Annotated in this window: 45 protein-coding genes (2 of these 45 cut by a window edge); 22 read left to right on the top strand and 23 right to left on the bottom strand. The window is 58.4% G+C overall.

Features of this window, described 5'->3' with window-relative positions:
- Both WA922_RS09000 and pabB read right to left on the bottom strand, forming a co-directional pair.
- Window positions 1-559: the 5' portion of an RluA family pseudouridine synthase gene (locus WA922_RS09000; protein WP_424771363.1), read on the bottom strand. Its footprint begins 146 nt before the window's first position; 559 of the gene's 705 nt are visible here — the first part of the coding sequence; the start codon lies at window positions 557-559; its stop codon lies beyond the left edge, outside the window.
- A complete protein-coding gene (gene pabB, locus WA922_RS08995; RefSeq protein ID WP_424771362.1) occupies window positions 556-2,376 on the bottom strand; it encodes an aminodeoxychorismate synthase component I in 1,821 nt (606 codons plus the stop codon). Before pabB ends, WA922_RS09000 begins: the two co-directional genes overlap by 4 nt.
- A gap of 150 nt (window positions 2,377-2,526) precedes the next feature.
- Here pabB and WA922_RS08990 point away from each other — a divergent pair, with 150 nt between their 5' ends.
- A complete protein-coding gene (locus WA922_RS08990; protein WP_424771361.1) occupies window positions 2,527-4,101 on the top strand; it encodes a helicase HerA-like domain-containing protein in 1,575 nt (524 codons plus the stop codon).
- Window positions 4,102-4,110: 9 nt separating this feature from the next.
- Here the strand turns inward: WA922_RS08990 and WA922_RS08985 are convergent, their stop codons facing one another.
- The 4 genes from WA922_RS08985 to WA922_RS08970 form a co-directional block, all read right to left on the bottom strand.
- The gene (locus WA922_RS08985; RefSeq protein WP_424771360.1) at window positions 4,111-5,535 is read right to left on the bottom strand and encodes a sensor histidine kinase; all 1,425 of its coding nucleotides are present in this window, start codon (window positions 5,533-5,535) and stop codon (window positions 4,111-4,113) included.
- 1 nt (window position 5,536) lies between these two features.
- Entirely contained in the window at window positions 5,537-6,268 is a 732-nt protein-coding gene (locus tag WA922_RS08980; protein ID WP_424771359.1) for a response regulator, read from the bottom strand.
- 49 nt (window positions 6,269-6,317) lie between these two features.
- Entirely contained in the window at window positions 6,318-7,019 is a 702-nt protein-coding gene (locus WA922_RS08975; protein WP_424771358.1) for a hypothetical protein, read from the bottom strand.
- Between the two features lie 268 nt (window positions 7,020-7,287).
- Window positions 7,288-9,105, bottom strand: a complete 1,818-nt coding sequence (locus WA922_RS08970) for an aminopeptidase P family protein (RefSeq protein WP_424771357.1) — start codon at window positions 9,103-9,105, stop codon at window positions 7,288-7,290.
- Between the two features lie 109 nt (window positions 9,106-9,214).
- Between WA922_RS08970 and WA922_RS08965 the strand changes: the two genes are divergently transcribed.
- From WA922_RS08965 to WA922_RS08955, 3 genes are read left to right on the top strand one after another with little or no spacing between them, the layout of a single operon-like run.
- Window positions 9,215-11,428, top strand: a complete 2,214-nt coding sequence (locus WA922_RS08965; protein ID WP_424771356.1) for a S9 family peptidase — start codon at window positions 9,215-9,217, stop codon at window positions 11,426-11,428.
- Window positions 11,421-11,855: an acyl-CoA thioesterase gene (locus tag WA922_RS08960; protein ID WP_424771355.1), complete on the top strand. Its 435-nt coding sequence runs from the start codon at window positions 11,421-11,423 to the stop codon at window positions 11,853-11,855. The genes WA922_RS08965 and WA922_RS08960 overlap by 8 nt, the downstream gene beginning before the upstream one ends.
- 4 nt (window positions 11,856-11,859) lie before the next feature.
- The gene (locus tag WA922_RS08955; RefSeq protein WP_424771354.1) at window positions 11,860-13,128 is read left to right on the top strand and encodes an NADH:flavin oxidoreductase/NADH oxidase family protein; all 1,269 of its coding nucleotides are present in this window, start codon (window positions 11,860-11,862) and stop codon (window positions 13,126-13,128) included.
- Window positions 13,129-13,136: 8 nt separating this feature from the next.
- Here WA922_RS08955 and ald read toward each other — a convergent pair whose 3' ends face one another.
- The gene (gene ald / locus WA922_RS08950) at window positions 13,137-14,252 is read right to left on the bottom strand and encodes an alanine dehydrogenase (protein WP_424771353.1); all 1,116 of its coding nucleotides are present in this window, start codon (window positions 14,250-14,252) and stop codon (window positions 13,137-13,139) included.
- Window positions 14,253-14,467: 215 nt separating this feature from the next.
- On the opposite strand from ald, the gene WA922_RS08945 reads away from it, so the two are divergent.
- The gene (locus WA922_RS08945; RefSeq protein WP_424771352.1) at window positions 14,468-15,826 is read left to right on the top strand and encodes a porin; all 1,359 of its coding nucleotides are present in this window, start codon (window positions 14,468-14,470) and stop codon (window positions 15,824-15,826) included.
- Between the two features lie 134 nt (window positions 15,827-15,960).
- Window positions 15,961-17,001, top strand: a complete 1,041-nt coding sequence (locus WA922_RS08940; protein WP_424771351.1) for a substrate-binding domain-containing protein — start codon at window positions 15,961-15,963, stop codon at window positions 16,999-17,001.
- A gap of 84 nt (window positions 17,002-17,085) precedes the next feature.
- Here the strand turns inward: WA922_RS08940 and WA922_RS08935 are convergent, their stop codons facing one another.
- Complete coding sequence (locus WA922_RS08935) at window positions 17,086-19,431, bottom strand: DNA translocase FtsK 4TM domain-containing protein (RefSeq protein ID WP_424771350.1); 2,346 nt, start codon at window positions 19,429-19,431, stop codon at window positions 17,086-17,088.
- 54 nt (window positions 19,432-19,485) lie between these two features.
- A complete protein-coding gene (locus WA922_RS08930) occupies window positions 19,486-20,046 on the bottom strand; it encodes a thiamine phosphate synthase (protein WP_424771349.1) in 561 nt (186 codons plus the stop codon).
- A gap of 22 nt (window positions 20,047-20,068) precedes the next feature.
- On the opposite strand from WA922_RS08930, the gene WA922_RS08925 reads away from it, so the two are divergent.
- Window positions 20,069-20,770 carry a YggS family pyridoxal phosphate-dependent enzyme gene (locus tag WA922_RS08925; RefSeq protein WP_424771348.1) on the top strand — a complete coding sequence of 234 codons (702 nt, stop codon included), beginning with the start codon at window positions 20,069-20,071 and terminating at the stop codon, window positions 20,768-20,770.
- A 71-nt stretch (window positions 20,771-20,841) separates the two neighbouring features.
- Here the strand turns inward: WA922_RS08925 and WA922_RS08920 are convergent, their stop codons facing one another.
- From WA922_RS08920 to WA922_RS08910, 3 genes are all read right to left on the bottom strand, one after another.
- The gene (locus WA922_RS08920; RefSeq protein ID WP_424771347.1) at window positions 20,842-23,154 is read right to left on the bottom strand and encodes a TonB-dependent receptor; all 2,313 of its coding nucleotides are present in this window, start codon (window positions 23,152-23,154) and stop codon (window positions 20,842-20,844) included.
- An 82-nt stretch (window positions 23,155-23,236) separates the two neighbouring features.
- The gene (locus tag WA922_RS08915; RefSeq protein ID WP_424771346.1) at window positions 23,237-25,996 is read right to left on the bottom strand and encodes a [protein-PII] uridylyltransferase; all 2,760 of its coding nucleotides are present in this window, start codon (window positions 25,994-25,996) and stop codon (window positions 23,237-23,239) included.
- Window positions 25,997-26,026: 30 nt separating this feature from the next.
- Window positions 26,027-27,727 carry a class I adenylate-forming enzyme family protein gene (locus WA922_RS08910; RefSeq protein WP_424771345.1) on the bottom strand — a complete coding sequence of 567 codons (1,701 nt, stop codon included), beginning with the start codon at window positions 27,725-27,727 and terminating at the stop codon, window positions 26,027-26,029.
- A 183-nt stretch (window positions 27,728-27,910) separates the two neighbouring features.
- Between WA922_RS08910 and lgt the strand changes: the two genes are divergently transcribed.
- Together lgt and WA922_RS08900 are read left to right on the top strand one after the other, a co-directional pair.
- Complete coding sequence (lgt, locus tag WA922_RS08905; protein ID WP_424771344.1) at window positions 27,911-28,777, top strand: prolipoprotein diacylglyceryl transferase; 867 nt, start codon at window positions 27,911-27,913, stop codon at window positions 28,775-28,777.
- A gap of 21 nt (window positions 28,778-28,798) precedes the next feature.
- Window positions 28,799-29,908, top strand: coding sequence for a class I SAM-dependent methyltransferase (locus WA922_RS08900; protein ID WP_424771343.1), 1,110 nt, complete (start codon window positions 28,799-28,801; stop codon window positions 29,906-29,908).
- 19 nt (window positions 29,909-29,927) lie between these two features.
- On the opposite strand, the gene WA922_RS08895 is transcribed toward WA922_RS08900, so the two are convergent.
- The 3 genes from WA922_RS08895 to WA922_RS08885 form a co-directional block, all read right to left on the bottom strand.
- Window positions 29,928-31,463 carry an ABC transporter permease/substrate-binding protein gene (locus WA922_RS08895; RefSeq protein WP_424771342.1) on the bottom strand — a complete coding sequence of 512 codons (1,536 nt, stop codon included), beginning with the start codon at window positions 31,461-31,463 and terminating at the stop codon, window positions 29,928-29,930.
- Complete coding sequence (locus tag WA922_RS08890; protein ID WP_424771437.1) at window positions 31,460-32,170, bottom strand: ATP-binding cassette domain-containing protein; 711 nt, start codon at window positions 32,168-32,170, stop codon at window positions 31,460-31,462. Before WA922_RS08890 ends, WA922_RS08895 begins: the two co-directional genes overlap by 4 nt.
- A gap of 127 nt (window positions 32,171-32,297) precedes the next feature.
- Window positions 32,298-33,809, bottom strand: coding sequence for a PAS domain-containing protein (locus WA922_RS08885; protein ID WP_424771341.1), 1,512 nt, complete (start codon window positions 33,807-33,809; stop codon window positions 32,298-32,300).
- Between the two features lie 145 nt (window positions 33,810-33,954).
- Between WA922_RS08885 and WA922_RS08880 the strand changes: the two genes are divergently transcribed.
- From WA922_RS08880 to WA922_RS08860, 5 genes are all read left to right on the top strand, one after another.
- Window positions 33,955-35,121: an isovaleryl-CoA dehydrogenase gene (locus WA922_RS08880; RefSeq protein WP_424771340.1), complete on the top strand. Its 1,167-nt coding sequence runs from the start codon at window positions 33,955-33,957 to the stop codon at window positions 35,119-35,121.
- A gap of 25 nt (window positions 35,122-35,146) precedes the next feature.
- Window positions 35,147-35,566, top strand: coding sequence for a hypothetical protein (locus WA922_RS08875; protein WP_424771339.1), 420 nt, complete (start codon window positions 35,147-35,149; stop codon window positions 35,564-35,566).
- A 121-nt stretch (window positions 35,567-35,687) separates the two neighbouring features.
- Entirely contained in the window at window positions 35,688-37,292 is a 1,605-nt protein-coding gene (locus WA922_RS08870) for a carboxyl transferase domain-containing protein (RefSeq protein ID WP_424771338.1), read from the top strand.
- A gap of 102 nt (window positions 37,293-37,394) precedes the next feature.
- Complete coding sequence (locus WA922_RS08865; protein ID WP_424771337.1) at window positions 37,395-38,021, top strand: 1-acyl-sn-glycerol-3-phosphate acyltransferase; 627 nt, start codon at window positions 37,395-37,397, stop codon at window positions 38,019-38,021.
- On the top strand, window positions 38,018-38,815 hold the full coding sequence (locus WA922_RS08860) for a DUF1295 domain-containing protein (RefSeq protein ID WP_424771336.1): 798 nt from the start codon (window positions 38,018-38,020) through the stop codon (window positions 38,813-38,815). The genes WA922_RS08865 and WA922_RS08860 overlap by 4 nt, the downstream gene beginning before the upstream one ends.
- A 147-nt stretch (window positions 38,816-38,962) precedes the next feature.
- Here WA922_RS08860 and WA922_RS08855 read toward each other — a convergent pair whose 3' ends face one another.
- From WA922_RS08855 to gyrB, 4 genes are all read right to left on the bottom strand, one after another.
- The gene (locus WA922_RS08855) at window positions 38,963-40,729 is read right to left on the bottom strand and encodes a bifunctional metallophosphatase/5'-nucleotidase (RefSeq protein WP_424771335.1); all 1,767 of its coding nucleotides are present in this window, start codon (window positions 40,727-40,729) and stop codon (window positions 38,963-38,965) included.
- A 90-nt stretch (window positions 40,730-40,819) separates the two neighbouring features.
- A complete protein-coding gene (locus tag WA922_RS08850; RefSeq protein ID WP_424771334.1) occupies window positions 40,820-42,007 on the bottom strand; it encodes an NAD(P)/FAD-dependent oxidoreductase in 1,188 nt (395 codons plus the stop codon).
- 18 nt (window positions 42,008-42,025) lie between these two features.
- Window positions 42,026-42,778: a M50 family metallopeptidase gene (locus WA922_RS08845; protein WP_424771333.1), complete on the bottom strand. Its 753-nt coding sequence runs from the start codon at window positions 42,776-42,778 to the stop codon at window positions 42,026-42,028.
- 47 nt (window positions 42,779-42,825) lie between these two features.
- Window positions 42,826-45,369 (bottom strand): DNA topoisomerase (ATP-hydrolyzing) subunit B, encoded by a 2,544-nt coding sequence (gyrB, locus tag WA922_RS08840; RefSeq protein ID WP_424771332.1) that lies wholly within the window; start codon window positions 45,367-45,369, stop codon window positions 42,826-42,828.
- A gap of 122 nt (window positions 45,370-45,491) precedes the next feature.
- Between gyrB and WA922_RS08835 the strand changes: the two genes are divergently transcribed.
- From WA922_RS08835 to WA922_RS08805, 7 genes are all read left to right on the top strand, one after another.
- The gene (locus tag WA922_RS08835) at window positions 45,492-46,877 is read left to right on the top strand and encodes an L-serine ammonia-lyase (RefSeq protein WP_424771331.1); all 1,386 of its coding nucleotides are present in this window, start codon (window positions 45,492-45,494) and stop codon (window positions 46,875-46,877) included.
- 30 nt (window positions 46,878-46,907) lie between these two features.
- Window positions 46,908-48,461, top strand: coding sequence for a class I adenylate-forming enzyme family protein (locus WA922_RS08830; RefSeq protein ID WP_424771330.1), 1,554 nt, complete (start codon window positions 46,908-46,910; stop codon window positions 48,459-48,461).
- Window positions 48,462-48,647: 186 nt separating this feature from the next.
- Window positions 48,648-49,349 carry a hypothetical protein gene (locus WA922_RS08825; protein WP_424771329.1) on the top strand — a complete coding sequence of 234 codons (702 nt, stop codon included), beginning with the start codon at window positions 48,648-48,650 and terminating at the stop codon, window positions 49,347-49,349.
- 838 nt (window positions 49,350-50,187) lie between these two features.
- Complete coding sequence (gene guaA, locus WA922_RS08820) at window positions 50,188-51,792, top strand: glutamine-hydrolyzing GMP synthase (RefSeq protein WP_424771328.1); 1,605 nt, start codon at window positions 50,188-50,190, stop codon at window positions 51,790-51,792.
- Between the two features lie 4 nt (window positions 51,793-51,796).
- Window positions 51,797-52,000: a hypothetical protein gene (locus WA922_RS08815; RefSeq protein ID WP_424771327.1), complete on the top strand. Its 204-nt coding sequence runs from the start codon at window positions 51,797-51,799 to the stop codon at window positions 51,998-52,000.
- A 59-nt stretch (window positions 52,001-52,059) separates the two neighbouring features.
- Complete coding sequence (locus tag WA922_RS08810) at window positions 52,060-52,743, top strand: endonuclease III domain-containing protein (RefSeq protein WP_424771326.1); 684 nt, start codon at window positions 52,060-52,062, stop codon at window positions 52,741-52,743.
- Window positions 52,740-53,711 carry an NAD(P)H-dependent flavin oxidoreductase gene (locus WA922_RS08805; protein ID WP_424771325.1) on the top strand — a complete coding sequence of 324 codons (972 nt, stop codon included), beginning with the start codon at window positions 52,740-52,742 and terminating at the stop codon, window positions 53,709-53,711. Before WA922_RS08810 ends, WA922_RS08805 begins: the two co-directional genes overlap by 4 nt.
- A 114-nt stretch (window positions 53,712-53,825) precedes the next feature.
- Here WA922_RS08805 and WA922_RS08800 read toward each other — a convergent pair whose 3' ends face one another.
- The 4 genes from WA922_RS08800 to WA922_RS08785 form a co-directional block, all read right to left on the bottom strand.
- Window positions 53,826-54,257 (bottom strand): hypothetical protein, encoded by a 432-nt coding sequence (locus WA922_RS08800; protein WP_424771324.1) that lies wholly within the window; start codon window positions 54,255-54,257, stop codon window positions 53,826-53,828.
- Window positions 54,258-54,588: 331 nt separating this feature from the next.
- A complete protein-coding gene (tldD, locus tag WA922_RS08795) occupies window positions 54,589-56,013 on the bottom strand; it encodes a metalloprotease TldD (protein WP_424771323.1) in 1,425 nt (474 codons plus the stop codon).
- 125 nt (window positions 56,014-56,138) lie between these two features.
- Complete coding sequence (locus WA922_RS08790) at window positions 56,139-56,399, bottom strand: zinc-finger domain-containing protein (protein WP_424771436.1); 261 nt, start codon at window positions 56,397-56,399, stop codon at window positions 56,139-56,141.
- Window positions 56,400-56,501: 102 nt separating this feature from the next.
- Complete coding sequence (locus tag WA922_RS08785) at window positions 56,502-56,723, bottom strand: hypothetical protein (protein ID WP_424771322.1); 222 nt, start codon at window positions 56,721-56,723, stop codon at window positions 56,502-56,504.
- Between the two features lie 99 nt (window positions 56,724-56,822).
- Here WA922_RS08785 and WA922_RS08780 point away from each other — a divergent pair, with 99 nt between their 5' ends.
- Window positions 56,823-57,671 carry the 5' portion of an ABC transporter ATP-binding protein gene (locus WA922_RS08780; protein WP_424771321.1) on the top strand. It continues 96 nt past the right edge of the window, so the window shows 849 of its 945 coding nt (coding positions 1-849); its start codon is at window positions 56,823-56,825; its stop codon lies beyond the right edge, outside the window.

The raw sequence follows: 57,671 nt of genomic DNA, 5'->3' as shown, positions 1-57,671 counted from the left end.
GGCCGTATACCGGATCGCCCAGCAACGGCATGCCAAGGCCTGTTTCCGCGTGCACACGGATCTGGTGCGTTCGGCCCGTTTCCGGGCGAAATTCGACCAGACTATTGCCGTCTTTCACACTTACTATGCGCCAATGGGTCACAGAAGGTTTGCCGCCGGCATCGCGGACCATCCGCCACCCCTTTTCGGCGCTACTGATTTTGCCCAGCGGCAGGTCGATCGTGCCTTCGCTTTCGGGTAGCTCTCCGGCTATGATGCCAAGATAGATTTTGCCGACCAGCCGCTCCTGAAACGCCATCGCGAACCGCTTTACGGCCTTGGGATTACGCGCCAGCAAAAGGCAGCCCGACGTGTCGGCATCCAGCCGGTGCACCGCGATCGGCGGCCGCTTGAAACCCAGTTTAAGCGTATGAAAATAATCGGCGAGGCAGGTCCCGCCATTGCGCGGCGGGTCAACCGGCAGGCCGGCGGGTTTATCAATCACCAACGCCTCACCATCCTCGAACACAATCGGGATTTTGGCGGTGATCGGTGCTTTCATGGCGGTTTTGATAGTCATGGTTTCAGTTTTCCGGGCATCAGGCCGCGCACTGCGTTTCCGAGCAGGAAGCCATCGGTAAGATCGTTTAGTGTCAGTTCTGCCTCTGCCGTTCTGCCGCTATCTATCAGTGATTGCCGAAGAACTCCTGGTAACAGGCCCAGCGCCAGCGGCGGAGTGAGCAACATGCCACCCCGTTCAATAAAGACGCTGGTCCAGCAGCCTTCCGTGATCAAACCGTCATCGCGCACAAATATCGTCTCGTGACAGTTGGCCGAATGGGCGGCGCGTATGCCCTCCTCGTAAAATTGCCGGTGTGAGGTTTTATGGCGCAATCGCCAGTCGCTGCTATCAACCGGAATAGGCAGGGCAATGCATTCAAGATCGGCATGCGGTGTTGCGACGATAGGCTGGGTTTCCAGCGCAATTGCCCCGCTGCGGGCGCAGAGCAGCCGCACTTTTGCAGGGGCAGCCAAGTCAAAACACAGCGCGTGTATCTGGTTGCGCGCAGCATGCCGGTCAAAGCTGAAACCCAATGCGCCCGCGCTGCTTTTCATTCGCTCCAGATGCAATTCCAGCAAAGCGATCCCGGTTTCCGGATCAAACCGCATGCTTTCGATCAAATCAAAGGCGGCGGCTGTGTGATCGGGCGAGGATTGCTGCGCAAAACCGCCTTTAAGCAGTGTCTCACGCCATTCGGCCATCGGCTCGCTATCGGCGACGATTGCCGACCCAACGCCCAGAACGGCATCCCCCTGATCGTTTTCGATCGGGCTTAATCTCAGAGTTCGGATGGCGACATTGAAAGCGGCATCACCAGCCGGGCCGATCCGCCCGATAGCGCCGCAATAGGGTCCGCGCGGGTCGCGCTCGGTTTCGCCAATCAGCTCCATTGCGCGGATCTTTGGCGCTCCGGTGATTGAACCGCAGGGAAAGATTGCACGAATGAGATCGGCGCAATCTTTGCCGTCTTGCAAGCGCGCGGTCACGGTCGATACCATCTGATGAACGGTGGGATATGTCTCGACAGAAAACGGCGCGGCAGTGTTCACGCTGCCTGCCTCGGCAACGCGGGACAGATCGTTGCGCATCAGGTCGAGTATCATCAAATTCTCGGCCCTGTCTTTGGCGGAGCGTGACAAATCTGCAGCCAGCGCGGTATCTTCTGCCGGGTCCGCTGATCTTGGTCTGGTGCCTTTCATCGGCTTCACTTTCACCGCATCGTCTTTCAGGCTGAAAAACAATTCGGGCGAAAGGCTCAGCAGCCAGTGCGATCCGTCAAAAACCAGGCCTCCATAGCCGGCCGCCGCCGCCGGACGCAGTTTGTTATACAAAGCGACCGGATCACCGCGATAAGAGCCAGCCAATGGCAGCGTGAGATTGGCCTGATAAATATCACCGGCCTCAATCGCATCCTGCAAACGTGCAAAGGCAGCTCCATACCCGCCAACCGAGATTTGCGGGTCAAGCGGACCAAGCGATGCCTCGCCTGAGCTGTTTTGGCTATGACCAGACAGCCACGTGGGAACATCTGCCGCCGGAATGATACGCTCTTCGCGGAACAGGCCGAGCCAAACCAGCGGTCCTACGGCGCCGCTACGCGCGTGCGCGCTGGGGGCCAGTTTCTCTTCAAGCGCCAAACCGGCTTCATAGGCAATATATCCGGCAAGAGTGCCGCCGGTTTCGGTTCGCGCAGCATCTGCCTGCGCCAATATATCCGATACTTTTTCGGCCCGGTGAGCAACGAATATCTGGTCCGGATGTGTAAACAGATGTGCATTGGCCGCGCCATCCATGCGCGCATCATCGAGCAAAACAAAGGGAGTATAGCCAGACATGCCCTCGCTCATAAACTGCCGCAGACAATTTGTAACCCATGCGATCATATTGCGCCGGTGGGGGTAAAGGCAAAAGGATAGCGGCACTTGACCGCAGGCGCGGCTGTGCGCCAGAGCGCATCATCTGTTTTGCGATGGAGATGTATGACGATGGGCAGTATCTTTCTTGGTCTGGGCGGCAATGGCGAGAACCAGTCTCTCGATCTGGGCCGGGCCAATCGTCACGGCTTGATCGCAGGCGCGACCGGCACCGGTAAAACCGTGACTCTGCAAGGCATGGCGGAAAGCTTCTCTGCCAATGGCGTGCCAGTGTTCGTGGCCGATGTGAAAGGCGATCTTTCGGGTGTCTCGATGGCGGGTTCCCCTCAATTCAAACATGCCGATAAGCTGGAAAGCCGCGCCAAAGAGCTGGGCATGGATGATTATGCATATTCGGACAATCCGGCGATTTTCTGGGATCTGTTTGGCGAGCAAGGCCATCCGATCCGCACCACCATCAGCGAAATGGGGCCGCTGCTGCTCGCCCGGCTGCTGGATTTAAACGACACACAGGAAGGCGTGTTGCAAATCATTTTCAAATATGCGGATGACAACCGGCTGCTGCTGCTTGATTTCGACGATCTGCAATCCATCCTGCTATACGCATCGCAAAATGCCCAGGAACTGTCGTCGCTCTACGGCAATGTCAGCAAGCAGAGCGTCGGCGCGATCCAGCGGCAATTGCTAAGTTTCGAAGCGCAAGGGGCCAATCAATTCTTTGGCGAGCCTGCCCTGGAAATAGATGATTTTCTGAAAGTTGATGAGCAAGGGCGCGGCTATATCAACGTGCTGGCCGCAGACCAGTTGATGCGCAGCCCGAAGCTCTATGCGACGTTTCTGCTGTGGCTGCTGGCCGAACTGTTTGAAACTCTGCCCGAAGTCGGCGATCCTGAAAAACCGAAACTGGTATTCTTTTTTGATGAGGCGCATTTGCTGTTCGATGACGCTCCAAAAGCGTTGGAGGACAAGATCGAACAGGTTGTCCGGCTGATCCGGTCCAAGGGTGTGGGCGTATTTTTCGTGACGCAGAACCCGATCGATATTCCAGAAGACGTCGCTGGTCAGCTGGGCAACCGCGTCCAGCATGCGCTGCGTGCCTTCACCCCGCGCGACAAGAAAGCGATCAAGGCTGCCGCCGGCACATTCCGGATCAATGAAGAGCTGGATGTCGAGCAAGCCATTACCGAGCTGAAAGTGGGTGAGGCGCTGGTTTCGACCCTGATGGATGATGGCGCGCCTTCGGTGGTGCAGCGGACCTTAATCAAGCCGCCGCGCTCTCGCTTGGGGCCGATCACGCAGAAAGAACGGGCGATTATCGCATCCATCAGCCCGGTCGAGGGCAAATATGATACGCCGGTGGACCGCGAAAGCGCCGCCGAAGTGCTGGCTGCGAAGGCCGCAGATGCTGCCGAAACTGCCAGAGAAGTTGCTATGGATGGTGAAGCGGAGGTCGGCAAACGCTCTCGTAAAAGCAAAAATCTGTGGGAGAAAGCGTTTGATCGCGGCGCGAAAGTGGCGGCCGGGTCTGCCGCTGGCATGGCCGCCTCCGCAGTGCTGGGCAAAAAATCGCGCGCCAATCCGATGAAGTCGGGCGTGACATCGGTTGCAGGATCGATTGCGACTGATCTTGCGGGGCCAATGGCCGGGCGGTTCGTACGCAATTTGATCGGCGGATTGATGCGTTAAGCCGGTGCGTTAAGCGCGCGGCAATTGCAGTTCGGCGCGGAGCCCCCCTTCGGGGCGATTTTGCAGCAACAGGTCGCCGCCGTGCTGGCGTGCAATCGCACGAGAAATTGTCAGGCCAAGGCCTGCGCCGCCGGTCGCGCGGTTGCGTGATATCTCGCCGCGCTTGAACGGTTCCAGCATAGCGGCGATTTGATCATCCGCGATACCAGGGCCGTGATCATCAATACGCAGGATAATCGTGCTTTCCTCGGCGACCAGAGAAACCTCGGCGGTCCCGCCATACCGTACAGCATTGCTGATCAGATTGCGCACAGCGCGCTTGAGCCATGTCAGATAGACCGGATGTACGATCCGCTCGGCCTTGACCAAAGCGACCGGTTTGCCGCGATCCTGAAACTCCTCCACCACCGCCGCGAGCAGAGCCGATAGTTCTGCACGATCGGGCGGCTCTGGTGCCTTACCGACGCGGGCAAGCGTCAATATATCGTCGAGTGTCTGCGTAATATCCATGATACTGGCGGCCATTTTGCCGCGTTCCTGCTCATCTTCGACCGTTTCGATCCGCACACGCAGTGCGGCCAGAGGCGTTTTGAGATCGTGACCGATAGCGCCCAGCATAATATCCTTTTCCTTCAGCAATGCGCCAATCCGGGCTTCCATAGAATTATGCGCAGCCATCAAACGCCGGACATCATCGGGGCCGCTTGGTTCCAACGGATTGGTCATGGCATTGCCCTGGCCAAAACGCATGGTCCGGGCGGTCAGCGCGGCGAGCGGGCCGGTAATGCGCCGGAGCAGGAAAAACAGCAATCCGACCAGCACCGCATACAGAATAAGTGTCTGTGCGATAATCGCGGTGAGCCCGCCGCCCGCGCTGTCGGGCATCGGCACGCGCGCCACTTGCCACACGCTGCGCCCGGGCTGCTTCAGGCCCGCCACCAGCAACAGGCGATCGGTTTTGCCGCTTTCGGTCAACCGGCGCAGCAGGCGCGGGCGGGACTGGATCAGCGGATCGCGGGTGCTTAACCGCTTGACGACAACCAGCTCATCTGCCGCCAGGCCTTGCCCGGCCAGGATTATGCGCATTTCATTTTCAAGCTGCGTGCGCCGCCGTTCGCCAGCAAGAACGGGGCTGTCCGGAGCATTTTCCAGGCGCAGGCCGCGCCCCCCAAAACGGCCCTCAGATCGTATGCGTTGGCCGGGCATTCTCGGGCGTTCCTCGCCGAACCTTCGTTCTAGGCGGTTTTCAGCCTGCTGCCTATTTCCGCGCGGCGGGGCAAGGAAACGAAACGCAGCGGCATTTAATGCCGCCTGGTCGCGGCGGTTTTCGCCAGCGCGGACCAGCATTACGGCGGAAACAGTCTGCGCGACGAGCAGCGCCAGCGCCACTGTCAGCAGAACCTGACCAAGCAGGCTGCGGGGCCAAAAACGCATATTAGCCGCCGGTCTGCCGCGTGACACCCGCAGCAAAGCGGTACCCGCCGCCGCGAACGGTGAGAATAAGTTCGGGCTGGCGGCTGTCGCGCTCAATCTTGCGGCGCAACCGGCTGATCTGATTATCGACGGCACGGTCAAACAGTTGGGCCTCGCGGCCTTGCACTATGTCGAGCAATTGATCGCGGTCGAGCACTTGGCGCGGGCGGTCCAGAAATGCCCGCAGCAAGCGGAATTCGGCGGTCGAGATAGAGATCACTGCGCCGTCTGGATCCATGAGTTTACGCTTCAGCGGGTCCAGTTGCCAATTGTCAAATATATAGAACGCATCGTCGGCCAAATTGTCCGCCATAGCGGTGCGTGACGTCCGGCGCAGAACCGACCGAATCCGGGCGACCAGCTCGCGCGGTTCAAACGGCTTGACGACATAATCATCTGCCCCGATTTCCAGCCCGATAATCCGGTCCGTCGGCTCTCCCTTGGCGGTCAGCAATATCACTGGCAGCCCGCGCGCCTCGACCAGATGACGGCACAGCGACAGGCCGTCTTCACCGGGCATCATAATGTCGAGCAAAACGATGTCGGGCATGCTTTCCAGCAAAACACTGCGCGCAGCTGCGGCGCTCTCGGCAGCCTCAACCGTAAACCCCTGGCGAGTAAGATACTCGGCCAGAGGTTCACGCAAAGCCGCTTCGTCATCGACCAGAAGAATATTGGTAGGCGCGTCAGTCATTATGTTCCAACATACCTAGCCTTAGTGTGAAAGGGCAATCGGTAATGGCTTAGTTGCCCTGCCGTTGACTGCGGCGTTCCGCCCGGCGTTCACTACGCTGTTCGCGCATCGCCGCACGGGCAGCTTTCCGCTCGTCCTGAGTGATGGAACCATCACTATTGGTGTCGGCTTTTGCAAAACGCGCTGTGGTGGCTGCATCAAATTCGGCCCGGCTGATGGACTTGTTACCATCGGTATCTGCTTGGGTGAGCATCGCCATTGCGCGCCCGCCGCGCCGCTTTGCACGCTTGCCGCGATTGCCGCGATTGCCGCGTTTTTCAGCGCGCATCTCGCGGGCAGCGTCCATTTCGGCCTGTGACACGCCGCCGCTATTGTCAGTGTCGAGTTTCGCGAAGCGTTCTGCGCCGCGCTCATTACGCTGCTTGGCGCGCTGCGCCCTGCGCGCTTCGCGGGCGGCTTCCATTTCTGCCTCAGTCAGCTCACCGTCACCATTACTATCGGTTTTGGCGAACCGGGCTGCTTTACGCGCGTCGCGGTCGGCCGCGTTAATTACGCCGTCCCCGTTCGCATCCATCCGGGCAAACATTCTGTCTGCATGGGCAGTGTGCTCTGCCAGGGTAACGATTGTATCGCCATCGGTATCGGGGCTATTCTTGCCGCCATGATGGGCCGCAATTGCCGCAGTGCCGCCAGCCAGAGCCAGAATAGCAGCCGAAAGGCCCAGAGTCATTTTGTTGTTCAGTTTACGCATTTTTCTTTCTCCAATCGAGGTTCGATTGAGCTGCGGCAACACCCGTCAGGGAGAGGGCCCAGGGGAGAGGGCCCAGGGGAGAGGGCCCAGGGGAGAGGGATTGCCGGCATCACCGCGACTCGTGACACCGTTCTAGCGTCCGATTGTCGCAGGATGATCCCGCAATTGCGGAGAATTGTCGCAAATTGTCGCGGTACTCCAGCGCTGTTCATGTTCGCGCAATCACAAGCAGCTTGCGCGGCCTTTGCGGTGAATGTCCGGCCTGGCGTCAGATTGGCTGGCAGGCATCCTCCAGCCATGCCAGCACATCACCATCCAATTGCGGCGCCAGTACAGAAAATGTCTGTGCATGATAGTCATTCCACCACTGTATTTCTTGCGGTGTCAGCAGTGATTGCTCCAGCATGTGGCGCGCCATTGGTGCCCATGTCAGGTTTTCAAACCCCAAATACGTCCCTTCAGAATGGGCAATATCACGCTCCTCCACCAGCACCAGATTTTCGATCCGGATGCCAAATTCGCCTGTCTTGTAATAGCCCGGCTCGTTCGACAGGATCATTCCGGCAAACAATTCCTGGCCGGTACCGGCCTGTCCGCCCTGCGCCTTGGCAATCCGCTGCGGCCCTTCATGCACGGCGAGGAAGCTGCCGACACCGTGGCCTGTACCGTGCGCGTAATCGACCCCGGCCTCCCACAGATATTGCCGCGCGAATGCGTCCAGCTGAGAGCCATTGGTGCCTTGCGGAAATACTGCGCGGGCGATCTGGATGTGCCCCTTCAACACCCGGGTATAGCGATCGCGCACTTCGGCGGGAGGTTCGGCCGTGTCGCCGTCGCCGCTAATCCAGACTGTGCGGGTGATGTCAGTTGTCCCGTCGAGATACTGGCCGCCGGAATCGCACAGGAATACGCTGCCCGGTGCAATTTCCAGATTGCTGTCCTCATCGACGCGGTAATGGCACAATGCGCCATGCGGTCCGGCGGCAGAAATAGTGTCGAAGCTCTGGTCTTTGAGAACGCCTGTCTCATCGCGGAAGCTGCGCAATTTGGCGGCGGCGGATAATTCGGTCTGCCCGCCCTTGGAGGGTTCGCAGGACAGCCAGTGCAGGAATTTTGCGATTGCGGCACCGTCGCGGGCTTGCGCATCGCGGTGGCCCTGGCGTTCGACAGGATTTTTGATCGCTTTGGGCAGGATCGCGGGATCGCGCATGGCAACCGGGGATGCGCCGCCATCAGCCAGTTTCTGAAAAATCGCCGCCACGCCAAATTCGGGATCGACTGCAACAGTCTTGCCGCTCATTTCAGAAAGCCCGGCGGTGAACTGTTCGCGCGGTTTGATGGTCACTGCATTGCCGAGATGCTGCTCTAGCGCAGGCGTGACTTTTTCAGGTGCGATATACAGATCGGCAGTACCGTCCGCATTGGCCACCAGATAGGACAGCGCGACCGGTGTCCGGTCCACATCATTGCCGCGAATGTTGAGCATCCATGCAATCGAATCGAGCGCAGAGATTACCGCTGCATCAATGTTTTCTGATTTGAGCCAATCAGCGACACCGGCGCGCTTTTCTGCGCTCGATTGTCCGGCATGTTCGTCTGAATGGATGACGGCCGGGGCAGGTGACGGGGCGGGTTGGTCGCTCCATACAGCGTCAACCGGATTGCGCTCCACCGCAACCAGCTCTGCGCCTTTCCTGGCCAAAGCGGCCCCCAGAGTGTCCACCCATTTCTTGGTATGGAGCCATGCATCATATCCGATCCGCGCGCCCGCTTCGATATGGGCGACCAGCCATTTCGCATGGTCTGTTTCCAATGTGGACGCATATTCATACAGCGTGCCATCAACCTGTTCGCGCACCTGAATGGTATAGCGTCCATCAACAAACATCGCGGCTTTATGGCGAAGTATAATCGCGCTGCCCGCAGACCCTGCAAAACCGGTGAGCCATTGCAGGCGCTGCGCATAGGCGCCGACATATTCTGACATGTGTTCATCCGAAATAGGGACCACGAAACCGTCCAGCTTCTGGCGTTTCATTTCTTCGCGCAGAGCAGAGATACGGGCTTCATGGGTTTGCATCAGCATGGCGTCAGTTCCTGATTTGGCATTTATGGGTTGTCGGCTATGTACGCCGAACATAGGTTTTTCTTGGCGGGGATACCACCCGCCGCACGGTTCCAACAGGATGTTTGCCATGAAACTTGCACAGGTTGCCACATTTGCGCTTGCCACTGCGCTGATTACAGGGCCGCTCGCCGCCCAGACTTCAGCGAAAAACACTGTTCAAACGAAGGATGATAGAAGTTTGACCGACGCCAATTCACCCGCAAAGCTTTCTGCCCCGCCTGTCGCGGACAAGCGGGAGCATAGCTTCGCCCGCCACGGGATTACGATTTCCGATCCCTATCACTGGCTGAAAGACCAGTCCTACCCGGTCATCGATGACGTGGATGTACTCGATTATGTGAAAGCGGAAAACGCGTGGTTTGAACAGCAAATGGCCCCGCGCCAGGCGCTGGTCGATACTCTGTTTGAGGAACTGAAAGGCCGGGTCAAGGAGGATGACAGCTCGGTTCCGCAAAAAGACGGCGATTATCTTTACTGGACCGCATATGAGGAAGGCAGGGAATACCGCCTGTGGTACCGCCAGAGTGTCGCAGCCAAAGGTACAGACGCCGACAAGCAGCTGATGCTCAACGAGAACGACCTCGCCGAGGGGAAAGAATATTTTCGCTTGGGCGCATTTTCCGTCAGCGATAGCGGGCGTTATCTCGCCTATTCCTATGACGATAATGGCAGCGAGCGGTTTACCGCGCGGATCAAGGATCTGGAAACGGGCACGCTCTTGGATGATGTAATCCCTGAAACTCTGTCCGGCCTCATCTGGGTCAAGAACGATACCGGCATTGTCTACGGCAAAGCCAACGCCAATTGGCGGACCGATAATGCGCGCCTGCACATGGTCGGTACGCCGGTGGAGCAGGATGTTGTACTGTATAAGGAAGCAGATGAAGGTTTCCGTGTGGGCGCAGGCCTCTCGGCTCAGGAAGATTGGCTGATTATTTCCACCGGCGATAATGAAACCAGTGAAGTACGCTTGGTCCGCGCAGATAACCCCACTGGCGAACAGATTGTGGTAAAACCGCGCGTCAAAGGCGTGGAATACAGCGTTGATATTCGTGATGGCAAAATCTTCATCCATACCAATGATGACCATGTGAACTTCCGCCTCGCGACTGCGTCATTGGATGCGCCGGGTGAGTGGAGCACAGAAATCGCTGGATCGGATGAGTTTTATCTGACCGATTTCGATCTGTTCAAGGATTTCTACGTGACAGAAGGCCGCTTGAACGGCCTCGATCAGGTGCAGATGCGTTCCTACGACAACGCGGCCACGATCACGCCGATTGCCTTTCCAGAGGATAGCTATTCCGCCGGTTTGTCGAACAATCCGGAATATGATGTCGGTACATTGCGGCTGACCTATGAAAGCATGGTCACACCGGATTCGGTCTATGATTACCACCTGTCCGATGCTCGGCTCGAATTGCTCAAGCAGCAGGATATTCCATCCGGCTATGATGCGTCGCTTTATGTGACCAAGCGTGAAATGATCAAAGCGCGCGACGGTACAATGGTGCCGGTCAGTGTGGTGATGCGCAAAGACCGCGATACGATCAACGGTGCACAGGCTGGCCCGCTGCACCTCTATGCTTACGGCGCGTATGGCTATGCCGTGCCGCCGGGCTTTTCCTCGTCACGGTTGAGCTTGCTTGACCGCGGGATGGCGTATGGGATCGCGCATATTCGCGGCGGTGATGATCTGGGGCGCGATTGGTATTTGCAAGGCAAGCTGAACGCGCGGACCAACACGTTCAACGATTTTGTTGATGTCGCAAAAGGCTTGGCGGCCAAAGGTTACACACAGGAAGGTTCGATCAGCGCCAGCGGCGGCTCTGCTGGGGGCGAGTTGATGGGTGTGGTGGTGAATACCGATCCTGATCTTTGGAAAGCGGTGGTCGCCGATGTGCCATTTGTCGATGTGCTCAACACGATGCTGGACGAGACTTTGCCGCTGACACCGGGCGAATGGCCCGAATGGGGCAACCCGATCATAAGCAAGCAGGCCTTCGCCTATATCCTCAGCTATAGCCCCTATGATCAGGTGAGTGCTCAGGATTATCCGGCGATGCTGGTAACCGCGGGCCTCAACGATCCGCGCGTGACCTATTGGGAGCCTGCCAAATGGGTGGCCCGCCTGCGCGATATGAAAACCGGCGACAATGAGCTGCTGCTCAAGACCAATATGGGCGCGGGGCATGGCGGGAAATCGGGACGGTTCAGTTCGCTTTATGAAGCGGCAGAGGAATATGCGTTTATCCTGAGCCATCACGGGATTGATGAGTAAACGGCCAATGGGAGAGCAGCCTGCGCGTGCGCATTTCCGCAAAACCTACACCGCGGCGGCAGAACACATCGACGTGATGGGCCATGTCAATAATGCGGTGTGGGTCCAGTGGGTTCAGGATATGGCGACCGCGCATTGGGATGCCGTCGCGGACCCGGTTCATGCGGCGCAGTTTGTCTGGCTGGTGACCCGTCACGAGATCGATTACCGGGGCAATATCGCGGCGGATGAAACGGTTACCGGCACCACATGGATTGCCGGCGCAGCACGCGGGGCGCAATCTGCCCGCCGGGTCGATTTCACCAACTCTGCGGGCAAAGTAATCGTATCGGCAAATACGATGTGGGCGATGCTCCACCGTGATACCGGACGGCTCGCCCGCATTCGCCCGGACATTATTGCGCCTTTCATTTTAGAACACGAGTAATGCTATGACGGCACCCGCCATTTTCCAGCCGTTGACCCTGCCCAATGGCAGCACGGTCTCCAATCGCCTGTGCAAAGCAGCGATGGAGGAAAATCTGGCCGAGCAACCCGGCCAATATCCGGGCGAAAAACTGTTCTCGCTCTACCGCGCTTGGGCCAGCGGCGGTGTTGGTATGATCCTTACCGGCAATGTCATGGTCAGCCCGTCTTCGCTGACCGGGCCGGGCGGGGTGGTGCTGGAGCAAGGCACCGATCTCGCCCCGTTCAAACGGTGGGCCGAAATTGGCAAGGCGGGCGGCGCGCAAATGTGGATGCAGATCAATCACACAGGCCGCCAGATGTATAAAAATCTGGGCGAAGAAGCTCTGTCGCCATCGGATAAGGCGCTTGATCTGGGGAAACTGTCCGCGCTTTTTGCGAGGCCGCGCGCATTGGAAGAGGCGGAAATCGAAGCGATCATTGACCGTTTTGTGGATACCGCCGCCTTGGCCGAGGAAGCGGGCTTTGACGGGGTCCAAATTCATTCCGCCCACGGATATTTGTCAAGCCAGTTCCTCTCGCCGCTGACCAATCAGCGCACAGATAAATGGGGCGGCAGTCTGGAAAACCGTGCGCGTTTTCTGCTGTCGATCGTCGAGCGGGTTCGCCAGCGTGTAAAACTGTCCTTCGGGGTTGCGGTCAAACTCAATTCTGCCGACTTCCAGAAGGGCGGTTTTGAATTTGAAGATGCCCGTCAAGTGGTCGAATGGCTCAATGGTCACGGGGTCGATTACATCGAACTGTCGGGCGGATCATATGAAAGCCCTGCGATGACCGGCACCGCAGCGAAGCCTGCAGACACAATCGCTAGCTCAACCGCCAGGCGAGAGGCGTATTTCATCGATTTTGCGCGCGACATTGCCAAAGTCGCCGACATGCCGATCATGGTCACTGGCGGGATTACCAAACGCGCGACAGCCGAGGATGCTTTGGCGCAGGACGCTGCCGGTTTTGGCGTCGCAATGCTGGGGATCGCCCGCGCGATGGCGTTTAATCCCGATTTGCCCAATGACTGGCGGGCGGGGCGGTCACTGGATTTTACGATGCCTGCGCCAAACTGGAAAAATCAGACATTGGGCGGCCTTGCGACAATGGCGATCACCAAAGCGCAGATGGAACTGATGGCAAGGGGCAAGCCGGTGAAGCCGGGTATCTCCCCTATCCGCGCCATGCTGGCAGACCAATGGCGCACTGCCAGCCGCGCACGCAAATATCGCGCCTGGCGGGCTGGCTGAATACGGCTTTACTGGATGACCTGGCTGACCGGCATGTGGTCATAGCCCAGCTCATCAGCGACGGCTTTGTACGTCACTTGACCGGCGTGAACGTTGAGCCCTTCGGCCAGATGCGGGTCGCGGCGCATCGCTTCTTTCCAACCATCGCGCGCCATGCGCAAGGCATGTGGCAACGTGACATTGTTGAGCGCATAGGTGCTGGTTCGCGCCACGGCGCCGGGCATATTGGCGACGCAGTAATGGACGATTTTGTCCACGATATAGGTCGGGTCTGCATGCGTGGTGGCCCTGGATGTTTCAAAGCACCCGCCTTGGTCAATGGCCACATCGACCAGCACGGCACCCGGCTTCATATCGGACAGCATTTCGCGCGTGATCAGTTTCGGCGCAGCAGCACCCGGGATCAGCACTGCACCGATTACCAGATCAGCCTCTGCCACAGCCTCCTGCAGGTTAGACCGGTTGGAAAACCGCGTGCTGGCCCGGTTTTCAAAGAAAGTCCCCACTTTGTCGAGCACTTCAGGATTGCGGTCGAGGATGGACACCTGGCCGCCCAGACCTACCGCCATTTGTGCCGCATTAAAGCCCACTACACCGCCGCCGATCACCACGACTTTGCCGGGCATGACGCCTGGTACACCGCCCAGCAATACGCCGCGGCCGCCATGTTCCTTTTGCAGGGCTGCCGCGCCTGCCTGAATACTCATCCGCCCGGCCACCTGGCTCATCGGTTTAAGCAGCGGAAGCAGACCGTCGGGGCCGGTTACCGTTTCATAGGCTATCGCCGTGACGCCTGACCTGAGCAGATCTGCGGTCTGTTCGGGGTCGGGTGCAAGGTGCAGATAGGTGTATAGCAACTGGCCGCTGCGCAATTTGGCGCGCTCGGCAGCTTGCGGTTCCTTGACCTTTACCACCATTTCACATTCGGCAAAAATTGGGTCCGGCCCGTCGACAATCGTTGCAAGGGCGCTGCGATACTCATCGTCGGTTGCGCCAATGCCCAGCCCGGCGCCGCTTTCAATCCATACCTCGTGCCCATGAACGGCCAATTCACGCGCGCTCTCCGGGGTGAGGCCAACCCGGTACTCATGGTTCTTAATTTCCTTGGGGCAGCCGATACGCATGCGCAGTCTCCTTGGCAGAGCCGGTTACAAGTGAAACGACCGCGCGGCAACAGCAGAATATTCTGAATAATTTCAGTCAGTCAGAGCGTGATCGCGGTTGCTGCACCAGACTGTCGTCAAACAGTCATAATCGGGACATAGCAGCGTCAAAATTCAGTAATAAAACTGCAAAGGTTTGTTCGATGACCCGCCCTTACAGATTGCCCATAACACGTGTGACCGGTTCTGTCCTGGCATTGGCAAGTGCGCTTGCCGGGATACCGTCAGCGGCTGCTCAAGAGGCACCGGCGCAGTCGGGCACCGCGGCGGAATTGGCCGAGATGCGCGCGCAGATGGCGGCGATGGCAGAGCGTATTGCTCAGCTGGAAAGCGATCTTGCCGCAACCGATACTGGCCCTGAAACGGCGGCAACACATGTTGCTGCCGTCCCAGCGGCGGGTCCCGTGCCAAAGGCTGAAACCGGGATCGCCTGGAAAGGCGCACCTGAAATTACGGGCGAAGGCGGTTGGAGTTTCAAGCCGCGCGGACGGCTGAATATCGACGCTGGCTTCATCGATGCACCCGATAGCACGGGTCGCCCGGAAGGCTACGGCTCAACAATCCGCCGTGCGCGGCTGGGTGTACAGGGCGATATGCCGGGCGGTTTTGGGTATAAGTTCGAATTTGATGTTGCCGGTAACGAACTCGATATAACCGATGCGCTGATATCTTATGAGACCGGAGATCTGACAGTCAGTGTGGGCCAGCGTAACCAGTTCCAGAATCTGGACGAGCTGACCAGCAGTTTGCATTCATCATTCATCGAGCGTTCGGCGATTACCGATGCGTTCGGTTTTGAACGCAAACTTGGCGTTTCTCTTGAATATGCCGCCGGTGATGTGTTGCTGCAAAGTGCCGTATACAATGACAATTTCGATGACCTGTCGAACAAGAATTGGGGCACTGCCGGGCGTATCGTGTATTTGCCCAAGTTTGGCAGCAACCAGTTGCATCTGGGCGCTTCTGTCGATTTCAGCAATTTGGAAACAGGGTCCAGCGTGCGGTACCGCCAGCGGCCATTGGTCGCCTTTACCGACGAACGCTTCATCAACACCGGACAGATTTCTGCCGATAGCGAACGGGCATTGGGGCTCGAGGCGGCTGGTATTTTTGGCCAGTTCCATATTGCAGGCGAAACATATTGGCAAAGTGTCAACCGGCCAGCGGGTTTGGAAAATGCCGACTTTTTCGGCGCTTATGCAGAGGCCGGCTATTTCCTGACCAGCGGCGATCAGCGCGGATATAAAGGCGGGGCGTTCAACCGGATCAAGCCCGCCAATCCAGTTGGCGAAGGCGGCCTTGGCGCGTGGCAGATCAATATCCGTTATGATTATCTCGATCTGAATGACGGGCCAGTCATTGGCGGCATTCAGAACGCCTATCACCTATCGCTGATCTGGACGCCGACCGATCATACGCGGCTGCTGATCAATTACGGCAAGCAGGACTATACCGATGCGGTGTTTCCGACAGGAACGGGCGATACGTCATACAGTGTCGATGCGTTCGGTGTGCGCGCTCAGCTTGATTTCTGATCTCGCTGACTGCGTCACTTAAATTTGTCACAAACAGGTCATACTCCGCTCATAACAGGCACCCAATATGCACTCGGGCGATAGAGACTCGGGCGATAGAGACTCAGGCGATATTGACATAAGGATCAAAAACTATGCGTCTTTCTACAAAATTTGCACTTATTGCGGCATCTGCGATGGCGCTGGCCGGTTGCGATGCCGCTGGCGGCAACAGCCGCGACTTCGTCCGTGTCGTCGGCTCATCGACAGTATTCCCGTTTGCAAAGACAGTTGCTGAAAATGTCGCGATTGCCAATGCAGGGATGAAATCACCGCTGATCGAATCAACCGGTAGCGGTAAAGGCTTCCAGCTGTTCTGCGGCGGTGTCGGTGCGGACACGCCTGACATCACCGGCGCATCACGCCGGATCAAACTGTCGGAATTTGAAACCTGCCAAGCCAACAATGTCAAAGACGTCATCGAAGTGAAAGTCGGGCTTGACGGTATCGCCTTTGCATCGGCGCAGGGCGGCATTATGATGAATCTGACTCCGAAAATTGTCTATGAAGCTCTCGCAAAGAGCCCCTATGGCAAAGAGCAAACCAATGTGTTGTGGTCCGATGTCGACCCATCGCTGCCGGGCGAGCCGATCCTTGTCTATGGTCCGCCATCGGGTTCCGGTACGCGCGACGCGCTGGCCGAACTGGTCCTTGAAGCGGGCTGTAAAGACAATGCAGACATGAAAGCGTTGAAGGAAAGCGATGAAGACCGTTATGACCAGGTCTGCACCGAAATCCGCGATGATCAGAAATATGTTTCGCAAGGCGAACAGGACAATCTGATCGTTCAGAAAATCAGCACCAACCCCAAGGCGGTCGGAGTGTTTGGATATTCCTATCTCGAAGAGAATCTCGACAAGGTTCAGGGCCTGCCGATGAATGGTTCCGAGCCGACCTATGAAAATATCGCCAGCTTTGCCTATCCCGGCGCGCGTCCGCTCTACATTTATGTGAAGAAGGCGCATGTCGATGCCATTCCGGGCATCAAGGAATATCTGGCTGAATGGGAAAAGAGCTGGTCCGCCGATGGCGCTCTGGCGAAGAAAGGCCTCGTTGCCGCACCCGATGATGTCCGCGCAGAAAACGCTGCCAAGATCGCCAATCTGACAGCAATGACAGCGGACGGTCTGCAATAGGCATCCGCTTCTGACGCTTAAAGAAAAGGGCCGCTCCGATATTTGTCAGAGCGGCCCTTTTGTCTGTTGCTGCGGATTGCGCCCTTACAGCGGGCTGCCGTTTTCGTCGCGGAAAATCTCACGCCGGCCGACATGGTTGGCAGGGCCAACCAGCCCTTCTTCCTCCATCCGTTCAATCCATTTCGCGGCGGTGTTATAGCCGACACCCATCTGGCGTTGCAGCCACGATCCGCTGGCCTTTTGCGCCTCGAACACGGCCTGGCATGCCTGGCGGTATTTACGCTCTGCCGGATCGTCGCTGGCGGTCATATCGTCTTCAAAATTGAAACCGCCGCCGTCTTCGGGCTCTTCTGTGACCGCATCGACATAATCGGGCTTGCCCTGTGCGCGCCAGTGATCGGCGACTTTCTCAACCTCTTCATCCGACACAAACGGACAATGCACCCGCACCATCGCGCCGCTATTGGGTTTGTACAGCATATCGCCTTTGCCCAGCAATTGCTCGCTACCCTGCTCGCCCAGAATAGTCCGGCTGTCGATCCGGCTGGTGACTTTGAAACTGATCCGCGTGGGCAAATTGGCCTTGATTACGCCGGTAATCACATCCACCGATGGACGCTGAGTGGCCATGATGAGGTGGATACCCGCAGCGCGCGATTTCTGGCTCAGGCGCTGGATCAGAACTTCGATTTCCTTGCCCACAGTCACCATCAAATCGGCAAGTTCGTCCACGATCAACACGATCTGGGGCAATGGTTCGTAATCGAGCTGTTCTTCTTCATACAGCTCCTCGCCCGTTTCGGGGTCAAACCCGGTTTGGACGCGGCGACCCAGCGGTTTGCCCTTGGCGATGGATGTGCGGACTTTCTCGTTAAAACCGGCGATGTTGCGCGAGCTGACGCTCGACATCATCCGGTACCGCCGCTCCATCTCCTCGACTGCCCATTTCAGCGCGCGCACCGATTTATGCGGCTCTGTAACCACCGGAGACAGCAAATGCGGTATGTCGTCATAGGTTTTGAGTTCCAGGACTTTCGGATCGATCAGGATCAGACGGCATTCGGCCGGCGTGAAGCGGTAGAGCAGGCTGAGCAGAATACAGTTGAGACCGACCGATTTACCCGAGCCGGTTGTCCCTGCAACCAGCAGATGCGGCATGGCAGCCAGATCGGCCACAATGGGCTCACCGGCGATATCCTTGCCCAGTATGATCGGCAGCGCGCCTTTCGCCTCGACAAAATGCTCGCATGCGGCGAGTTCTTTCAGGACGACCATTTGACGGTGTGCGTTAGGCAGCTCGATACCCATCACGGTCTTGCCGGGAATGGGCGAGACACGCGCGCTGATGGCGGACATGTTACGCGCGATATCTTCTGCCAGCCCAACGACGCGGGCCGATTTGATGCCCGGGGCCGGTTCCAGTTCATACATCGTGACAACCGGACCGGTGCGCACGGCGGTAATCTCGCCTTTCACGTTGAAATCATCAAGCACGGTTTCGAGCAATCGCGCATTGCGCTCAAGCGCGAGCTTGTCGAGCTTGGGCGCAGTATCTTCGGGCGGCTCCTCCAGCAAATCAAGGCTCGGCAATTCGTGATCGGCGAACATGTCGGTTTGCTTGGCTTTCGACAGGGGCGCTTTTTTGGGTGGTCTGGTTGGATCGGTAATCATCGGGCTTCGGCGCGGGGTTGCGTCGATGATGGTTTCGGACGCTGGGGTATCTTTGGCGGCTTTCTTCGCTTTGCGCCGGGGCAACAGAGGGGCCGCCGCCTCTGGCATGGCAATGGACGGCGCGCGTTTCAGGAAAGCGGGCAAAGTGAGCAGCGCTATCCAGTCAATCGCGAAGACCCGCGTGACCAGCACCGCGCCGCCAATCAGGCTGGCGGCGGCCAGTCCGAATGTGATCCAGCCCGACACGCCATCCGGGAACGCGCCTGCAATCGCGCCGACCGCACCGGCGCCGAGCAAACCGGCCATCCCGCCAAGCGATGCGGGCAATGTTCCGCCCGGCCCGTCAAACCATAATGACAATACGGTCCCCAGCAATGCCATCGCCAGCAGCAACATGCCCGCAGGCAACCACCAGCGGGTTTCGGTATCGATGTCCTCTTCCTCTACATCCCGCCATAATTTGCGTGCGAAAATATACAGCAACGGCAGGAGTAATATGGCTGGCCAGCCAAAAATCAGCAGAACGAAATCGGCTGCCCACGCCCCGCCCAGGCCCATATAATTGCGAACATCGCTCGTCGCTGCGGCAGTGGAGGCGCTTGGATCGGATTGGGTATAGCTAAACAGCGCAAGGCCAAGGAACAGCATCACGCCCAGCAGGATCGCTGCGCCCGCCATTTGCGCAGCGCGGCGGAAAGAGCGCCGAAACGCGGCTCGCCAGTCAGTATGTGTTGTTTTATGGGCCGCGCGGCTGGCCATAGTGAACCCCTATTATGCTTGAAACCGCATCATGGACTGTACCGGACTCGCCCGTCAAGAATCCTGCGTTGAAACGAGTCCGTCTATCGCTGCCCATCGCGACCAGCCCAGCGCGCGCGCATGCTCGCGGGTCATCCCGCCCAACGCGATAACGGGCGTGCTGGTCTTGCGCGCCAGCAACCGGAAACGAACAGCGCCCAAACTGCGCGCACCGGGATGGGAGCGGGTCGCGAATACAGGTGAGAGCAAGATGGCATCTGCCCCGGCGCGATCGGCCGCAACGATGTCCCTGGCATTATGCGCGGCCGCGAGCTTTATCAACGCATCACCGTTGGGCATTCGGCGGGCCGGCCCATAGATGCCGTCTGCACCCCATTTTCTGGCGATAACGGGCGTGTCGGCAAGAATGACTATGTGCGCATATTTACGGGCCAGCGCGGCCAAGGCTGTGAAGCGTGTACGCCGATCTGTCGCAGAGAGATGATAGTGCCGGTAAATAAAACCCGATCCGCGCGGCAGAGCTTTCAGGCTGCTTTCCAGCGCCGCATCATTGCGCGCATCGCTGATCAGCCAAAGCGCGGGCAATGTCGTGGGAGCGGTCTGGTTTTGTGCCATAGGTACGCTATAGCGGCGCGCGATGGACAATACAGCTTCACTTATGACATCGCCGCCCGAAACACCGCTGGGCCATGTCCGCGCGGCAATTGCAAAAACTGCCAGAATCTCTCGCCGTAATGCGGGTGATATTACTCTGATCGCGGTCAGTAAAACGCATCCGGCCGAGCGGATCGTTCCGTTACTGGAAGAAGGCCAGCGGGTGTTTGGCGAAAACCGCGTTCAGGAAGCGCAAAGCAAATGGCCGGGGCTGCGCGAACGTTATCCTGATGCAGAGCTGCATCTGATTGGCCAATTGCAATCCAACAAGGCGGAGGAAGCGGTGGCTGCATTTGACCTTATCCACTCGCTTGACCGGCCCAGCCTGCTGACAGCACTGGCGAAAGCGATGGACAAGACAGGCAAGCGTGTGCCGTGTTTCATTCAGGTCAATATTGGTGATGAGGGTCAGAAAGGCGGCTGCGCGATAGCAGGTCTGCCGAATTTCATTGCCAAGGTGCGGGCCGCTAATATCCCGGTTGCGGGCCTGATGTGCATTCCGCCATCCGATAAAGAGCCCGCGCCATTCTTTGCCTTCATGGACAAGCTGGCGCGCGATTCTGGTTTGGATGGCCCCGAAGCTGGATTAAGTATGGGTATGAGCGGCGATTATGAAACCGCGATCATGCTAGGCGCAACGCATATCCGCGTAGGGACCGCGTTGTTCGGCGCACGCGGGACGTAAAATACGGCCTGTGCAGGCACAAAAAAGGGGCGCCCGAAAGCGCCCCTTTCCCGGTTCGTATAATCAGCCGATCAGAAATCAAACGTAACTTCCGCACCGACCTGACGGCCCTTATTGAGCGGCGAGAATGTACCCGCTGCGGGCGAAGGATCGAACGGACGGTTCACACCGTTGGAGAACGGGCCTGTGCCAAAGGGCAGCTGCGTGTCACCGCCAACTGTCACCTGATCGAGCGTGTTCTTGCCATAAATGGAAAACGCCAAGCCATCGAGCGGGGTGTTCCAGGTGACGTTGAAATCAAGATTGGTCCGGTCCTGAATATATCCGAAATTATTGTCGGTATAGGCGAACTCGTCGCGGTATTGCAGGTTCACACGGCTGATGATGGAACCTGTTCCAAGGTCCAGCTCGTGCACCGCGCCAACGCCCCATGTGATCGGCGGAACGCGCGGCAGGGACAAGGCTTCGTCAGCGCCGTCAATCAGGCCGTCGCTGGAAATGTCGAAGCGGACCTCGTCATAATCTGCGTCAATATAACCAAGATTGGCGGTAAACAGCAGAGCATCGGACACACGCATCCGCGCCTCTGCTTCAAATCCGAAAATAGTCGCATCGGCAGTGTTCAGAATGAACTGCGATACGCCTTCGGGGATGGAGCTCTGGTTCACTTCGCGCTGCATGTCGTTGATTTTGGTGACATAGGCGGCAGCATTGAGAGTAAATGCCCCGTCAAAAGTCTGGTATTTGCCCCCGATCTCGTAGTTGTCGACTTTTTCTTCATCGAACGCAAAGTTTCCGCCAGTGGCTGGCAGAACGACATTCTCGAACAAAGCGACGTTAGTGATCCGGAAGTTGTACCCGCCAGAGCGGTACCCACGGGTCCAGTGGGTGTAGGCCTGGCCGCCGTCAAATTCATATTGCAGTCCCAGTTTCGGGGACCAGTTGGACCAGCTTTCATTATCGGTAAAGCCGTTGCTTTCGCCTGGAATGAACGGGTTGGTGCCTGATGTCGGGCACGTGCCCTGAACCACCGAACATTGCGGCCGCGGGCGAACATAGGTGACGCCAGCGTCTTTCTCTTCCCGGCTCCAGCGGATACCGGCAATAACACTCAGCGCATCGGTCAGGTTAAACTGGCCGGAGGCAAATGCGCCCAGCACTTCGTGATCCTGCCGTCCGCCGCCCCAGAATGTCGCCGGAGCGGACGGGATGATACGGTTTTCAGTATAGGCGATCGACTGGTCGAAATAGAAGCCGCCCAGCGTGATCTGCACAGTGTCAAAGTCCATCGCATAGCGCAGCTCGTTGGAGATCTGGTCTTGCTCGGTTTCCGTGCTGGAGTGGAAGATTGTCACCGGCAAAGAATCGATATCGGCATCGGTTGTCGCGGCATAATCGCGGTAACCGAACACGTTGGTCAATGTACCGGGGCCGATATCCAGTTCGGCAGTAACGCTACCGGTCCAGATCTCATTGTCGTAACCGCCGGGGTTGTTGATTGAAAAGTCGAAGCTGTCGCGGTCAAACTGGCCGCGGTTCTGGCCAGCCGGGCCGTCGCCTTCGCTTTCAAAATAATCGAGCTTGCCGGTGACAGTCAGATCGCCAAAACGGCCTTCCAATGCGCCGCGGAAAATCTTTGTTTCCGCCGCGCCGAAGTCTTCGCCGTCAAACAGATTGGTGAAATAGCCCTCGTCCTTGTTGTAATAGGCGCCGAGTTTGAACAGCAATGTATCTTCGACGATCGGACCGGAAATTACCCCGCTGACCGTGTAATTGGCGCCGCCGCGGCCATCATCGACGAACGGGCCGTCAACCGCCGCGCGGAATTTGCCCTGGAATTCTTCGGTAGGATTGCCGGTATTGATCAGAACCGCGCCGCCGGTCACGTTGCGGCCAAACAATACGCCTTGCGGGCCGCGCAGGATTTCCACGCTGTCGAGGTCGAACAGATCGAACACGACGCCGCCATTGAAGCCAAGATACACGCCGTCAACAAACACCCCTACGGTGGGGTCAATCGACGGGATTGAGCTGTTAATGCCGAGCCCGCGGATTGAAAAGTTGGCGGTGCCGCGCGAAGTTCCGATCTGGTCGAGCGAAACGTTAGGTGCGGAGTAAGACAGGCTTTCTACATCGCGCACTTTGAGCGCATCGAGGCTGGCAGCGTTAAACGCGGTTACCGCCAATGGCACATCCTGAACGTCTTCAGCGTTCCGGGCCTTGGTGCCGGTCACGACGATAACATTCAAACTGTCAAGCGCGTTCTCGCGCTGCGCCGGATTGCCGTCAGCAGCGTCCGCATCTTGCGCATAGGCGATGTGCGGTGTCAGCAGCATGCCGGCACCCATCAGCGCAAGCGTGCGCCGTGAAGCAATTCTATTCATCGTGTTCTCTCCCCACAGTTGAACGGATTGGTTTTGGGCCGCCGCTTTAGCGGTACGTGCGCAAAACGCAATTCGGGTCCGACTAAGCGCGTTCCAGCTCCGCCTGACGGCCATCGCTCGCCGCATCGAGCAGTTCTTGTTCGATCGATGCCATCCGTTCAGACGCGGCAAGTTTCTGGCCCATCAAATCGGTTACGTAAAATGTATCGGCTGCGCGCTCGCCATAGGCGGTGATGTGCGCGGAATGCACGATCAGCTGGTTTTCAAACAAGGCGCGGGTAAGCCGGTTGAGCAATGCCGGACGGTCGCGGGCATTGACTTCGATAACGGTGAATTTGTTAGAGGCATTATTATCAAAAATCACCTGTGGCTGAATATCAAAGGCTTTGGACCGGCTGATGGGTAATGGCCGCTTGGCAAGGCGCGGTGCCAGCTCCAGCCTGTTCGCCAGCGCATCGCCAATCGCTGTCTTGATCCGTTGCAGCTGGCTTTCCTCGTTAAACGGTCCGCCGTGCGGGTCTTGTATCAGGAAATTATCGACCGCCCAGCCATTGCGCATCGTATGAATGCGCGCATCAATAATATTGGCACCAGCCAAATGGATTCCGCCCGCGATCCGGTAAAACAGGCCGGGGTGATCCGCCGCAATTACGCTGACCAATGTGGCGCCCCGATCGTCGTCATATTCGCAATGGATGGACAGCTGTTCTTCGCGCGACCGGGCAACGGAATATTGCACGATGTTGCGGCTGATCACGTCTTCGGATTCGGCAATCCAGTATGAATCGGTGAATATATTGCCATATTCGTCCAGCAAATGCGCATTCTTGCCCAAGGCTTCACGCGTGAGTATTTTCTGCGCGGCAACCCGTTCAGTGCGTCCGCGGCGGACATGGCCAAGCCGCAGCCGTTCCTGTGATAGGTCATATAATTCGCCCAGCAGCTGGCCTTTCCAGCTGTTCCACGTGCCGGGCCCAACCGCGCGAATATCAACTGCGGTCAAAATAGCCAGATTGCGCAGACGTTCCTGGCTCTGGACTTGCGCGACGAAATCCTCGACGGTTTTGGGATCGGTCAAATCGCGCTTGAACGCTGTTGCACTCATCAGCAAATGCGCGCGCACCAGCCATGCGACCATTGCCGTTTCGCCTTCGCTCAACCCGAAGCGCGGACATAATTGATAGGCGACCTGCTCTCCCAGGACCGAATGGTCTCCGCCGCGCCCCTTGGCGATATCGTGCAGCAAAACCGCAACATAAATCGCGCGGCGCGATGAAACACGGTGAATGAGCCGCGAAGCGCGCGGATGGTCACCGGTCAATTCGCCTTTTTCAATCCGGCTCAGCAGCCCGATCGCGCGGATCGTATGCTCGTCCACTGTATAATGATGGTACATATCGAATTGCATTTGCGAGTTCACTCGCCCGAAATCGGGCACGAACTTGCCGAACACACCCGCTTCATTCATCCATCGCAGGACCGTTTCAGGGTCATTTTTGCCCGCGAGCACTTGCAGAAACAGCGCATTGGCCCGCGCATCTTTGCGGACCGCCGCTTTGATCAAAACCGCATTGCGGTCTGCCAGCCGCATGGTTTCGGGGTGGATGTCCAACCCCTCCTCCTCGGCAATCTGGAATATCTCGATCAGCCGGACCGGATCATCGTGGAACCAGTCCGCCGAGGGTGCAGCAATCGTATTGTCCGCGACCCTATACCCTTTGAGTGTGCGCGACCGGCTCGTCAGCCCGGCAAAAAACCCCTGGCTCTTCTTCCGTTTGGCGAACTGATCGTCAATATGCGCGAGGAATATTCCGGTCAGGCTGCCAACCCGCCTGGCCTGCATGAAATAGAACTGCATAAACCGTTCAACCGCGCGCTTACCGGGGCGGTCGGCAAAATTCATCCGATCGGCAATCTCGCGCTGCAAGTCGAAAGTCAGCCGGTCCTCTGCCCGCCCGGTCACGATATGCAAATGACAGCGCACCGCCAGCATAAAGCCCTCTGCCCGGCGGAAGGAGCGGTATTCCTGCTTGGTCAGCAGTCCGACATCGATCAAATCGGCTGCGCTGCGCACCTTATGGATATATTTGCCGATCCAATAGAGCGTGTGCAAATCGCGCAGACCCCCTTTACCGTCCTTGACGTTTGGCTCAACCACGTAGCGGCTATCGCCCATTCTTATATGGCGCGCATTACGCTCTTCCAGCTTTTCAGAAATAAACTGGCGTTCGGTGCCATGAACGACTTCGGTAAAGAACCGCCGCGCGGAAATATCATACAGTTCGCGGTCGCCCCACAGATAGCGCCCTTCGAGCAAGGCTGTGCGGATCGTCAGATCGCTTTTCGCCATGCGGACCATCTCATCCAGACTGCGGCTGGAATGGCCGACTTGCAGGCCCAGATCCCACAGGAAATAGAGTATGGCCTCGATCACTTGCTCGCACCAGGGGGTGCGTTTTGCAGGCGTGAGAAAAGCGATATCGACATCCGAATGGGGGGCCATTTCGGCGCGGCCATACCCGCCCACAGCCATGATCGCGATCCGCTCGTTTTTGGATGGGTTGCCCGCAGGGTACACATTTTCAGTCACATGATCGTGCAGCAGCCGGACAATCTGATCGATCAGGAAGGATTGACCGCCGCAGCATTCATGGCCGGATGCCGGTTTTTCGGCTAATCGCCGCGCCAGCTCCGCGCGCCCCCGGTCCAGCGCACCGCGCAGCAGAGTGACAACCGCGCCGCGTGCTGTGCTGCCGTGGTCCTCCACCAGACGCGCAATGTCCCCCGCCAGCGCGCGGCGGTCAATAATTGCGCGCTGTTTGGGAATTTTTGCCTGGTTCAAAATGCTGCTTTCTGGTGAGTGCGTCCGGGTTCAGGACACCAAATCACCTGCAAACATAGTGCGCACAGTCCGCTTGTCGATCTTTTGTGTGCCCAAACGCGGTAAAGGCTCGTCCGCCTGCCAGATATGTTCGACCAATGGCACTTTGAACGGGGCCATTTTCTCGCACATGAAATCGCGCAATTGCTGCGGTGTCATGGCGGCACCGTCTTTCACGCGGTATACCGCTGCAGGAACTTCTCCCATGCGGTCATCAGGAATACCGAATACCGAACATTCGGCCACGTCATCATGCGCGTAGAGCCCGTCTTCCACTTCGATGCAGGAGATATTCTCGCCGCCGCGAATGATAATATCTTTCTTACGGTCAACGATGAACAGATAGTCATCTTCATCAAGATAGCCGAGATCGCCGGTGCGGAAATAGCCATCCTTGGTGAACGCCGCCTGCGTGGCCTCCTCATTGTTCCAGTAACCGCGGAAATTGGCGACTGTGCGGAAACATACCTCGCCCACGCTGCCTTGGGGCAATGCGTTGCCATCATCATCAAGAATGGCGATGCCCACAATTGGCCGGCTGGCTTTGCCGGTGCTGCCCGGTTTGGCTATGTAATTCTCGTTAAAATTACCGCAGCCAACCGCATTGGTTTCAGTCAGGCCGTAACCCAGCAGGGGAAAGCCGCCGGGAAAGGCTTCTTTGATTTTGGTGACATGCTCCAGCGGGCGCGGCGCGCCGCCAGCGGCGAAGCTCTTGCACGCTGATAGGTCAAACTGATCACGTTCTGGGTGCGTGGCGATCTCGTAACTCATCAATGGCACGCCGACGAAATAGCTGACTTTTTCAGCTTCCATCAGGCGCAGCGCCTCCCGCGCATCCCATTTGGGCATCATCACCAATTTGCGTGCAATGCCGTAACTCTGCAGAAACAGGGGAATTTCACCGGTAACATGGAACAGCGGCACTGCGATCAATGCGCAGGGCTGGCCTTCCGGCGGAGTGCCTTGCTGGGTCAGCAGCGCCGCTGCCATTGCGCTTTGCGAAATATAGCTGAACACGCCTGATAACACGCCGCGGTGATCGGACCAGGCGCCTTTCGACTGGCCGGTCGATCCCGATGTATACAGGATGGTCGCAATATCATCCGGGCCCAACATGCCCAGTGTCTGCATCGCCGTGTCGCCATCGGCCCAGATTTCGGACAGCCCTGCGGACGGCGCGCCGCCATGCTCAATCAGGACGAGTTTCGCCGGATGTTCTGTACCCTCCAGCCGTTTGGCGCGGCTGGCATCAGCGATAACTACCGAACATTCCGCGAGCCGAATACCATAGGCCAGCTCGTCTCCGGTCCAGAAACCGTTGAGCAGCGTCGCGCAGCCGCCCGACATGATAATGCCCATATAAGCGATCACCCAATTGGCCGAATTGCGCGCGGCAATTCCAACGCGGTCCCCCTTTTTCACCCCGTGGTGCTGGGCCAGGCCCGCGGCGACATGTGTTGCAGCTGCATAACATTCGCCGAAAGTCAGGCGCAGATCGCCGTCGACCAGGAATGTCAGATCCTTATGTTCATTACAGAAATGCGCAAAATAATGCGCCAGGCTGGGCGGCGCATTCTTGAACGCTGGCAGTTCCACACCGAATTGCTCATACGGCACGGTTTCAAAAGGCTGTCCGGGCTGTACCATCGCATCCATGATGGTGTTCAAGGCTGTGTCCAACTGGGTGGGCATCGTTTTTAGTATCCTCTCCAAAGCGCCGCCCCCTTGATCCGGGTGCTTAAGCGCAAAACTTAGTGAACAGCAGACTTCCCCTTCAAGACTGCCTATGGCAATAGCCCCGAAGGAACGGCCGAAACGGTTCAGCGGTTCCTCACAGAATCCAGGCTTTCAATGGCTACTTAAGGGGTTAGGCACTTGCTGTCACTATTGACCGCATCGGCGGCGTCGGCACCGATTCAATGGACCGATCTGGGCCTCAAAGAAGGAATCGATCTCGGCTTCTTCATGCTGCGCTATTATTCCCTCGCCTATCTTGGCGGTATCGTGTTCGCCTATTGGCACACGTCCAAGATGATCAAGGCGCCAGGTGCGCCGATGGCGCAGCGCCATGCGGACGATCTGTTTTTCTACTGCACATTGGGCGTGATTCTGGGCGGGCGGCTGGGCTATGCGCTGTTTTACAAGCCGGAATTGTTCGTCAGTTTTGGCGGGGACGGGTTTGTCACTTATGAATTGCTGCGTTTGTGGGATGGCGGCATGAGCTTCCACGGCGGCGTATTGGGCGTGCTGGTCGCGATTGCCTTTGTGTGCCGTCAGGGCGATCTCAACTTCATGCGCGTTTGCGATTATATCGCGGTAAACGTGCCGATGGGAATGCTGCTCGGCCGCCTTGCAAATTTTGTAAATGGAGAGTTATGGGGCCGCGAAACTACGGTGGCATGGGGCATGGTGTTTCCCGGCGGCGGTGATGTGGCGCGGCATCCCTCGCAGCTTTATCAGGCTGGTTTGGAAGGGGCGCTGTTGCTGGCGGTTCTGCTCTATCTGTTCTGGCGCACCGGCGCGCGGTTCCGCACCGGAATGCTGGTCGGTATCTTTACCCTCGGCATGGGTCTGGCGCGGTTCACCAATGAATTTTTCCGCCAACCGGATGCGCATTTGACGCAGTTTGCGCAATCGAGCGGATTGTCGATGGGGCAATGGTTGTCGGTCCCGATGATACTGGTCGGGCTGGCGCTTGTCATCTGGTCGATGCGCAAACCGCCTCTTGCCAGCGGAACATGAGCCGGTAGGGCGCGCATATTTATGTTTACCACTGATGATACTGCCGATCCTAACGCTGATCTTGGCGCGATTTTCCGGCGTTTGATCCGCAATACCGGGCCGATTTCGCTGTCACATTTTATGGGCGAGAGTAATGCGCGCTATTATGGCGGCAAAGACCCGATCGGGATGGGCGATGGTGTGTCGGGTGATTTCATCACGGCGCCGGAGATCAGCCAGATGTTTGGTGAACTGATCGGGTTGTGGCTGGCCGACATGTGGATCAATTCGGGGCGAGAGGAGCCGGTCTATTATGTGGAACTGGGGCCGGGGCGCGGAACTCTGGCCAAAGACGCATTGCGCGCGGCACGCCAATACGGCCTTGAACCGGCGGTCCATTTTGTGGAGACATCGGCCAAACTCAAGGATGTTCAGCTCAAAACTTTGCCCGGCGCCATCTGGCATAATGATCTGTCGACCGTGCCAGGCGACGGAGCAATATTGCTGGTCGCGAATGAATTTCTCGACGCTCTGCCAATCCGCCAATTGGTGCGTATGGCGAGCGGCTGGCGAGAGCGGATGGTGGGCCTGGATGGCGACACGTTTGTTTTTACTGCGGGCGAGCAACCGATGGATGCCGCCGTTCCAGGCGAGTGGCGCGATGCCGCTGAAGGAACGATTATCGAGACCTGTCCCGCCGCCGCTGCAACCCTGTTCGAAGTTGCTGGGCGGTTGGAACAGCAAGGCGGCGCGGCCCTGTTCATTGACTATGGCCATACCCGGTTGAATGCGGGTTCGACTTTTCAGGCGGTGCGCCGCCATACCAAGGTGGATCCTTTTGCTGCGCCGGGCACGGCCGATCTCACGGCGCTCGTGGATTTTGGCACGCTTGCCCAAATAGTGCATTCACGCGGCACCCGGCATATTGGCACGGTCACGCAAGGCGAGTGGCTGCGCGGATTGGGGATAGAGGCACGCGCGAACCGTCTTGCTGAGCAGGCGCCGCATCTTGCACGCGATATCCATAGCGCGATGGGGCGGCTTATCGCCAGCGATCAGATGGGCGCTTTGTTCAAAGTCATGGGGTTGGCGGGATCCGGCTGGAACGGCGCTGCGGGATTTGCGCCGCCGAACAGCGATATCCCGGAGTGATCTCACATCTGAAGCGCCGCTAGAGTCCAATCGCAGCGGCCAGATTTTTGGCGGCATCGCGCGGCGATTTCTTATTATCCAGGCGGTCCACCGCCAGATTGGCTTCCCGCATTTGATCGACCGAAATCGCCCCGATCAGCGGGGTTAACGTATCAATCAATTTCTGGTCGCGTGATGCTTCGGGTGATATCATCAACAGGGCATCATAAGACGGGAATGCGTGCTTGGTATCCTCGATGATAACCAGCCGGTCCGCCGCAACACGCCCATCGGATGTGTAGGCGGATATAACATCAGCCTCCCCCCCGGTCAGCGCGTCATACATGAATGTGGCGGTAAAATTGCGCTTTCTGGCGAAATTGAGATCGTAGGCATCGCGCACCGCAATCCATTCAGGCCGTTCAAAAAATTCGACATCGCCGCCCACGGTAAGAGCAGAGGACTGGCGCGCGAGATCGTCTATCGTGCGAATGCCCAATTCAGCAGCGCGGTCCTGCCGCATGGCCAGCGCATAGGCGTTTTCAAATCCAAGCCCGCCCAGCACCAATGTGCCGGTTGTTTCACGTTCCCATGCGGACAGTATCCGGTACATCTCCTCTCGCCCCGGATTATCGCTGCGGCCCAATTGGTTAGTCCAGAGCGTTCCGGTATAATCGAACGATATGTCGATTTCGCTGGTCGTGAGCGCCTTATGGACGACTGCGGAGCCAAGCCCGTCCCGATATTCAACAGTGTAGCCAGCCCGTTCCAGCCGCTGGCCGACCAGTTGAGCGAGAATATATTGCTCGGAAAAGCTCTTCGCGCCGATGACGATAGCGTCTTCATTATCCCCGGCGCGTAGCGACCATGCAGCGGTTATGACACCAAGTGTGGCAATTGCCGTGCCGCCCCAGACGAGCCATTTTTTGCGCTCGGCGAAGCCGCGCTCTATTCCGCCAAGCAAACCATCTGCCACGATTGCCAGCCCCGCAGAGGCAATGCATCCCGCCAGCACCAGAGGCCAATTCTGGGTTTGCAATCCGGCAAAAATCGGATCACCAAGACTTGGCTGACCAATTGTGGTGGAAAGCGTCGCCGCGCCGATGGTCCATACCGCAGCAGTGCGTATGCCCGCCATGATGTAAGGCGCGGCGAGCGGCGCCTCCACCAATCGCAATTTCTGCCAGCCGGTCATGCCCACCCCGTCGGCAGCCTCCAGCACGCCCGCTGCCATCTGTTCGCGCGCGGTCACCGCATTGCGCAGGATCGGCAGCAAGGCATAAAGCGCCAATGCCAGCAAAGCAGGCAGGAAGCCGAGCGTGGGCAACCCTTCGCCAAAGATCGCCCGCAAACTCAGCAATATCGGGAAGAACAAAGCCAGCAGCGCCAACGCGGGAACGGTCTGCACCAGACTGGCCAGGCCAAGCGCGATTTTGGCCACTGGCGGCGACCGGCTGGCCCAGATGGCGAGCGGCAACGCGACCGAGATCCCCAGCGCAATCGCCGCAGCCGCCAGCACCACATGCGATGCAAGCTTGTCCCCCAGGCCCAGCCCAGCGGCGAGAATTTCGCTCACCTTGCCGTGCCTGCCGCCAGCCGCGCCAGTGCTTTTGCTTGATCGCGCGGAACCGCGACCAGTTCCTGCGCAGTATCTCCGCCGCCGCCGGCGAGCAGCTGTTCGGGCGTTTGGTCAGCCACGATTGCTCCGCTTTCCATCACCAGCACCCGGTCGGCCAGCAGCAACGCTTCCGCCATATCATGCGTAACCATAACGGTCGTCAGTTCGAGCCGGTCATGCAGTGCACGGACGCGTTTGCCCAATGCGTCACGCGTAATCGGATCAAGCGCGCCAAACGGTTCGTCCATCAGCAATATTGACGGATCGGCGGCCAAAGCGCGGGCCACGCCAATTCTCTGCCGCTGCCCGCCAGAAAGCTCATGCGGCATCCGGCTGGCATAGCCGCCATCCAGCTCCACGCCCTCCAGCAATTCGGCAAGCCGCTGCGATGACAGGGGCAGACCCGCCAATTTCGGGCCAATCGCAATATTTTCCGCCACCCGCATATGCGGGAACAGCCCGATTCCCTGAAATACATATCCGATCGTCCGGCGCAGCTTCGGCGCATCCGCAGCGCGGATATCGGCTCCGTTAATCAACACCTCGCCGCTATCGGGGGCGACCAGCCGGTTGATCGTCTTCATCAAGGTCGACTTACCCGATCCCGATGCCCCAACCAAAGCGACAAAGCTGCCGCTCTCAATATTGAGAGATATGCTGTCCATTGCTGTCACACCATTGAACCGCTTGGTAGTGTCGCGAAAGGAAATGGCGGCGGCAGCGTCAGTCACAGGTGCACCCTAGGACAAGGCAACCGCCAGTCAAACAGCCAAATTCCAGGCGCGGGACAGATTACAGCGATGCGAGCGGTATGGTGAGCGTGGCAATCAGACCGGTCGATACAAAATCGCGTGCAAGCTTCCCAGCCAATTGACCATTGATGCTTTTTTCGACCAGCCGTGAACCAAAGCCCGCGCTGCGCTGCTCCAGTGGGGGCGGCCCGCCTTGCTCCTGCCAGACGAGCAGCACCGTTCCGTCGGCCACAGATATCGAAATATCAACCGCGCCGCCCGTTACAGAAAATGATCCATATTTTGCGCAATTGGTGGCGAGTTCATGAAACACCAGTGCCAGCGGGGTGGCGGAGCGCCCGCTGACCGCTGCATCATCGCCGGTAATGGATAATGTCGTACCCGGCAAATCGGCATAGGGCGCCATGAGCTTGCCCAGCAGACCCTGCAATGTATCGCCGCTGTCGCTTTGTTCGTCAGTGACATAGGTGTGCGCACGATTGAGCGCCTGCAGCGTTTTCGTGATATCCTGCGTGAATGGAACGGCTTCGGGATAATCCTTGCTTTTCAACGCGACCAGACCGCCGACCACCGCAAAGATATTTTTGATCCGGTGCGATAATTCGCGCGTCAGCAGATCCTTTTCTTCCAGGCGCGAACGCGCATCATGGATATCGGTCAGCGTGCCGAACCACTGTTCAACCTGCCCGCTGCTGCCATGAACCGGCAGGCCCCGCGCCAGCATCCAGCGATATTCGCCATCTTTCCGACGCATCCGGAATTCGGCTTCATACAGACTGCCGTCAGCCAGCGCGGTTTCCCACCCGTCGACCCATTGATCGCGGTCTTCGGGATGGAAGGCGCCGTCAAAATCCTGGCTTTCAAACACGCTTTCGGTGAATCCGGTAAAATCGAACCAGCGGCGATTGAAATAATCAAACTTGCCATCGGCGGAGGCTGACCACGCCATATTGGGAATACTGTCAGCCAGCGTCTCCAGCCGTTTGCGCCCCAGATCGAATTCGGCCTGTGCCGCGAGTATCTCGCGGCGATGGCGCAACCGGCGCATCACCGCCTGGGCGAGAACCTCCAGCCCGTTACGCTGCATGTCGGACAGTCCCTGCGGGCGCGGCTGCTGATCAATCACGCAGAGCGCCCCCAGCGGTGCCCCTTCATGGCTGATCAACGGCGCCCCGGCGTAAAAACGGATATGCTGCGGTCCGATGACATTTTCAAAATGCGCGAAGCGACTATCCTGCGCTGCATCGCGAATTTCAAGAATGTCGCTGCCGAGCATGGCATGAGCGCAGAAACTGTCACTGCGCGGGGTTTCGCTATCCGAGATGCCGATGCGCGCGACAAACCGTTGCCGTTCCTCCTCGACCAGACTGACCATTGCTGTGGGGGCATCGCATAATTGGGCGGCGAATGCGGAAATGCTCGCCAGTTCCGGATCGTTTTCGAGCGCGTCCAAAGCATAGCTGCCCAAAACCCGGCTGCGTGCCGCTTCGCAGGTCATCCGCGGGTCAGGTGGTGCCTCTGCAGGCCAGGGTTGTAATTGCTCGGTAGCCATTGCGTTATACGCAACCTTTAGGGGGAAAACCCTTTCCTATCAATGGCTTTGCTAGATTTGTATTTTATCCAATTAAATCAGTGGCAGCATCCATTTGCCGCGCCGTTGCGGCTCGTCTATGCGCGTTTACAACAAGGAGTTTTCAATGCGCGCGACCCCCGATTTTGACTTTCAGCTGGGCGAAACTGCCGAAATGATTCGCGAAACGACAGCCCGCTTCGCCGATGAACAGATCGCGCCGCTGGCGGAAAAAGCCGACCGCGAAGATTGGTTCCCGCGTGAGTTATGGCAGCCGATGGGCGCGCTGGGATTGCACGGGTTGACCGTGGCAGAGGAAGATGGCGGGCTGGGGCTTGGTTATTTGGAGCATGTGATTGCGGTTGAGGAAGTCAGCCGCGCCAGCGCCTCTGTCGGATTGTCCTACGGCGCGCATTCGAATTTGTGTGTCAACCAGATCAAGGCATGGGGCAGCCCCGAACAAAAGGCGAAATATCTCCCCAAGCTGATCAGCGGCGAACATGTCGGCTCTCTGGCGATGAGCGAAGCCAGCGCGGGTTCCGATGTGGTGTCGATGAAGTTAAAGGCTGACGCCGTGCAGGGCGGCTATGTGCTGAACGGCACCAAATTCTGGATCACCAACGCCGCCTATGCCGATACTCTTGTGGTTTATGCCAAGACCGCACCCGAAGCCGGATCGCGCGGGATTACCGCATTCCTGATTGAAAAAGACATGCCCGGTTTCAGTATTGGGCAGAAAATCGACAAGATGGGCATGCGCGGCTCGCCCACGGCAGAGCTCGTGTTCGATGATTGCGAAGTGCCCGAAGCCAACGTGATGGGCCCCGTGCATGGCGGCGTCGGCGTGCTGATGAGCGGACTGGATTATGAACGGGTCGTTTTATCGGGCATTCAGCTGGGGATCATGCAGGCATGTCTCGATTGCGTCATACCCTATCTGCGCGAACGCAAACAGTTCGGCAAACCCATCGGATCTTTTCAACTGATGCAGGCCAAAGTCGCCGATATGTATGTCGCGCTGCAATCCGCGCGCGCCTATACCTATGCAGTGGCGAAAGCATGCGATGCGGGCCAAACGACACGCTTTGACGCGGCGGGTGTAATCTTGCTGTCGAGCGAAAACGCTTTCCGCGTGGCGGCCGAGGCCGTGCAGGCGCTGGGCGGCGCAGGCTATACCAAAGACTGGCCGGTGGAACGGTATTTGAGGGACGCAAAACTGCTCGATATTGGAGCGGGGACGAATGAAATCCGCCGGATGCTGATCGGGCGGGAATTGATCGGGGCGGCGGGGTGATGCCGGCTTAAGGGGTGCGGTTTTAATGAGCGAGAGACCTGACGGATCGCAGGCGACAACATTTGGTTGGGTCCTAATAATTGTTGGGCTGTTGGCCGCATTTGTTGCAGGAACGGCCGAAACGTTTGATGCAATGGTCTGGGCAGCCGTCAGCGCAAACCTAGCGATAGGGCTTGGCGTGATATTAGTGTCACTTGGCTACCTCGTGCGCGCCATTTGGTTTCTTCCCGGACGGGAGATAAAAGATGTGCCTGAACCGGTTGAGAAAGAAGCTGATGGTACATTTTGCGATTGGTGCCATCTCTGGGTGCCCGGACCCGCCCGGCCTTGCTCATCCAGCGATGATAAAGTCATTCGGGCTGATGTTGACGCTCTATCTGGAGGGCAGGGGCTGGAGGAGGCATGCCGCTATGAGCTGACAAAAAGAGGTTATATCCAAGAGTGACTATGCCCTATTCCTCGCCCGTCATCCTGAGCTGGTTTCAGGATCTATTTCTCGAAATTGAGCCGAAGCCGCAAGGTGAACAATGGATGCTGAAACGAGTTCAGCATGACGGAGTTAGAATATGACCGCACCAACCCTCACCTCCAAACTCGATCTCGATAGCGCCGAAGCCAAGGCAAACTCGGCGCATAATCGGGCGCTTGCTTCCGACCTGCGCGCTCATGTCGCGCGTGCGGCGCTGGGCGGACCCGAAGGCAGCCGCGAACGCCATGCCGGGCGCGGCAAATTGCTGCCCCGTGACCGCGTGGAACGGCTGCTTGATCCTGGCTCTCCGTTTCTGGAAATCGGCCAGCTCGCGGCGAATGGCATGTATGGCACAGATGATATTGCCGCCGCTGGGATGATTGCGGGGATCGGGCACGTTTCGGGTCGGCAGGCGATGATCGTGTGCAACGATGCCACCGTCAAAGGCGGCACTTATTATCCGATGACAGTCAAGAAGCATTTGCGCGCGCAAGAGATTGCACAGGAAAACCGGCTGCCGTGTATCTATCTGGTCGATAGCGGTGGGGCGAACCTGCCGCATCAGGCCGAGGTCTTTCCCGACCGCGACCATTTCGGCCGCATTTTCTTCAATCAAGCAAATATGTCCGCGCTCGGCATCCCGCAGATTGCTTGCGTCATGGGCAGTTGCACCGCGGGCGGTGCCTACGTTCCCGCGATGAGCGACGAGACGGTGATTGTTCGCGAACAGGGCACGATTTTTCTGGCCGGGCCTCCACTGGTCAAAGCCGCAACGGGTGAGGAAATCAGCGCCGAAGACCTTGGCGGCGGTGACCTCCATGCCAAGAAATCGGGCGTGGTCGATCACCTTGCCGAGAATGACGAGCATGCGCTGACTATCGTACGCGATATTGTCAGCCACCTCGGCGCAAATGACGGTGCGAAGGTCAAGCTGAAAGACCCGCGCCCGCCCAAATTCGAAGCAGAGGAACTCTACTCGATCATCCCCGACGATGTCCGCGCGCCTTACGATGTGAAGGAAGTGATCGCGCGGATCGCCGATGGCAGCGAGTTCCACGAGTTCAAGGCGCATTACGGATCAACTTTGGTGTGCGGATTCGCGCATATCTGGGGGATGCCAGTGGCAATCCTTGCGAATAATGGGGTGCTGTTTTCCGAAAGCGCGCAGAAGGGCGCGCATTTTATCGAGCTTGCCTGCCAGCGCGGGATTCCGCTGCTATTCCTGCAGAATATCTCCGGCTTTATGGTTGGTGGGAAATATGAGGCAGAAGGGATCGCCAAACACGGCGCGAAGCTGGTGACAGCGGTCGCCACCGCGCAAGTGCCCAAAATCACCGTGGTGATCGGCGGCAGCTTTGGCGCGGGCAATTACGGTATGGCAGGCCGCGCTTACTCGCCGCGCTTCCTGTTCACCTGGCCCAATGCCCGCATCAGCGTGATGGGCGGAGAGCAAGCCGCGAGCGTGCTGGCGACCGTTCACCGCGATGCGGATGGATGGAGCGACGAAGAGGCAGAGGCATTCAAAGCACCGATCCGCCAAAAGTATGAAGATGAAGGCAATCCCTATTACGCCACCGCGCGCCTGTGGGATGATGGGGTGATAGACCCTGCACAGACACGCGATGTGCTGGGGCTGGCCTTTGCCGCAACGCTCGAGGCACCCTTTGCGGATCGTCCGAGCTTTGGTGTGTTTAGGATGTAGGGGGCGTCAGCCTGAGTTTGGCAGGCAAGGATGCTTGTCTGTCCATGAAACTCTCTCGCATTCCCATGCGTTGCTGCTAATCAGGCCGCTCTGGGAGAGAATATGACAGATACCGCCACCCGAACACCATCATCGCTGTCGCGCATTGTGCGCCGGATGATCATCTGGATTTACGAGTCCAGGGGATGGCAAATCGAAGGCAGTCTGCCCGAGGATATATCAAAATATGTCATTGCGGGTGCGCCGCACACATCCAATTGGGATTTTGTGTTTTTTGCAGGGGCGACTGAGAAAGAAGGAGTAAAGCCCAATTTCATGGGCAAACATACCTTGTTCAAAGGGCTGATGCGCAATTTCATGTTCGATATGGGCGGTATCCCGATCGACCGGACCAAGCGGATGAATGTCGTTGAACAGGTGGCGCAGGAATTCGCGCAGCGTGACGAGCTGGCTCTGGTGATCGCTGCGGAGGGATCGCGGACAACCGATGGCAGCTGGAAATCGGGTTTCTACAATATTGCCCGCGCCGCAGGTGTGCCGATTGTTGCGGCATGGGTATGCAATGAACGCAATATTCTGGGCTTCAGTCCGCCGATGATGCCGACCGGGAATTACGCGGCTGACCTCAACAAAATTGCTGATTTCTTGCTTTCCAAACTCCCCGACTATCCGCGCTATCACGTGCTGAAAGCGCAGGCGCAAACCTTGCTGGCGGAGCCTGATCTATGATGAATGCGCTGCTTGCAAATGCGGGTCTGCTGGTTGCGATTGTCCTTGTCCTATGGGCGATCTCGGTCAAAATTGATGATGTATCCTTTATCGATGCATTTTGGGGCGCGGGGATGGGAATTATGGCGCTGGCCAGCTGGTTCCAGCTGGATCAGCCGGGCGCGCTCGCGACACTGATCCTGGTCATGACGGCGGCGTGGGGTTTCCGGCTGGGCGTGCATCTGCTGCGCCGGTGGCGGGATCATGGGGAAGATCAACGCTATAAGAAAATGCTGCGCAAAGACCGCGAGAAAGGGCGCTTTGCCTTTGCCGCATTGACCAAAGTCTGGCTCGGCCAAGCGGCGCTGTTATTTCTCGTATCGAGCCCGGCGCAAGTCGGTATCTTGGCAGCAGGCGATAGGGCGGTGATCGCGCCTTTGGCATGGGCCGGACTGGCGCTGTATCTGGTTGGGATATTCTTCGAATGGGTGGGCGATTGGCAACTGGCCCGTTTCAAAGCGGACCCTGATAATGAAGGAAAAATCCTTGATACTGGCCTGTGGCGCTATACCCGTCACCCCAATTACTTTGGCGATGCCTGCGCATGGTGGGGCATATGGCTGGTCACGGCATCGGCCGGGTGGGAATGGGCGCTCTACACCGTTGCGGGGCCAATTTTCCTGACCTTCACGCTGACCAGATGGTCAGGCGCGGCACTGCTCGAAAGCGGCATGAAGAAGAAGCGCGGCGATAAATATTCAGACTATATCGAGCGGACATCGGCGTTTATTCCCTGGCCCCCCAAGAGCAATTAATCACGCAGGGCGCGCACCCCCGCGCTTTAACCGGTCGCCATTGCGCAGGGCGCCTCCTTTTGTGCAGCGCACGGCCTGCACGGCGCCTGCACGCCACCTGCACGCCGCCTGTGCGCCAGCTGTTTTGGGCCTTGCCCGCGGCCTGTTCTACTGCGCCGCTATCATCCTACCCAAAGCGGGCAATTGAATGATGTCCGCTGTCTGTAAATAGGCTTCCATACCATCCAGATCGGTCGGGCCGGTGACCGTATTGGTCCCTTGCGTAAAAACGGTAAACCCGTCCCCGCCAGCGGCGAGGAAACTGTTCATGGTGACGCGGTATATTCCGGCGGGGTCAACCGGATCACCATCAAGCGTCACTTCAACCACGCGCGCGCCAACCGGTGCGGTCATATCCCACACCATTGCAAAACCTTGCGAGGGTGAGAATGTCTGCACCAACCCTTCATCATCAAATTGCTGTTCCAATAAAGCGAGTAATTGGGCGCCGGTGAAGCTTTTGGTGATCAGCGTATTGCCAAAAGGCTGCACGGTATAAATATCGCCGTAACTGATCGTGCCATCCGCCGCCGGGATCAGGCTGGTGCGAATACCCGAATTGTTCATCAGCGCGATTTGCGCGCCCGCTGCGCGCGTGGCGAATAGTTGCGCATCGGCGATCAGATTGCCGAGTGCGGTTTCTTCTGTCGGGGGGCCGGGATCGCGCGCCTCGCCGCTGATCTTGCCGACCGGGCGTGTTGCCGCGTCGCGCGATGCCGCAACATACATCTCGACATAGGCGGCGACGTCTGCATTGGCGGCAAATTGCGGGAACGCGGGATTGGGCGCGGCAATATTGCCCTCGCGGTCGGTGCCAACGCTTTGGATGATGATATTGTCGGCGGATTTGGCCGTGACTTCGCCTGATGCCGGATCAATCATCAAGGTAATATCGGTCAGCATGGATCCGCCATATCCGGCGCTGGTGACCAGAAAATCACGCGCGGGGTCAATCGCGGAATACTGGCAAATATAGGCGCGGTGGGTATGGCCGGAAATAACCACGTCTATCCTGGGGTCGAGCCGCGCCAGAATATCCAGCAGCGGGCCATCAATGCCGCCGCAGCTTTTATCATTATAGCCAGCCTGCGTGGTCAGGCCCTGATGAATGGTGACGACTATCGCGTCTGCCCCGGCTTCTTCCAAAGCCGGGATCAGGCCATTAATCGCATCAGCCTCATCGGTGAAATCCAGCCCGGCCACACCGCTTGGCGTGACGAGCGTGGGCGTGTCTTTCAGCGTCAATCCGATAATGCCGACGGATACCGCGCGATCGCCTTCGCCAAAGCGTTTCATGCCGTAACCGGGGAATAGCGAAGTGCCGTCTGGCATAATCACATTGGCGGCGAGGAACGTGAATTCTGCGCCGGGATAAGGGTTCTCGACCGCGCACGGCGCACGCAAAGTATGCTTCTCGCAGCCGCCCTCCTGAATGCGCCTGAGCTCCTTCCAGCCGCGATCAAATTCGTGATTGCCAACCGCATTGAAATCCAGGCCGAGCCGGTTCATCGCGCCAATTGCGGGCTCGTCAAGGAAGATCGACGAAGCCAGCGGGCTTCCGCCGATCAGATCGCCCGCTGCAATGGTCAGGCTGTGTTCGGTTTTGGCGCGGTATGTTTCGACCGCAGTGGTGAGATAGGCAGCACCGGCGGCGTACACTTGCTGCTGCTGGCCGGCATCGTCTGTGAACCGAAGCGGGCGGCGGATCGGTTCAATATTGCCGTGAAAATCATTGAGGCCGATGATCTTGACTTCGACCGGCTTCGGCGTGGCCGCGATGGCCGGCGTGCTGGCCAGGTCAGCGCCCGCCGAACAGGCCGAAAGCGCCAGTGAAGCAAGCAGGATCAAGGCGAATTTTGGAGCAGTTTTTATCATTCTGACGCGATGCGGCCACTCACACACAAAGTAAAGTATCGGCTGCGCCATCCTGATGGGCAGCGGCCCATCCGCTGGACCCCAATATACTCAGACAGCTTGGGCAGCGGCCCAGCCGCTGGACCAAGCCCATTGGAAATTATACCCGCCAAGCCAGCCAGTTACATCAGCCGCTTCGCCAATCACATAGAGGCCCGGGACTTTGCGCGCTTCCATTGTCTTGGAGGAAAGCTCTTTCGTATCGATCCCGCCAGCGGTCACTTCGGCTTTGGCAAACCCTTCGGACCCGTTGGGGTGAAATGTCCAGCGTGCCAGTTGCGCTTCGGCGGCGCGAAGGGCTTTGTCAGAGACGTTGCCAAGCTCGGTTTCGATGCCGAGGCGGCCGGATAATGTAGTGGCTAGCCGGTCGGATAATACGTCCTTCAGCTTAGCCTTCACCGTACTGCGCGGGGTTTCGCGTTTCGCTTCCAGCAACCAGCCTTCGGGCCGGTCCGGTAGGAAGTCGATTGTAATCGGCTCGCCATGTTTCCAATAGGAGGAGACTTGCAGGATGGACGGGCCCGACAGGCCTTTATGCGTGAACAATGCCGCTTCGCGGAACGTGGTTTTACCGCTGCGTGCATCGACAGTGGCCGATACGCCCGACAGATCGCGGAACAGCACATCCTCCCCGCCAAGCGTCAGCGGGACGAGTGCCGGGCGCGGCTCGATAATTTTCAGCCCGAATTGCCGCGCCAGATCATAGGCAAATCCGGTAGCCCCCATTTTCGGGATGGACGGGCCGCCAGTGGCGATGACCAGAGAATGCGCGCGGTGGACCTGCCCGTTCGCGGTGATAACAAATGCACCATCTTGCCGCGCCGCATCGGTAATATCCTGATCGCACAGAAGCTGCACATCGCCGCCAAATTCGGCTGCCCGGGCGCATTCGTCCATCAGCATGGCGACAACCTGTTTGGCGCTGTTATCGCAAAATAGCTGACCCAGCGTTTTTTCGTGCCATGCAATGCCGTGTTTCTCGATCAGGTCGATAAAATCGCGCGCAGTGTACCGGCTCAGCGCGGATTTGGCGAAATGCGGATTGGCGGACAGATAATGGGCGGGACCCGCATGGATGTTGGTGAAATTGCAGCGGCCCCCGCCCGAAATCAGGATCTTCTTGCCCGGCTTGGCGCTGCGTTCGAGCACCAGGACCCGCTTGCCCCGCTGCCCTGCCTGGGCCGCGCAGAACAGCCCGGCAGCGCCGGCGCCCAGGATGATCGTGTCGAAAACAGGCATTAAGGCTGCAACGCTGCGTTAACGCCGGCCCGGCTGCCAGCCGCCGAGGCTGTCATCTTCGGCCAATGCATATTTCAGGCTCGCCCCGATCATCACGCCTGAGATAATGATGATGACAATCGCCCAGAACCAGTATGGCAACAGCAGCACTTCGGCGATTGCGCCGGTGTCAGAAAGGATCACTTGCCCGCCAATATTCGCGCTTTGTGAAAACAGATAATCCCAATCGCGGAACATGCTCATTGCGGCAAGAATACCGAGGAACTGCAGCGCGAACCGCACCAGCCAGTCAGCCCCGCGTAGCGAAATCGCGATGACAGCAGCTGCAATCAGTGGCAGCACGATGATGCCGGTTATGCTGCGGACCCAGATGATGGTCGATAGCGTAATGGCAGCGGCAAGGCCGGCCAGGGCAGGCCGCCAATATTTCTTCCGGCTGCTCGCCAGAATAAGGATTGAGCCGATCATGCTGGGGCCTAGCGGTCCGCCCGCGCTTACCAATGCGCTCGCGATCGCCGATTTGGGTCCGATGCTGTAGGATTGCGCAAAGCCCGATCCGTCGGGGAAGATTTTCAGCAGTTCGAAATCATAACCCAGCAACATGGCTGTCAGCCCGTGGCCCATTTCGTGAAACCAGGTGGTCAGGATGGTGAAGGGATAGATAATATAATTGCCCAGCGGCAATTGCGGCAAGAACATCACCAGCACCCCCGCCAGAATCAGGCGGCCAACCTGTTCCTCTTGCGAGCCAGGGCGGACGGACCAGCTCAATCGGGCCGCCTCATCGGGCGACGCTGCGCAACCCGTTACCGGGCAGATTACACGTCAAGATTGGCGACATTGAGCGCATTATCCTGGATAAATTCACGGCGCGGTTCCACTACATCGCCCATCAGACGCGTGAAAATCTCGTCGGTCACATCGGCGTCCTCGACTTTCACTTGCAGCAAGGCGCGGTTATCCGGGTCAAGAGTGGTTTCCCACAATTGTTCGGCATTCATCTCGCCCAGCCCTTTATAACGCTGGCTCGACAGACCTTTCCGGCCCGCCGCCAACACTGCATCGAGCAATTGCGTGGGCCGGGTAATGGCATCGGCATCGCTGACATCGCCAATTGCCACAATGTCCGCGCTGTCTGCATCATCATCGTCATCGTCAGACGCGCCTTTGACCAGCCGGGAGGCAGTTTCATAAATTTCTGCATTCTCGCTCGTCAGGCGGTGCAATTTGCGCGCTTCGGCGCTGGTGACAAAGGCAGCATCAATTTCATGTGCGTCGGTCACGCCGCGCCATAGCCGCTTCATCAATACCGATCCATCGGCGCGCATTTCGGCCGACCATCTGGCTTCGCTATCGCCCATTTGGAGGCGCTCGGCCGCTCTGCCGAGCGCGCTTTCGCGGCCGCTACGGTCAAGATCAGGATCGAATGCGCCGGCCAGCGCCATCGCCTCGATCATGCCGCCATCATATTTGTTAGGCACGAAAGCCATCAGATTGCGGATCCGCAAAGCGTGTTCGACCAGCGATTCCAGATCACCGCCGCTGCGTGCACCGCTCTCGTTTTCCAGCACGCGGCCCTGCAATCCGCCCGCGACCAGATAACGGTCCATCGCCGCCTGGTCTTTCAGATAGACTTCGCTGCGACCCTTGGCGACTTTGAACAAAGGCGGCTGCGCGATGAACAGGTGACCGTTCTTGATGATCTCGGGCATTTGCCGGTGGAAGAATGTCAGCAGCAATGTCCGGATATGCGCGCCGTCAACATCCGCATCGGTCATGATCACGACTTTGTGATAGCGCAGCTTCTCGATGTTGAACTCGTCGCGAATACCGGTCCCCATCGCCTGGATCAGCGTGCCGACTTCCTTGGAGGATATGATCCGATCAAACCGTGCGCGCTCGACATTGAGGATCTTGCCCTTGAGCGGCAGGATCGCCTGATAATGCCGGTCGCGCCCCTGCTTGGCGCTGCCGCCCGCAGAATCGCCCTCGACCAGGAACAGTTCGGATTTTGCCGGATCGCGTTCCTGGCAATCGGCCAGCTTGCCCGGCAGGCTGGCAATGTCCATCGCGCCTTTGCGGCGGGTGAGCTCGCGCGCTTTCTTGGCCGCCTCACGCGCCGCAGCCGCATCAATCACTTTTTGAATGATGGTTTTTGCATTGGCCGGATTTTCCTCCAGCCATTCGGTCATCTTCTCGCTCATCAAAGCTTCCAAAGGCTGGCGCACTTCGGAGGAGACCAGCTTGTCCTTGGTCTGGCTGGAAAATTTCGGATCGGGCAATTTAACCGATACAATCGCGGTCAGCCCTTCGCGCATATCCTCGCCCGATAGTGACACTTTCTCCTTCTTCATCATGCCAGAGGCCGCCGAATAATTGTTCAGCGTCCGTGTCAATGCCGCACGGAATGCGGCGAGATGCGTGCCGCCGTCACGCTGCGGAATATTATTGGTGAAGCACAGGACGTTCTCGTAATAGGAATCATTCCATTCCAGAGCGACTTCGATACCGATGCCGTCCTTCTCCGCCGAAATCGCAATCGGATTGTCAATCAGAGGCTGTTTGTTGCGATCGAGATAGGATACGAACGCGCCAATCCCGCCTTCATAAAACAGGTCATGTTCCTGCATTTCCTCGCCGCGCTTGTCGCGCAGCAAAATATGCACGCCCGAATTGAGGAAAGCGAGTTCGCGGTAACGGTGCTCCAGCTTCTCAAAATCATACACAGTGACGTTTTTGAATGTGTCGTCGCTGGCCAGAAAAGTGACGCGGGTCCCCTTCTTGAAACCGTTCGCATCGCCATTGCTGGCGACTTTGGGCGCATCGCCCACCACTTCGAGCGATTTGGCAGTTTCGCCATGCTCAAACCGCATCCAGTGCTCCTTACCATCGCGCCAGATGGTCAGTTCCAGATATTCGCTCAGCGCATTGACCACTGACACACCAACCCCGTGCAGACCGCCGGAGACTTTGTAAGCGTTTTCATCATTCGTATTGTCAAACTTGCCGCCGGCGTGAAGCTGGGTCATGATGACTTCTGCCGCAGACACGCCCTCTTCCTTGTGCATGCCCACCGGAATGCCGCGGCCATTATCCTCGACAGAGACCGATCCGTCCGGGTTCAGTTCGATCAGGACAAGGTCGCAGTGCCCCGCCAATGCCTCGTCAATCGCATTATCCGACACTTCGAACACCATATGATGCAGACCGCTGCCATCATCGGTATCGCCGATATACATGCCCGGCCGCTTGCGAACTGCATCCAAACCTTTGAGAACTTTGATGGAATCGGCCCCGTATTCGCCCTGCTGGACAATTTTTTCACGTGGTGTGTTTTCGGCATTTTGGGATGTTTCGCTCATCCGTAATATATAGGCGCTGCAGGGGCCAATCCCAAGCGAAATGGCCAATCTTCCCACAGATACAAATGGGTTGGTTTCACCTGTAACCGGTTGACGGAAATCGCTTTGCGGCGCATCGCACCTTGATGCTTTCGGTACTCGACATTTTCCGCATCGGCATTGGTCCCTCCAGCTCGCATACGGTCGGGCCGATGCGGATCTCGGCCATGTTTATCCGCGCATTGAAACGCTCTGCAAAGCTGGACCGGGTGGCGCGTGTGCATATCGAATTGCAGGGCTCGCTCGCACTGACCGGGGTTGGCCACGGTACTCCGCGCGCGGCGCTATTGGGGCTGATGGGGCACCGGCCTGAAACATATGACCCGGCCCAGGGCGATGCCCAGCTAGACCGGATTGATGCGGCGCATCGGATGGCACTGGATGGCCGGTACGATATCACTTTTGATCCGCAATCCGATATCGATCTGGCGGGGCATATCGTCCCCGATCTGCATCCCAACGGTATGCGGTTACGCGCTTTTGACAGCGTGGACGGGGTCCTGTCAGACCGGACATATTACTCCACCGGCGGCGGGTTTGTCGCGACCGAGCGGCAATTGGCCAAGCCGCCACAGGACGACCGGATCAAGGTTGGTCTTGTGGTCCCGCATTCTTTCGGCTCAGCCGCGGAATTGCTGGCACTGTGCAAAGATACCGGAATGGGCGTTGATCAGCTTATTCTCGCCAATGAAGATGCGATGCGGCCGCGCAGCAAGACCGAAGCGGGCATTGATCTGGTCGCACAGGCAATGGATGGCTGCATCGACCGGGGGCTCACTCAGACCGGCATCCTGCCCGGCGGATTGAAAGTGCGCCGCCGCGCGCCGGAATTATGGGCCAAGCTGGAAGCGGCACCGCAATCGAATGAGCGCGAACAATTGTTCGACTGGCTCAATTGCTTTGCGATGGCCGTGAACGAGGAGAACGCGGCAGGCGGCAAAGTGGTGACGGCGCCCACCAATGGCGCGGCGGGTATACTGCCATCGGTCATGCGGTTCTACTGCCTCGATCCAGAAGAACGCGCTTGCCGGGACAGCCGCCGGAAATTTCTGCTGACTGCAGGCGCGATCGGGCTGCTGTACAAACAGCGCGCCAGCATATCGGGCGCGGAAATGGGCTGTCAGGGGGAAGTGGGCGTGGCCTGTTCGATGGCGGCGGGCGGCCTGGCGGCGTTATGGGGCGGCACCCCGACCCAGATCGCCAGCGCGGCGGAAATCGGCATGGAACATAATCTGGGCCTCACCTGCGATCCGGTTGGCGGCCTGGTCCAGGTGCCGTGTATTGAACGTAACGCCATTGGCGCGGTGAAAGCTGTCAATGCCGCCCGGCTCGCCATGCACCGTGATGACGTGTCGATTGTCTCGCTCGATCAAGTGATTGAAACGATGCGCCAGACCGGCCTTGATATGTCCACCAAATATAAGGAAACCAGCCAGGGCGGGCTGGCGGTCAATGTGATCGAGTGTTGATTGGCGCAGCGGGAGGGGTAGGGCCGGCCTATGACCACGGATGATATTCTCGCCAAACTTTCGCAGCCAAGCGGAACTTACCGCGAAATTCTGAGCGACTGGGCGGCGCTGCAGCCCGGCCATACGGCTTTGATTGACAGTCACGGCCGAGTGTCGTGGGCCGAGATGATGGACCGGGCAGAGCGGATAGCGGCGCGGTTGCGGGCGACCGGGTTGCAGCCGGGCCAAGCGGTCGCGATCCTTGGCACATCGACCAGTAATTATGCGCTGGTGTTTCTCGCGGCGGTTCTGGCAGGCGGGGTTGCGGCTCCGCTGACGACCAGTGCCAGCCCCGCGCAATTGGCGGGTATGGCGAGCGATTCCGGGGCAAGGCATCTGTTTATAGACCGCGCAAAACTCACCGAACTGGGGGCTGGTTTCATGCCCGGTATGGAGCGGATTGTTCTGGGCGAGGATTTATCAGATTGGATGGCGCCCAGCGGTTCCGCGCCGGGCATGGGCAGGCCGGGCGCAGATGCGCCGTTCAACATCATCTATTCCAGCGGTACCACTGGTATTCCCAAAGGGATCGTTCACTCGCACAGGATGCGCTGGCGGCAATTCGCGCCCACCGCTGCATCCTATCTGGGTAGCGGACGCAAGACACGCTCTTTAACGTCAACCCCGCTCTATTCCAACACCACGATGGCAGCGTTTCTGCCGGCTTTGCTGGCGGGCGGCACGGTGACGATCATGGAGAAATTTGATACGCGCGCGTGGCTTGCGGCGGCCGAGCATGGCCGGATCACCACCACGATGCTGGTCCCGGTGCAATATCAGCGATTGATGGATGAGCCTGCATTTGATGCGTATGATCTGTCCCATCTGGCGATCAAATATTGCACCTCGGCGCCGTTTTCGGCGGCACTGAAAGCAGAAGTGCTACAGCGCATGCCGGGCGCCTTGATAGAGATCTATTCGATGACCGAAGGCGGCGTGGTGTGCTTGCTCTATGCGCATGAACACCCCGACAAACTGCACACGGTCGGTACGCCCGCGCCGGGGAGCGAAGTGCGCGTGATGGGCAGGGATGGCAATGTGCTCGGCCCGGGCGAAACGGGCGCGTTGATTGGCCGCGGTCCTGCAATGATGAGCGGATACAGGAATCAGCCGGAAAAAACCTCCCAGGCGCAATGGATCGATCCCGAAACCGGTAAATGGTGGATGCGCATGGGCGATATTGGCCGGATTGATGCGGACGGGTTTGTCGAACTGGTCGGGCGCGCGAAGGATATGATCATATCAGGCGGGTTCAATATCTATCCGGTCGATCTGGAAACCGAGCTGCTCAAGGAAAAGGGCGTAATCGAAGCGGCTGTCATCGGGATGCCGAGCCGCAAATGGGGCGAAACGCCGGTCGGTTTCGTGACTGTGGACAGCGGAACCAGCAGCGACACGATCCTGTCAGCGGTAAATGCCCGGCTCGGCAAGACGCAGCGTTTGGCGATGCTGCATATTATTGCCGAAATGCCGCGCAGCCACATTGGAAAACTGCTGAAAACGCAATTGCGCGAAGATGCGGCGCGGCGCGGATTGCCCGATTGATCGCGGCTTAGTGTCGGATTGTCTGACAGTCCGCTTATATCCAACATCGCGTTAACCATTGACAATGGCAAGAATGCTCGCCTGTTCAGACTTGGCATCATCCCTGCTTTAACCCTACCACCAATGTGGCGCAGTCCGGTTTTCGCATTTCCGGCAGCGCCCATTGGTTCGCTCGGGGTGAACATAATGATCACGCGTAACCGGATTATTGCAACGCTGGCTCCCGCGCTGGCAGCCGCGCTGGCAGCCGCGACAACGCCCCCTGTAAACGCCTCCGCCACTGATCATGTCTCCAGCAACGCGGCCAGCACTCACTGCCTGCATGGTCTATGGGCCGGCGCCGCTGGCAGGGGATGCTTAAAACGATATTCTTTCCATGATGGGTCCACGGTCTTGCAAGATATTGTGGCTGGCCCCGCAACCTTTCCTGGCGCGGCGGCCAACAATCCGGGTAAATCTTCAGCGTTCAATCTGCAGCTTAAAGCATATCAGGACGCGCTGACACCGGGCCAGACGTATAAAGCCCGCAGCGCCTATAATATGGCGGCAATGGGTTTTTATTCGCAAGCAAGCGGCACCATCACCACCGGCGGCAAGGTGTATGCCTTACACCCGCATGGTCCAACCCCACGTCCAACCCCACGTCCGGCCCCTCGTCCGGTTACTGTCCAGACCGGCGCCGGTGCCAATGACAGAACCGGCGATTTCGGCGGTTCGGCACGGTTCACCATTCTTGGCCCCTCGGGCTGGTCATTGCCGCATTGGGACAATAGTTTCATCCTGCCGCCGCGCGCCGCCACCAAAGTTTCCGCGCCTGGAGGTATGGCATTACTTGGTCTCTCTCTGGTTGTTCTGTGGGCCGTTCGCCGCCGTAATACGGGGTATTAGAGGGCGGTGAGGCCTGCCCCGCATACGGAATCACAATCGCCAGAAGTTGGGGAAACGCGGCGCCCCTTCCATATCAGGGGGTGCTGAAGGCGCGCCGCGTCTCGTATCGCTATCACCCCGGAAGCAGGCAGCCCGGGTTGGGGTGTGGGCTGCGGCTATACGGCCCTTGCAGGGCGCAGAAATGATAGCCGGAACCAATCCGCGCACATCGTGCTGCCTGATGGTCCCGCGCATGCCGGCAGAGTTTGGGAGAGGAGGAAATCCCCACCGGCAATATGGTCCAGTTAGTGTTGCAAAGGGCTTCACACAAATGCGTAAATACACATAAATATGCAGTTTTTTGCAACATTAGTTGAAATCAGGTGATTGCGGGGCTCAGCATCAAACCGCTCAGCGATGCGGCGAAAACAAAAACAAAAGCCCGTTGCGAAAAAGCACGCATGATTAAGTCCTTTCAATGGTCAATGCGTCAGCAGATGATGCTGCGATATCTAAATGACGTTTCGCCCGTTACGCATCATTGGTTACACATTGCCTAATAATATTGCGCGGTTGGCATATATCGTGTCGCGCGTGGTGGTGGCTCGCAGTTCAGCGCGCCACCAGCCTCGCTGGCTCATCAGCCCGCAAGGCATCCAATCCCGCCAATCCAGTCAGTCCAGTCAGTTCCGCGTGCCGCACCGGCCCCGCGCGCCGTGCATGGCAGTATGATCGCTGTGCCCTGTGCCCATCACCCAGGCGACACCGATGCGGCATGGATGCGACACGGATGCGGCATGGGTGATGGGCCATGCCGCGCGCTTGCCAGCATCCCGATCGCTGCTTAACGCCCTGCATCATGACCCAAGATCATCTTCCTGATTCTATCCTGGCCGATACTGGCATGGCTGATTCTGTCCTGATAGTCGATTTCGGCAGCCAAGTAACTCAGCTGATCGCGCGCCGTGTGCGCGAAGCGGGCGTCTATTCGGAAATCGCCCCGTTCACGATGGCCGAAGCCGCATTCCACCGGATGAAGCCGAAAGGCATTATCCTGTCAGGATCGCCCGCCAGCGTACCCGATCGGGGGTCCCCCCGTGCGCCGGATGCATTGTTTGAAGCGGGCGTGCCGATCCTTGGCATTTGCTACGGCCAGCAAGTGATGACGCATCAGCTTGGCGGCGAAGTGCGGCCGGGGCACGAAACCGGCGAGGGCGGCGAATTTGGCCGGGCGTTTCTGACCGTCACCAAGGCATGTCCCCTGTTTGACGGCCTATGGAATGTGGGTGAACGGCATCAGGTGTGGATGAGCCACGGCGATAAGGTCACCAGATTTGCTGACGGATTTGAGATTGTTGCCACCAGCGACGGCGCACCCTTTGCGGTCATCGCTGACGAGAAGCGCAAGTTTTACGGGACCCAGTTCCATCCCGAAGTCGTGCATACGCCTGACGGGGCAAAGCTGCTCGCCAATTTCGTTCACCAGGTCTGCGGGCTGGCGGGGGATTGGACAATGGCGGCCTATCGCGACACCAAAATCGCTGAAATACGCGCGCAAGTGGGCGATAAGAGGGTTATTTGCGGTTTGAGCGGCGGCGTCGATAGCTCGGTTGCGGCGATCCTGATCCACGAGGCGATTGGCGATCAGCTGACCTGTGTATTCGTCGATCACGGCTTGCTCCGCCAGAACGAGCGCGAGCAGGTCGAACAGATGTTCCGCGGCCATTACAATATCCCGCTGGTCGTCGTGGATGCCGAAGACCGCTTTATGGCGGGCCTTGCGGGCGAAACCGATCCGGAGAAAAAGCGCAAATTCATCGGCGGCGAATTTATCAATGTGTTTGAGGAAGAAGCGGCGAAAGTCGGCGGGGCGGATTTCCTCGCGCAGGGTACGCTGTATCCCGATGTGATCGAAAGCGTGTCTTTCACCGGCGGGCCAAGCGTCACGATCAAGAGCCATCACAATGTCGGCGGCCTGCCCGAACGCATGAACATGCAGCTGGTCGAACCTTTGCGCGAACTGTTCAAGGATGAAGTGCGCGATCTGGGCCGCGAGCTGGGACTGCCAGACATGTTCGTCGGCCGCCACCCTTTCCCTGGCCCGGGCCTCGCCATCCGGATCCCAGGCGAAGTGACCAAGGAACGCTGCGATATATTGCGCAAAGCCGATGCGATCTATCTCGAAGAGATCCGTAACGCCGGATTATATGACGCGATCTGGCAAGCCTTCGCGGTCCTGCTGCCGGTTAAAACCGTCGGCGTGATGGGCGACGCGCGCACATATGACAATGTCTGCGGTCTGCGCGCCGTCACCAGCACCGACGGGATGACGGCGGATGTCTACCCGTTTGACGCGGGCTTCCTGACGGGGTGCGCGACGCGGATCGTCAATGAAGTGCAGGGCATCAACCGCGTGGTCTATGATTACACCAGCAAACCGCCGGGCACGATTGAGTGGGAGTGAGAGCATGGCCGCGATCTGCATACCCGCCGCGATCCCGCCCGAGCTGTGCGCGATTGATGACGAGCTGAAAGCCATTTACCACAGCGCAGACAGCGTCTGTATCTGGGTTTTCAAAAGCCGGAAAGATCGCAACCGATTTGTTGAGGAAAGTGCAGGGATGGTAAAGAGCGAGCGCGAGGCGCTGTTTGCCCGCTACCTGCATGCGTAACGCGCAGCCTTCTGGCGGGCGGCTGCGGAACGATTGACCTGACACCGCGCTGTAGCGTTATGCGCGGTACACTTGGCACTGACGAGATCGAGAACGTCTATCGCAGACTGGCCGAGACCATGCCGGGACGCACCGCCGATGCGAAAGGGCCTAAAGGACAGCCCGACGCATTCCGGTCTTGCATCTCCTGCATGCTGTCTGCCCAATCGCTCGATCGCAATACCGCCAAGGCCGCGCGCGCCCTGTTTGCTTTGGCGCATACGCCCGAGGCAATGCTCGAACTGGATGACCGCGCCATTGCGGCTGCGATCAAACCATGCGGGCTGTATAATGTGAAAACCCGCAATATCCGCAAATTTTGCGAGAGCTTGATAGCGGAGCATGGCGGCGTGGTGCCCGGCACCCGCGCGGGGCTGTTATCTCTGCCCGGAATCGGCCGAAAATGTGCTGATATTGTGCTGTCTTTCACTTTTGGGCACGATGTGATTGCGGTGGATACCCATGTGCACCGCGTCTGCAACCGGATCGGCTTGGCCGATGCCAAACTCGCTGACGCTACGGCACGGCAGCTTGAGGCACGCTCACCCGAATGGGCCTTGCGAGACGGGCATTTCTGGCTCATTCAGCTCGGAAAGCGAGTGTGCAAAGCGCGCACTCCGCATTGTGAAACCTGCCCGGTTTCGGACCTGTGCCTATGGTTCGCAGACCGGAAAAATGACACAGACAGGGGAGAGACACCATGAAAACCGCCATCACCGACATGTTTGGTATCGAGCATCCGATCATCCAGGGCGGCATGCATTATGTCGGCTTTGCCGAAATGGCGGCGGCGGTGTCCAATGCGGGCGGGCTGGGCATTATTACCGGCCTCACCCAAAAAACGCCTGAATTGCTGGCCAAGGAAATCGCCCGCTGCCGCGACATGACCGACAAGCCGTTTGGTGTGAATCTGACGTTCCTGCCAACGGTCAACGCGCCGGATTATCCCGGCTATGTCCGCGCGATTATCGAAGGCGGTGTGAAAGCGGTCGAAACTGCGGGTAACAATCCCGCGCAGGTGCTGCCTTTCTTCAAGGAAGCGGGCGTGAAAGTCATCCACAAATGCACCAGCGTGCGCCATGCCCTCAAGGCACAGAGCATTGGCTGCGATGCGGTATCGGTTGACGGGTTTGAATGCGGCGGCCATCCCGGTGAAGACGATGTTCCCAATTTCATCCTGCTGCCGCGCGCCGCCGACGCGCTGGACATTCCCTTCGTATCGTCAGGCGGGATGGCGGATGGCCGCTCGCTGATGGCCAGCATCGCTCTGGGTGCATCGGGCATGAATATGGGCACCCGGTTTATCGCCACCAAAGAAGCGCCGGTGCATGACAATGTGAAAGCCGCCATCGTTGCCGCAAGCGAGCTCGACACGCGGCTGGTAATGCGCCCGCTCCGCAATACCGAGCGGGTGATGACCAATGATGCGGTTGAGCGTCTGCTCGAAAAAGAGAAAGCCCTGGGCGCGGATCTCAAATTCGAGGATATTATCGAGGAGGTCGCGGGCGTCTATCCGCGGATCATGATGGACGGCGATATGGATGCCGGTGCGTGGAGCTGCGGCATGGTCGCGGGCCTCATTAACGACATTCCCAGCTGTAAGGAACTGATTGACCGGATCATGGCCGAGGCGGACGATATCCGTCAGCGGATGAACGCGATTTCTGCCTGACCCCGGCATAAAAACGCTGTTACAGCACGCGATCGGCAAAAAAGGCGTTATCGGTAACGGGCGCGCGGGGGGGCGAACCATCCGCGCCTTCGTCATGATTGGCCGGCGCCGGGATCAGCTCGCTTGTTCGGCGGGCCGATAGGCGATGAACTCACCAAGGAAAATATTTCCCGTATAAAATCCGGAGAACCGGTCCACCGTGGTCACAATGTCACTGCGGCACAGGCGGCTGCTGAACAGGCGGGTGACCAGCGCATCATCATCGTCCAGCGAACGGGGGTTTTGCGGCACGTTTACGTACAGCGTCCGGCCCTGCCGATATACCAGCGCAGTCCCGTCAATCACGGTCAAATTGGCTGCCGGGCGAAGCGGGATACAGCTTGATGCTTTCACGGCAACCCGGCCTTCCAGCATCTTTGCAAGCTTGATCTCACCCTCCGTCTGCATGCCCTGGCCGGCCGCGCCATCGGTATCCTGGCCGATTGCGGGCGCTGCCATCAGCGCAGCCGCAGCCAGCGGGATGGTCCATAAAGCGTGTTTTTTCATCGGATAGTCTCCTCTACATTGGCTCTCAGCCCAAGTCTGTGCTCTGTGCCGGTTTTTCTGACGGTACTTGTTCTCACCATATAGAGAACCAACGCCCTCAACCCCGCAAAAGGTCCCGCGCCGCGGCGCTTGGTACGGTTTGCCCGCTTTGCCTCAGGGCAAGATATCGCGATTGGCTTGCTGTCCGGTGCACGGGCATCAGCAACGAGACGCGGCCCAGCCGCGCAAACCGGAGGCAATTGTGGCGGAGCCAGTAGCATGGCATGCACAATGACACCGGATCCTGAACGGCGGATGAGCGCCGGTGAGAACGAGTGTCGTGACACGGGACCTATGCCGTGCCGCCAACGGTCAATCCGCCGATCAGCAGGGTCGGCTGCCCGACACCTGCCGGCACGCTCTGCCCGCCTTTGCCGCACACGCCGATGCCTTCATCCAGCGCCATATCATTGCCGATCGCTTCCACTTTGGTCAGCACGCTGGGCCCGTCGCCAATCAGGGTCGCGCCCTTGATCGGGGCACCCAATGTGCCGTTTTCCACCAGATAGGCTTCGGTGCAGGAAAACGTGAAACGGCCCGACACGATATCAACCTGTCCGCCGCCGAAGCTCTTGGCGAAAATGCCGCTTTTCATGCCTGCCAGCATCTCTGCCGGATCACCATTGCCGCTGCGCATGAATGTATTGGTCATGCGCGGCATGGGCGCATGCTGGAAGGATTCGCGGCGGCCATTGCCAGTGGGTTTGACGCCCATCAAACGCGCATTCAGCCGGTCCTGCATGTAGCCTTTCAATATGCCGTCCTCGATCAGTACGGTTTCTTCCGTTGGTGTGCCTTCATCATCGATGCTGAGCGATCCGCGCCGGTTTTCCAGCGTGCCATCATCGACCACTGTCACGCCGGGTGCGGCCACCCGCTTGCCGATCCTGCCGGAAAATGCGCTGGTGCCTTTTCGGTTGAAATCACCTTCCAGCCCGTGGCCGACCGCTTCATGCAGAATGATCCCGGGCCAACCGGAGGCGAGCAGCACAGGCATTTCTCCGGCCGGGGCATCCACGCTGTCCAGATTGACTATTGCCTGGCGCACGGCCTCGTCAACGGCGTGGTTCCATTCGCCACCCTCGAACAATCTGTCATACAGATAACGCCCGCCAAACCCGTAGGAACCCCGTTCGCGGCGGCCACCCGCTTCGGCCACGATACCGACATTCAGCCGCACCAAAGGCCGTATATCGGTCGCACGGAAACCGTCTGCGCGGACAATCTCGATCACGCTCCAACTGGCAGATAGCGACGCGGTGACTTGTGCAACCTTGGAATCGCGCGCGCGGGCAGCAGTGTCGATGGCTTCGAGCAATGCGACTTTCTTTGCGAACGGCACCGCATCAAGCGGGTTGGCATCGGTGTAGAGCCGATGGTTGCCGCGCATCGGCGGCGCGGCCATTGGCTGCTGGGCAGGATCGAGCAATTGCAGCGTTTCACCCGCGCGGCGGATCGCGGCGGCGCTGATATCATTGGCATGGGCAAAGCCGGTCATCGCGCCCGATACGCCGCGCAGACCAAATCCGCCGCCGAGCGAATAATCGGCGGTTTTGAGCCGGCCATCATCAAAAGTGAACGCTTCTGCCGCAGAGTATTGAAGGTACAGCTCGCCATCATCGCATCGGGACAATGTCTGCGCCGTCAGCGCATGCGCCTCGTCCGGGGTCAAACCGGTATCGCTGTACAGGAAAGAGCGGGGGTCTGGTGTCGTCATGGCGGCGGTATAGCCATATATCGCCCAAGTGTCAGCCACTCCTTGCTGCGCGCAGTGTAGGCACAGCGCATCGATTATCCGCCCCGCTTTGCCGGGATGACGCAACGCCAGCCGCGCTTTGCGGTCTAACGATGGCCCGGATCGCTACCTTCGGAAATATCGTGCAGTTCTGCCTGCTCTGCACCGTCCGCTGGTCCGCCAATCAGGACAAAGCGCCGATCGCAATATCCGCAATCCACGTAACCATGTTCATCTATTTCGAGATAAACCTTTGGATGGCCGAGCGCGGCCGGGCGATAATTCGCGCCCCCGCGAATAGCAGTCGCTCCATCGCAGCTGACGCGGCGGGTTTGGGTTCTGACCAGTTCTGGCGGTGCGGTGTTCATAGGGGCGGTGTTCATAGGGGCGGTGTTCATAGGGACAGCCGATAATTGGCATTGGCCCGCGGCGCAAGCACCGGCTTGGCGTGAAGGGGGAATTCTAACGGTCTAGAAAAACTCCGGCGCTATCACGCCAATCGCCAACAATGCGGTGTCGTGCGGCATCGCATTGGGCCTGATCACCCTAGGGCATGCGCGATCATTGCCGCTGCCCTGCGCGCTGCCCCGCCCGCTTTCCCGCCTGTTGCCCTGCGTGCCGCGCGGCAGGACGGGCAATTTGCCGAACGGCTGTGTAAACTGTACGGCCAGTGTGTGGATCAATCGGGTCATGCGTTCGCGCCTAACGGATAGTCGCTAAAGTATGGTTAATGCGCCGCTAACCACGATCGGGTCTTTACGGATGCGGCCCGTCCGCCTTAGGGGCTGTGCATGAGCAAGCCCCCTGCAATCGAGATCCGCGATGTCGTGAAACGCTATGCCGGTGTCAAAGGTGAGGACGGCAAGCTTGCCTTGAAAGGGGTGAGTTTCGATGTGCCCGAAGGCGGCATATTCGGGTTGCTTGGCCCCAATGGTGCGGGCAAATCGACGCTGATCAATGTTCTGGCGGGCCTCGTCACCAAAACCAGCGGCAGCGCGCAGATCTGGGGTTTTGATATTGACGAGCAGCGCCGCAATGCGAAGCGCGCGATCGGTATCGTGCCGCAGGAAATCGTTTTCGATCCGTTTTTCACGCCCTATGAAGTGCTGGAAAATCAGGCTGGCTTTTACGGCATAGCCAAAAGCCTGCGCCGGTCGGAAAAATTGCTGGAAGCTGTGCATCTGGCGGATAAGCGTGATGCCTATGCCCGGACATTATCGGGCGGGATGAAACGGCGGCTGCTGATTGCGAAAGCGATGGTGCATTCGCCGCCAATTCTGGTGCTGGACGAGCCGACAGCGGGCGTGGATGTGGAGCTGCGCCGTCTGCTGTGGGAATTGGTGCAGCAACTTAACGCAGACGGCGTGACTGTGGTGCTGACCACGCATTACCTCGAAGAAGCCGAGCAATTGTGTGACCGGATTGCGATTATCAATCACGGCGAGCTGATCGCCAACAAACCGACCCGCGAAATGGTCGATATGGCGCGCGAGAAAATCGTTGCGGTAACAGTCGGCAGCGATCTGGCGGCGGCGCCTGCGCATGACGCCTTCGTGAAATCCGAACTATCGGGGACACGCGGCGTGGAAGTCACCTATGACAAGGACAAGCTGACCGCCGGGCAAGTGCTGGCGATCTTG

The organism is Pontixanthobacter sp. (assembly GCF_049682855.1).
Lineage (GTDB): Bacteria > Pseudomonadota > Alphaproteobacteria > Sphingomonadales > Sphingomonadaceae > Pontixanthobacter.
This window is presented reverse-complemented; position numbering and strand designations above follow the sequence as displayed.

Coding starts and splice junctions, on each gene's coding strand:
- WA922_RS08855 (WP_424771335.1), bottom strand. CDS start 40,729: ATGATAAAAACTGCTCCAAAATTCGCCTTGATCCTGCTTGCTTCACTG.
- WA922_RS08790 (WP_424771436.1), bottom strand. CDS start 56,399: ATGAACACCGCACCGCCAGAACTGGTCAGAACCCAAACCCGCCGCGTC.
- WA922_RS08940 (WP_424771351.1), top strand. CDS start 15,961: ATGCGTCTTTCTACAAAATTTGCACTTATTGCGGCATCTGCGATGGCG.
- WA922_RS08890 (WP_424771437.1), bottom strand. CDS start 32,170: ATGGACAGCATATCTCTCAATATTGAGAGCGGCAGCTTTGTCGCTTTG.
- WA922_RS08930 (WP_424771349.1), bottom strand. CDS start 20,046: ATGGCACAAAACCAGACCGCTCCCACGACATTGCCCGCGCTTTGGCTG.
- WA922_RS08830 (WP_424771330.1), top strand. CDS start 46,908: ATGACCACGGATGATATTCTCGCCAAACTTTCGCAGCCAAGCGGAACT.
- WA922_RS08805 (WP_424771325.1), top strand. CDS start 52,740: ATGAAAACCGCCATCACCGACATGTTTGGTATCGAGCATCCGATCATC.
- WA922_RS08925 (WP_424771348.1), top strand. CDS start 20,069: ATGGACAATACAGCTTCACTTATGACATCGCCGCCCGAAACACCGCTG.
- WA922_RS08980 (WP_424771359.1), bottom strand. CDS start 6,268: ATGACTGACGCGCCTACCAATATTCTTCTGGTCGATGACGAAGCGGCT.
- WA922_RS08955 (WP_424771354.1), top strand. CDS start 11,860: ATGACGGCACCCGCCATTTTCCAGCCGTTGACCCTGCCCAATGGCAGC.
- WA922_RS08900 (WP_424771343.1), top strand. CDS start 28,799: ATGTTTACCACTGATGATACTGCCGATCCTAACGCTGATCTTGGCGCG.
- WA922_RS08870 (WP_424771338.1), top strand. CDS start 35,688: ATGACCGCACCAACCCTCACCTCCAAACTCGATCTCGATAGCGCCGAA.
- WA922_RS08880 (WP_424771340.1), top strand. CDS start 33,955: ATGCGCGCGACCCCCGATTTTGACTTTCAGCTGGGCGAAACTGCCGAA.
- WA922_RS08885 (WP_424771341.1), bottom strand. CDS start 33,809: ATGGCTACCGAGCAATTACAACCCTGGCCTGCAGAGGCACCACCTGAC.
- WA922_RS08920 (WP_424771347.1), bottom strand. CDS start 23,154: ATGAATAGAATTGCTTCACGGCGCACGCTTGCGCTGATGGGTGCCGGC.
- WA922_RS08935 (WP_424771350.1), bottom strand. CDS start 19,431: ATGGCCAGCCGCGCGGCCCATAAAACAACACATACTGACTGGCGAGCC.
- WA922_RS08960 (WP_424771355.1), top strand. CDS start 11,421: ATGAGTAAACGGCCAATGGGAGAGCAGCCTGCGCGTGCGCATTTCCGC.
- tldD (WP_424771323.1), bottom strand. CDS start 56,013: ATGACGACACCAGACCCCCGCTCTTTCCTGTACAGCGATACCGGTTTG.
- WA922_RS08810 (WP_424771326.1), top strand. CDS start 52,060: ATGCGCGGTACACTTGGCACTGACGAGATCGAGAACGTCTATCGCAGA.
- WA922_RS08990 (WP_424771361.1), top strand. CDS start 2,527: ATGGGCAGTATCTTTCTTGGTCTGGGCGGCAATGGCGAGAACCAGTCT.
- WA922_RS08860 (WP_424771336.1), top strand. CDS start 38,018: ATGATGAATGCGCTGCTTGCAAATGCGGGTCTGCTGGTTGCGATTGTC.
- WA922_RS08785 (WP_424771322.1), bottom strand. CDS start 56,723: ATGACCCGATTGATCCACACACTGGCCGTACAGTTTACACAGCCGTTC.
- WA922_RS08850 (WP_424771334.1), bottom strand. CDS start 42,007: ATGCCTGTTTTCGACACGATCATCCTGGGCGCCGGCGCTGCCGGGCTG.
- gyrB (WP_424771332.1), bottom strand. CDS start 45,369: ATGAGCGAAACATCCCAAAATGCCGAAAACACACCACGTGAAAAAATT.
- WA922_RS08800 (WP_424771324.1), bottom strand. CDS start 54,257: ATGAAAAAACACGCTTTATGGACCATCCCGCTGGCTGCGGCTGCGCTG.
- WA922_RS08825 (WP_424771329.1), top strand. CDS start 48,648: ATGATCACGCGTAACCGGATTATTGCAACGCTGGCTCCCGCGCTGGCA.
- pabB (WP_424771362.1), bottom strand. CDS start 2,376: ATGTCTGGCTATACTCCCTTTGTTTTGCTCGATGATGCGCGCATGGAT.
- WA922_RS08985 (WP_424771360.1), bottom strand. CDS start 5,535: ATGCGTTTTTGGCCCCGCAGCCTGCTTGGTCAGGTTCTGCTGACAGTG.
- WA922_RS08910 (WP_424771345.1), bottom strand. CDS start 27,727: ATGCCCACCCAGTTGGACACAGCCTTGAACACCATCATGGATGCGATG.
- guaA (WP_424771328.1), top strand. CDS start 50,188: ATGACCCAAGATCATCTTCCTGATTCTATCCTGGCCGATACTGGCATG.
- WA922_RS08970 (WP_424771357.1), bottom strand. CDS start 9,105: ATGCTGATGCAAACCCATGAAGCCCGTATCTCTGCTCTGCGCGAAGAA.
- WA922_RS08815 (WP_424771327.1), top strand. CDS start 51,797: ATGGCCGCGATCTGCATACCCGCCGCGATCCCGCCCGAGCTGTGCGCG.
- WA922_RS08975 (WP_424771358.1), bottom strand. CDS start 7,019: ATGCGTAAACTGAACAACAAAATGACTCTGGGCCTTTCGGCTGCTATT.
- WA922_RS08875 (WP_424771339.1), top strand. CDS start 35,147: ATGAGCGAGAGACCTGACGGATCGCAGGCGACAACATTTGGTTGGGTC.
- WA922_RS08965 (WP_424771356.1), top strand. CDS start 9,215: ATGAAACTTGCACAGGTTGCCACATTTGCGCTTGCCACTGCGCTGATT.
- WA922_RS08865 (WP_424771337.1), top strand. CDS start 37,395: ATGACAGATACCGCCACCCGAACACCATCATCGCTGTCGCGCATTGTG.
- ald (WP_424771353.1), bottom strand. CDS start 14,252: ATGCGTATCGGCTGCCCCAAGGAAATTAAGAACCATGAGTACCGGGTT.